We start from the raw sequence: 55,861 nt of genomic DNA on the forward strand, positions 1-55,861 counted from the left end.
GCCCGGGGCCGCCGACCGGGTCGCGGTGCTCTCGGCCGGTCTGATGCCCGGTCTGTCCGGGCTGCTGCCCGCCCACCTGGCCGCGCTGACGCCGGGGGCGCGGCGGATGACCGGGTACGTCGGGGGTCGCGACGGGTTCACGCCCGGCGGATGTGCCGGTGCCGTTCTTCGACGAGCCGGTGCTGGTGCAGCCGTACCTGAGCACCGAGACCGAGCGGGTCGCCCGCCGGCTCGGCCTCACCGACGTCGACTGGTGGTCGGCGTTCGCGGGCAGCCGGCTGCCGGCGGCGCTCGCCGCGGGCGCCCGCCGGGCGCGCGACGGCGCGACGGCGGCGCAGCTCGCCGACGCGGCCGCCGAGCTGTGCCGGGCGGCCGAGCTGGACACCTTCGGTCGGCCCCGCTACCAAATGCTGGTCGTCGAGCTGGCCGGCCCGGCGGGCACGCGTGTGCTGGCCTGCCGGGGGACCGGCGCGAACGCGCTCACCGGCGCGGCTGTCGCCCTCGGCGCCCTGGCGGTCGCCGCCGGCGACGTGCCACCGGGCGTGCACCACCTGGCCGAGGCGGTGGACCCGGCCTGGGCGGTGGACGTGCTGCGCACGAGTCCGGCGGTCACGTCGCTGCGCGTCGAGGACGGCCCGCTGGGGTCGTACGACCTGATCGAGGAGGGGGTGGCGTGAAACCGAGAGTGCTGGTCGCCGGCACCAAGTTCGGCCAGGTGTACCTGCAGGCGTTCCGGCAGCCGGACTTCCCGTTCGAGCTGGCCGGGATCCTCGCCGGGGGCAGCGCCCGGTCGGTGGCCTGCGCGCGGCACTACAGGGTGCCGCTGTGGACCGACGTCGCCCAGGTGCCCGAGGACGTGACGCTGGCCTGCGTGGTCATCCGTGGTGGCCTGCTGGGCGGGCCGGGCGGTGAGGTGGCCCGGGCGCTGATGCAGCGGGGCCTGCACGTGTTGCAGGAGCATCCGCTGCACCACGACGAGCTGGTCGAGTGCCTGCGTACCGCCGGCCGGGCCGGGGTCGTCTACCACCTGAACTCGTTCTACGTGCACACCGCGCCGGTGCGCCGGTTCCTCGCCGCCGCCCGGGCGCTGCTGGCCCGCCAGCCGGCCCGGTACGTCGACGCGGCCTGCGGCTTCCAGGTCGCGTACGCGCTGCTGGACATCCTCGGTCAGGCCCTCGGCGGCGTCCGACCGTGGGGCCTGGGCCCGGCGGTCGACCTGCCCGAGCAGGTACGCCGGCTGTCCCGGGTGGACGTGCCGTTCCGCAGCCTCGACGGGGTGCTCGCCGGTGTGCCGCTGACCCTGCGGGTTCAGAACCAGATGGACCCGGCGGACCCGGACAACTACGCGCACCTGCTGCACCGGGTGACCATCGGCACCGAGGCCGGCAACCTGACCCTGGTCGGCACGCACGGGCCCACGGTGTGGAGCCCTCGGCCGGACTTCCCGCAGCAGGTGCAGGACCGGGGGGTGGGCCGGCCGCACTTCGCCGACGGCGACGGCGACGAACCGGACCACCTGGACGTGCCGAGCGCGCAGCCGCTGGCCGACGCGGTGGCGCCCAGCTACCGCAGGGTGTTCGAGGAGGTCTGGCCGGCAGGTGTCGGGTACGCGTTGGGCAACCTGCACGCCGCGGCGCTGGGCGGGAGGAAGCTGGCCCGCCACGGCCAGTACCACCTGAGCCTGTGCCAGCTGTGGCAGGACGTCACCGCCCGGCTGGGGCCGCCCGAGCTGGTGCACTCCGTACCGCCGCGGATGTTCGTGGCGTCCGACGTGGCCGAGCTGGCCGACGCGGCGGCCGGGGCGGTCGACCCGCCGGTCGGCGCGGCGCCGCAGCGGATCGGCGCGCGCCCGTGACCCCCGTCGCGCGGACCTGGCTGCGCTGCTTCCGGCCGCTGCGCTGGCCCGGGCTGCGCCTGGTCTGCTTCCCGCACGCCGGCGGCAACGCCGCGTTCTACAGGTCCTGGTCGGCGCAGGTGCCCGACGACGTCGAGGTGCACGGCGTGCAGTACCCGGGCCGGATGGACCGGTCGGGCGAGCCGTTCGCGGCCGACCTGCCGAGCCTGGCCGAGGGTGTCGCGCAGGCGGTGCGGTCGCTGCCGGCCGACGCGCCGGTGGTCCTGTTCGGGCACAGCCTCGGCGCGTCGGTGGCCTACGAGACGGCCCGCCGGTTGGACGGGCCCGGCAGCGTGCTGCGGGCGGTTGTCGTGTCCGGTCGCCCCGGGCCGGGTCGGCTGCGCACCACAAGCGTGCACCTCGCCGACGACGACACGCTGTGGGCCGAGACCGGCCGCCTGGGCGGCACCGGCCGCGAGGCTCTCGACCACGAGGGGGTACGCGCCATCGCGCTGCCGGTGCTGCGCGCCGACTACCGGATCGCCGAGACGTACCGCCCGCAGCCACCCGTGCCGCTGCGCGCGCCGGTGCTGGCCTGCGTCGGCGCGGACGACCCCGAGGTCACCGCCGACGAGGCCGGCGACTGGGCGGCGCGCACCCGGGGCGGGTTCACCCTGCACACCTTCCCCGGCGGGCACTTCTACCTGCTGGCACGCCGCAACCAGCTCATCGACACCATCCTGCGCGCCACGCACCGCAGCCCGGTGCCCACCTGGTCGGCGGCCGGCCCGTGATCCCGGCGAGCGTGCACTACCACCGCGCCCGGGACCTCACCGAGGCGCTGGAGCTGCGCCAGGCGTACGGCGACCAGCTGCGGCCACTGGCCGGCGGGCAGTCGCTGCTGCCGGCGCTCAAGCTGCGCCGCGACCGCGTCGACACCCTGCTGGACCTCGGCCGGGTCACCGAGCTGTCGTACGTGGCGTACCGCGACGACCACCTGGCCGTCGGCGCGCTGACCCGCTATCACCGGCTGCTGGACGACCCGCTGGTCGACAGGCACGCCCCGCTGCTGGCGATGGCGGCTGCGGCGGTCGGTGACCGGCAGGTGCGACACCTGGGCACCGTGGGTGGGGCGCTCGCGCAGGCCGACCCGGCCGCGGACGTGCCGCTGGCCCTGGTCGCGCTGAACGCCGTGGTGGTGCTGCGCAGCGCGACGGGCGTACGGCAGGTGCCCGTCGCCGAGCTGGCCGTCGCGCCGGGTGTGACGGTCTGTCGGCCCGACGAACTCGTCACCGAGGTCCGGGTGCCGCTGCCCGGCCCGGCGCGGTGGCGCTACCTGACGTTCGCCCGGCCGGCGTTGGAGTGGTCGCTGGTGGCCGTCGCCGTCGCCGACTCCCGGGTGGCGCTGGCCGGGATGGGTCCGACCATCCGGCGGGCGTACGGGGTCGAGTCGGCCCTCGCGCAGGGCGCCGGTGTCGCGGTCGCGGCGGCGCGGGCCGACGAGGGGTGCGACCCGCCCGACGACGCGCGGGCCTCGGTCGCGTACCGGCGGCACCTCAGTCGGGTGCTGGTGGCCCGTGCCCTGACCGATCCCGGCACGACGGTGGAGGAACCACGATGAGCATCGACGCCCGACCCGGCACCACCACCGTCGCCGTCAGCGCCACCGTCAACGGCCGCCCGGAGAGCCGCCGGGTGCCGGCGCGCACCCTGCTGGTGCACCTGCTGCGCGAGGAGTTTGGGCTGACCGCCGCGACGGTGGGCTGCGACACCTCCTCCTGCGGCGCCTGCACCGTGCTGTTCGACGGACGGTCGGTCAAGTCGTGCACCCTGCTGGCCGCGCAGGCCGACGGCGCCGACATCCGTACCGCCGAGGGGCTCGCCGACGGCGACCGGCTGCACCCGGTGCAGGAGGCGTTCCGGGAGCACCACGCCCTGCAGTGCGGCTTCTGCACCCCGGGGATGGTCCTCGCGGTGGTGAGCCTGCTTGCGGAGAACCCTGGGCCGCTCACCGAGCACGACGTGCGGCACGCCCTCAAGGGCAACCTGTGCCGCTGCACCGGCTACCACAACATCGTCCGTGCCGTGCTCGCCCTCGACGGGGCCCGACAGGCCGGCTGACCGCCAGAGATCGGAAGGGAGGCCGACCATGTCGGCGCGTTACGTACTCGGGGTGAACATCGGCTTCCACGACTCCAGCGCCGCGCTGGTCCGCGACGGCGCGCTCTGCGCTCTGGTCGAGCAGGAGCGGGTCAGCCGCCGCAAGCACGCGGTGGGCCAGCCGCCCGCCGAGGCGGTCGCCGCGTGCCTGGCGATGGCGGGTATCAGCCCGCAGGAGGTGGACACCGTCGCCATCGGCTGGGACTTCCGGGACATCCCGCTGGGCCGCAACCGTCGGTTCACCACCGAGGGGCTGCTGGCCATGCTCTTTCCCCACGACGAGGACCTGACCATGCCGGCGGTCCGCTGGGTGCCGCACCACGTCGCGCACGCGGCCAGCGCCGCGTACAGCTGCGACTGCGACGAGGCGGCGGTCCTGGTCCTCGACGGCGCCGGCGAGACGCAGTCGACCTCGATCGGCAGGTACGCCGACGGCGAGATCGAGATCCTGCGCGAGTGGCCCGTCGAGCAGTCGCTGGGCTTCTACTACAACGCCGCCGCCGAGTGGGCCGGGCTGGGCTACTGGGGCACCGGCAAGCTGATGGGCCTCGCCGCCTACGGCAGGCCCGGTCCCGGTGCGCCGGTGCGCGGAGTTCCCGGCGGGTACGAGCTGGTCCGCGGCACACCCACCGCCGAGGTCCCCACCCGACGCGCCGCGACGCTCGGCCCGCTGATGGCCTACTACCCGGCCGTCGCCGAGTCGCTCAAACCCGAGTTCGGCAAGCTGTTCCCGTACGCGCCGCGCACCGGCGAGGAACCCATCGCGTACGCGGACTTCGCCGCGACGATCCAGCAGGGGCTGGAGGAGACGGTGCTGTCCCTGGCCGCGGATCTGCGTCGACGGGTGGACACGCCGGTCCTGGCGCTCGCCGGTGGGGTGGCGATGAACTGCACGATGATCGGCGTGCTGGTGCGCAGTGGACTCTTCGACCGGGTCTACGTCCCGCCGGTGCCCACCGACGCGGGGGTGTCCCTGGGGGCGGCGCTGGTAGCGGCGCGGGAGTGCGGGGAGTTCACGCCCACCCGCCTCGACCACGCGTACTGGGGTCAGCCGATCACCACGGAGGCCGGCGAGGCGGCCGCCGCGCGCGCCGGCATGGCCCACCGCCGCCTCGGCGACGACGACCTGGCCCGCTGCGTCGCCGGGGAACTGGCCCGGGGCCGGATCGTGGGCTGGGCGCGCGGCCGGGGTGAGATCGGGCAGCGGGCGCTGGGCGCGCGCAGCCTGCTGGCCGATCCGCGCTCGCGGCGCAACCTGGAACGGCTCAACGTGCTCAAGGGCCGGGAGATGTGGCGTCCGGTGGCGCCCAGCATCCTCGCCGAGCACATCTCGGAGCTGATCGAGGGGCCGGTCGGGGAACCGTCGAGGTTCATGCTGGCCGCCGCGTCGCTGCGCCCGGACGCCCGGCTGCGGGTTCCGGCGGTGGCCCACGTGGACGGCTCCGCCCGCCCGCAGACCGTGCACCGCGACACCAACCCCGGCTACTGGGCGCTGATCGAGCAGTTCCGGCAGCTCACCGGCGTACCCGCGGTGGTCAACACGTCGTTCAACCTGGCCGGTGACCCGATCGTGAACTCGGCCGCCGACGCGGTCGACACCTTCGTCCGAGCCAAGGAGATCGACCTGCTGGTGCTCGGGGACGCGGTGGTGGCCCGCAGCGAGGCCGACCTGCCGGCGTGACGTGCAGGGGCCGCCCGACCGGGCGGCCCCTCATCCTCCACCCCCACGCGATCTTGCAGTTTCTGTCGCGGATGTGCGCGGAGTACCCCGGATGTCGGGACAGCAAGTGCAAGATCGCGGGGTGGAGGCAGGGTCAGGCGCGGGTCGTTCGGCGGTCGCGCCGCCACACCTGGCGGAGCCGGTCGACGAAGAAGTCCCGGTTCACCCAGTAGAACTCCAGCCAGATGTTGTCCGGATCGCGTAGCCAGATCTGCGATCCCGCCTCGTGCTTGGAGGTGGTGATGCCCGAGTGCGCGACGCCGACGGCGTCCAGGTGGGTCACCCACTCGTCAAGGTCGGCGCGCTCGGGCACGTGGTAGGCCAGGTGATGCAGTCCCGGACGCCGCTCGTCGAACCGGTCGCCGTCGACGCCACCCTCGGGCGGATCCTCGACGCAGCCCAGGACCACCGACGCGAACGACGCGGTGTGCAGCAGGGTGCGGAAGCGGAAGCCGGACTCGGGTGGCGTGACGTCGTTGACCACCACCATCTCGAACACCGAGCAGTAGAACGCGGTGCTGCGTTCCAGGTCGACGACTGTGAGGTTGATGTGGTTGCGACCGTCCAGGCGTGGCATCGCCGGTCCCCTCAGGCCGTCCGGCCGGCCGTCGCGACGGCCGGTCTGCCGGTGCCCCGGTCTCCGTCGGGCGCGGGCACCGCAGGCACGGCCTCCAGCACCGACATCGACGAGGTCGGCGTGATCCGCGACAGCCGGAACCCGGCGTCGTCGAGCAGCGCGCGGAACTCCGGCTCGGTACGGGTCCGCCCGCCGAACAGCGCGAGCGCCTTGACGTCCATCACCTTGCCGGTGTCGTCGTGGTTGCCGTAGCGGCTCACCGACTCCACGATGACCAGCCGGCTGTCGGGCCGGGCGGCGGCGCGGACGTTGCGCAGGATCGCGGCGGCCTGCTCGTCCGGCCAGTCGTGAATGATCGTCTTGAGCAGGTACACGTCGGCGCCCTCGGGCAGCGGGTCGAAGAAGCTGCCGCCGCGGACCTCGCACCGGTCGGCGACACCCGCGCGGGCCAGCACGGCCGGCGCCTCGGTCACCACGTGCGGCAGGTCGAGCAGGATGGCACGCAGATCCCGGTGGCGGGCGAGCAGGCCGGCGACGAAGGTGCCGTGCCCGCTGCCCACGTCCACCAGCGTCCGGGCCGTGCCCAGATCCAGCGCCGGTGCCACGGTGCGCAGCACGAACGGGTTGACGCTCTCGGCCGACCGCTCGAACCGGACGCACTCGTAGGTGTGGTCGGCGAAGTGGTCGTAGTAGCGCGTGCCGCCGTGCACGTGCCCGAACGCGGTCTCGCCGGTGCGCAGGCTGTGCGTCAGCCGCGCCCACGAGTAGATGTCCGGCGGCATGAGGGGGAAGCACTCGCGTACCGAGAAGGGGTGGTCGCTGCGCAGCGGCTCGGCCAGTGGGGTGAGCCCGAAGACCTCGGGCGTGACCTCGGTGAAGATGCCCCGGCCGGCGAGCGCGCGCAGGCCACGGGTCAACGCGCCGGGGTCGGCACCGACGCGTCGGGCCAGCACGTCGACAGGCAACGGACCCTCGATGAGCTGGTCGGCGACCGCGAGGTCACACATGACCCGGATGGTGAACGGAACGATGTAGTCGGCCAGTTCGGTGAGGCGGGTGACCGACGCGAGGTCGATGCGAGGCGTCACGGGCATGTCCGTACGGTATCCGGTCGAGCGTTGCGATACCAGATAGCATACGAGACACTTGATACGTGCATCTGAACCTGTTCACCCAGTGCTCGCCGTCACCGCAGTTCAAGGGGTTCTGGCGGCACCCCGCCGACCGCAGCGCCACCGGCTACCGCGACCTCGGCTACTGGGTCGAGCTGGGTCGCCGGCTGGAGGCCGCCTGCCTGGACGCGCTCTTCTTCGCCGACGTGCACGGCACCTACGACGTCTACCAGGGCTCCTGGAAGGCCGCCGTGCGGCACGCGGTGCAGATCCCGTCGATCGACCCGCTGCTGGTGCTGCCGGCGATCGCGGCCACCACCTCCCGGCTGGGCCTCGCCGTCACCTACTCGACGACGTACCACGCCCCGTACGAGTGCGCCCGGGTGTTCAGCTCGCTGGACCACCTCACCGGCGGACGGGTCGCCTGGAACATCGTCACCTCGTATCTGCGGTCCGCGTCCGCGAACGGGCTCGGCTCGTACCTGGACCACGACGAGCGCTACGACCGGGCCGACGAGTACGTCGAGGTGGCCCGGCGGCTGTGGGAGGAGAGCTGGGACGACGACGCGGTCCGGCGCGACGTCGCGGCGAACGTCTTCACCGACCCGGACCGGGTGCGCGAGATCGGCCACGAGGGACGCTGGTTCTCCGTGCGGGGCCCGCACCAGTGCGAGCCGTCGCCGCAGCGCATCCCGGTGCTCTACCAGGCCGGGGCGTCCGGGCGGGGCATGACCTTCGCGGCCCGGCACGCCGAGGTGGTCTTCCTGACCATGGCGGACTCGGCCAGCGGAGCCTCGCAGGTGGCCCGGCTGCGCGCCGAGGTGGCCGCACACGGCCGTGACCCGCGCTCGGTCAAGGCGCTGCAGGGCAGCATGGTGATGGTCGCGCCGACCCGGGCGGAGGCCCGCCGGCGGGCCGAGGAGTACGTGGCGCTGTGGAGCGGCGAGGGTCAGCTCGCCAAGTGGTGCGGCTGGATGGACGTGGACCTCGCGGCGTACCCGGACGAGACGCCGGTGGCGGAGATCGCCGGGCAGGGCAGCCAGAGCTTCGTGGGCTTCCTGCGCCGGCTCGGGCCCGAGCGCACCTGGACGGTAGGCGACGTGCGCTACCTGGTGGCGACCGCCCGCCGGCCCCGCACCGGGGCGCCGGTGACCCTCTTCGGCACCGTCGAGCAGGTCGCCGACCGGATGGAGGAGTGGTGCGCGGTGGCCGACGTGGACGGTTTCAACCTGATCCCGTGCCCGACGACCCAGGGCATCGACGACATCTGCGACCTGCTGGTGCCGGAGCTGCAGCGCCGTGGACTGTTCCGCACCGCGTACGACCCGGCGGAGCGGACCCTGCGGGAGCGCTACTTCGGCGCGGGCGCCTCCGTGCCGGCCCGGGTGCCGGCCCGGGACCCGCAGGCGCCGGCCGAACCCGCGCCGGCGCGCGGCTGACCCGCCGAGTTAACGGCCAGTTCGGACCCCGCGGAAGGCACGGCCGACGCTGTCGCGCCGTCAGAACATCGTGGTGTCGACGTCCGCGCCGGCCAGCAGCGCGCCGACCGTGGCGTAGCTGTCGCGGCTGTTGACGAAGTGCTGCGTAGCGGTGTTGATGTCGCGCAGCCGCCGTTGCAGCGGCGACGAGTCGAACACCGTCGACGCCCCGGCCAGCGCGTACGCCGTCTGCACGGCCTGGAGCGCGGTGGCCGTGACCTGCGTCGCGGTGGCCCGCAGGCAGGCGCGGTCCAGCGCGCTGAGCACCTCGCCGCGCCGCGCGGTCTCCCAGGCGGTGGCGGCCTCGCGGTGCAGCAGCGCCCGGGCCGCGCGCAGGGCCACGTGGGCCTCGCCCAGCCGGTCGTGGAACACCGGGGAGTCCGCCAGCGAGCGGGTGCTGAACGTCCGACGGCGGCCGGCGGCGGCGTGTGCCGCCGCGTCGTGCACGGCCCCCTGGGCGATGCCGAGGTCGACGGCGGCGATGAGCAGCCCGGCCTGGGCGATGCGAAAGACCGTGCGGCGCACGTCGTCGCCGTCGCCGACCAGGCTGAAGCCGCGGTGCTCGGGGCAGATCCGGCCGGCCGCCCGCACGTCCTGGCTGGCCGTGCCGCGCAGGCCCAGCACCTGCCAGGTGTCGACCTGCTCCAGCTCGGCGGCGGGGAAGAGCACCATCCGGGTCAGCGGAGCCCCGTTGGGCAGGGTGCGGGGGGTCCGGCCGTCGAGCACGATGCAGTTCAGGTAGATCCAGCTGGCCTGGGGGCTGCCGGTCACGAACGGCCACTGGCCGTTGACCCGCCAGCCGCCCGCGCCGTCCGGGGCGGCCCGGCCCTTCGGCGCGACCGCGCCGGCGCCCAGCACGTCCGGGCCGTGCGCGTAGATCTCGTCGCGGGCGGCCTCGGGAAAGCAGGCGAACAGCAGGTGGGCCAGGCCGACCTGGCCGATCAGCCAGCCGGTGGAGGCGTCCGCCGTGGAGAGCTGTTCGATGACGCGCAGCGCCTCACCCAGCGGCAGGTCCGCACCGCCGTACGCGGTTGGCACCAGCATCCGCAGGCAGCCCGCAGCGCTCAGCTCGGCGAGAACGTCCTCGGGGACCCGGCCCGCCCGGTCAATCTCGGCCGCCCGCTCGGCGAGCGCGGGGAGCAGTCCGTCGACGCGGGGAAGCGTACTGGTCACGGTTGGACTCTATCGCCTTCCTCGTATCTTGTTTAGCCTTGTATCTGCTATCAATCTCGGATAGACGTACTGGGGAGGAGGTGACGGGCCGATGACCGAACGCGCCGCCGCGGAATCGCCGCTGCTGAGCTGGCTGGAGCATCCCCGGCAGGACCGGGGCGTGCACTTCGCCGCCGGCGGGGACGACTGGACCTTCCTGTCGTACGCCGAGCTGGCCGACCGGACCCGGGTGATCCTGGCCGGCCTGCGGGCGGTCGGGGTGGTCCCCGGTGACGTGGTGTCCATCGTCGAGCCCGCCGGCCCCGACTTCGTCGCCACGCTGTTCGCCGCGATGGCCGCCGGGGCGGCGCCCTCACCGATCGCCCCGCCGCTGAACTTTCAGGACCGCGCGGTCTACGGCGAGCACGTGTCGGGCCTCCTGCGCGCCGCCGCGCCCCGGGTCGTGGTGTGCGCGTCCACCCTCACCGCCGCGATCGCGCCGCTGGCCGCCGCCGCCGGGGTCCGGCGCGTGCTGAGCGCCGACGAACTGGCCGACGCCGCCGACGGCTCCCGCGCAGCGGTCGCGGCGCCCGGCCCGCTCGCGCTGCTGCAGTTCACGTCCGGCTCCAGCGGCCGCGCCCGCGGCGTGCAGGTGCCGCACGCCGCGCTGGCCGCCAACGTCGCGGCGATCCGACGGTGGCTGGCGATGACCCCCGACGACCCGACCGCGTCCTGGCTGCCGGTGCACCACGACATGGGCCTCATCGGCTGCCTCGTCACCCCGGTGGTCAACACCAGCGACCTGTGGCTGATGCCGCCGGAGGAGTTCGTCCGCAACCCCGGGCGCTATCTGCGCTGCTTCGGGGAGCGTGGCGCACGGCTGACGTCGATGCCGAACTTCGGGCTGGAGTACCTCGCCCGCCGCGTACGCCCCGAGGCGCTGACCGGGCTGGACTTCTCCGCCTGGCGCGCCGTCATCGTCGGCGCCGAACGCGTCGACGCCGAGGCGCTGCGCCGCTTCTGCGCGCTGCTCGGCCCGCACGGCTTCGATCCCCGCGCGCTGCTGCCCGCGTACGGGCTGGCGGAGGCGACCCTGGCCGTCACCGGGCTGCCGCTCGACGAGCTGTACCACGCCGTCGAGCTGCGCCCCGACCGGCTGCGGCTGGGCGCGCGGGCCGTCCCGGAGCCGGGCGAGGACGTCGACGGGGGCGTCGAGGCGTACCCAGTGGTGGGCTGCGGCCGACCGCTGACCGGGGTGCGGGTGCGGATCGTGGACGAGGCCGGCACGCCCCTGCCGGACGGGGTGGTCGGCGAAATCGAGGTGCACGGCCCGTCCGTCGCGCAGGGGTACGTCAACGCCGACGACTCGGCGTCGCAGACCGCGCTGGGCGGTGGGGTGCTGCGCACCGCCGACGCCGGGTTCCTGCACGACGGGCAGTTGCACGTGCTGGGCCGGCTCGGCGACAGCATGAAGGTACGCGGTCGGGCGGTCTTCGCCGAGGACCTCGAATGGGCCATCTGCCGCCCCGGCGTGCCGGCGCAGCGAATGGCCGCGTTGCTGGGCCACCGGGGCGGCACCGCGACAGTGGTGGCCGTGTTCGAGCAGGCCCAGCCGGAGTGGCTGGCCCAGGCGGAGCGGGAGCTGCGCCGCCGGGCGGAGGGCGCGCAGGTCGTCATCGTGGACGCGCCACGCGGCACCATCGCCCGCACCTCCAGTGGCAAACCCAAACGACGCCAGCTGTGGCAGGCGTTCGTCGATGACCGGCTGCCCGGCACCGTGGTCACCACGGGAGCGGCCGGCCAGCGGGACCAGACCGAGCAGACGACGACGGCGTCCTGAGGGACGTTCGGACAGGAGGCGGGAATGACCGACGCGACCAGGTCGACGACAGCCGAGGTGCGGACCGAGGCGGAGGTGCGGGACTCGGTGACGGCCATCGTCACCGAACTGGCGCCCAACCCGGAGCAGACCGAGGGGGCGGGTGACTCGCGGCTGGTCGAGGACCTCGGCTTCCACTCCCTCGCGCTGCTGGAGTTGGCCTTCACCCTGGAGGACGAGTTCGAGCTGCCGCCGATCGACGAGACGACGGCCCGCAAGATCGTCACGATCGACGCGGTGGTGGAGCACGTGAAGGACATCCTGCGCTCGCGCGGCGAGCTGGCCAGTTGACCGGCCGCCCGGGGAACGCACCGGGCGCGGCGACACTGCGCCCTCCGACGCCCGGTGAGTCGGACCAGCGGGCCCGGGCGTTGTCGCTGCGGCTGTTCCTGGCCATGCTGCACACCCAGGAGCTGCTGGCCGGCTACCTCGGCGCCCGCCTGGGGCTGTACGAGGCGCTCGATCGCGGTCCGGCCGACGTGGCCGAGCTGTGCGCGCGTACCGGGATCGACAGCCGGTACGCGCGCGAGTGGCTGGAACAGCAGGCCGTCGCCGGGTTCATCGAGGTGGACGACGTGACGGCCGCTCCCGAGCGGCGGGTCTACCGGCTGCCGCCGGGGCACGCCGAGGTGCTGCTCGCCTCGGACAGTCCGCTGTCGCTGGTGTCGCTGACCATGCTGCCGCTGGGCGGGGTGGCCGGCGCGTTGCCGGCGCTGCTCGACGCGTACCGCACCGGCGCCGGGGTGCCCGACGAGGTGTACGGCGACGACTGGCGGCACGGGCACTCGGGCGCCAACCGGGCGCTGTTCACGTACTCCCTGCCCGGCTGGCTCTCCTCGGCGCTGCCGCAGGTGCACCAGCGGCTCGGCGCCGCGCCGGGCCGGATCGCCGACATCGGCTGCGGCGCGGGGTGGGCGGCGATCGCGCTGGCCGGGGCGTACCCCCTGGCCGAGGTCGACGGCTACGACCTGGACGCGCCGACGGTGGCCGCCGCGCAGGCGAACGCCGCGGCCGCCGGCGTGGCCGACCGGGTGCGGTTCCACCGGCGCGACGCCGTGGACCCGGAGCTGGCCGGCCGGTACGACCTGGTCTGCGTCTTCGACGCGCTGCACGAGATGAGCCAGCCGGTGTCGGTGCTGCGGGCGTGCCGGCGGCTGCGCGCCGACGGCGGCGCGGTGCTGGTGCTCGACGCCAAGGTGGCGCACCGGTTCGTCGCACCCGGCGACGAGGTCGAGCGTTTCCAGTACGCCACAAGCGTGCTGCACTGCCTGCCGGCAGGTCTGGCCGGGCCCGACTCGACGGCCAGCGGCACGGTCCTGCGCCCCGCGCAGGTCCGCCGGTTCGCCACCGAGGCTGGCTTCGCCGACGTGCAGATCGTGCCGGTGGACGACAGGTTCCACCGGCTGTACCACCTGAGCAGCTGAAGCGGGGCGGGGGAGGGCGGCGACGCCGTCCCCCGCCCCGGCTCAGCCCGCCAGCTCGGCGCCGAGCGCCCGCTTGTCCACCTTGCCCACCGGGGTGTGCGGCAGCGCCGTGCGCAGCTCCAACCGGTCCGGCAGCTTGTACGCGGCCAGCCCCCGCCCGGTGAGGAAGTCCCGCAGCTGACCCAGGGTGGGGGCGTCGGCGCGGGGCACCACCACCGCGCAGGTCTTCTCGCCCAGGACCCGGTCGGGGACGGCGAGCACGGCGACCTCGCGGACCGCCGGGTGGGCGAGCAGGTGCTCCTCGACCTCGCCGGCCGGCACCTTCTCGCCGCCCCGGTTGACGACCTCCTTGATCCGGCCGACCACGACCAGCTCACCCGTCGGGGTCCAGCGGACCAGGTCACCGGTGCGCAGGAAGCCGTCCGGGGTGAAGGTGTGGGCGTTGTACTCCGGCACCCGGTAGTAGCCGCGCAGGGTGGTCGGGCCGCGCACGATCAACTCACCGACCTCGCCGGCCGCGACCTGCCGGCCGGCGTCGTCGACCACCTGGAACTCGTCCGCGGCCGACAGGGGCCGCCCCTGGGTGTGCGCGGCCAGCTCCGGCGGGTCGTCCGGGCGGGTGCAGCAGATCGGGCCCTCGGCCATGCCGAAGAAGTGCGCCAGCCGGATCCCCAGCTCCCGGGTCACCCGCTCGGCCACCGCCGGGCTGAGGTTGGCGCCACCGACCTCGACCACCAGGCCGTTCAGGTCGGCGCCGAGCACCGGCGCGAGGTCGGCCCACAGCGGCAGAAAGGGCGGCATCAGCGTGGTCAGGGTGACCCGCTCGCGGGCGATCAGTCGGAACGCCTCGTCGGGGCTGGGACTGCCGGCCAGCACGGCGGTGGCGCCGACCCGCAGCGCGCCGAGGACGCCGGGGCAGCCGAGCGCCGCGTTGTGGGCGACCGGCAGCGCGGCGAGGTACACCCCGTCCGGCCCGAAACCCATCGCCGCGGCGGTCGCCCGCAGCTGGTACGCGTAGTCGTCGTGGGTGCGGGGGATCAGCTTCGGCAGGCCGGTCGAGCCGCCGGAGAGCAGGAAGAACGCGACGTCCGACGGGTCCGGGGCGCTCAGCGGCACCGGATCGGCGTCCACGTCGGACAGGGCGGTGAACTCGCCGGGGTCGCCGGCGACGAACACCTCCCGCAGCGACGGCGTCTCGGCCCGTACGTCGGCGGCGAGCTTGCGCAGGTCGTAGCCCTGGACCTGGTCGACCGTCACGTACGCGACCGCCTCGGTGTGGGCGCACAGGTGGCCGATCTCCGCGCGCCGGTGCGCCGGCAGGGCCAGCACGGGCAGCGCGCCCAGGCGGAACAGGGCCAGACACAGCACCACGAACTCGACGCTGTTGGGCAGTTGGACCACCACCCGGTCGTGCCGGCCGATGCCGTGGGCGCGCAGCCCGGCGACCATCCGGTCGGCCCGGCGGTCGAGGTCGCCGTAGCTGACCCGCTGCCCGTCGGTGACCAGCGCGGCGCGCTCCGGGTCGGTCCGTGCCCACTCCCGGCCCAGGTCAGCGAGGGATTCGCCGCGCCAGTAGCCCTGCGCGCGGTAGCGCTCGGCCAGCTCCCGCGGCCAGCTCACACATCCGTCCAGCATCTCGTGCCTCCCGTGAACGACGGTGACAGCGACCCGCTCACAAGCTAGTGTGCAGATACACGAGATACAAGACACGTGATAGTGGAGGCGGTTGATGCTGGCGGCGCGGCCCCGTACCGACCTCGGTGCGCTGACCCGGCTCACCGAACTCGCCGACTACATCGTGCCGTTCACCATCCGGGTGATCGCCCAGCTCGGCGTCGCCGACCAGCTCGTCGACGGGCCGCGCCCGGTGAGCGAGCTGGCCGAGGCCGCCGGTGCGCACGCCCCGTCGCTGCTGCGCGCCCTGCGGGCACTGGCCGGCAAGGGCATCTTCACCGAGGTCGAGCCCGAGGTGTTCGGCCTGACCAAACTCGCCGAACCGCTGCGCACCGACCACCCGCTGTCGCTGCGCGACGCGTACCCCCTGATGGCCGCGGACGTGCGCGCCTGGGCCGGGCTCACCCGGTGCCTGCGCACCGGAGAGGCCGCCTTCCCCCGCGTCCACGGCGCCGACTACTGGTCCTACCTGGCCGGGCATCGGGCCGACAGCCTCGCCGTCGACCGCTGGATGTCGAGCCTGACCCGGCTGCACCTGCGCACCGTGCTGCCGGCCTGGCCGTGGGCGCAGGCCGGCCACGTCGTCGACGTCGGCGGCGGTGACGGCGCGTTCCTGGCCGGCCTGCTCAGCCGCTGCCCGCACCTGCACGGCACCCTGCTCGACCTGCCCCACGTGGTGGCCGCCGCGCCGGCCCTGCTCGACCGGGCCGGGGTGGCCGACAGGTGCCGGATCGTGGCCGGCAGCTTCTTCGATCCACTGCCGGCCAGCGCCGACCTGTACGTGCTCAAGACGATCCTGCCCGGCTGGGAGGACGCCGACGCCACGGCCATCCTGCGCCGGATCGCCGCGGCGATGGGCCCGCAGAGCCGGCTGTTGCTGCTGGAAGCGATCATCCCCACCGGCGACGTCTTCGACGTCGCCAAGCTCGTCGACCTGCACACCCTGGTGCTCACCGGCGGTCGGCACCGCACCCGCGACGACCTCGTCGACCTGTTGGCCGGCGCCGGCCTGCGGCTGGACCGGGTCGTCGCCACACCCACGCTCACCGTGATCGCCGCCGGTCCCGCCGGGCCGCAGCTGACATCCCCCTAGGAGGTATCGATGGCCCCGAGCCGACCCCGGATCGACATCGAGTCGGTGTTCCGACTGACCGAGCTGGCCGACTACATCGTGCCGTTCACCGTGCGCGCGGTCGCCGAGCTGGGCGTCGCCGACCAGCTCGTCGACGGGCCGCGCCCGGTGAGCGAGCTGGCCGAGGCCACCGGCGCGCACGCCCCGTCGCTGCTGCGCGCCCTGCGGGCACTGGCCGGCAAGGGCATCTTCACCGAGGTCGAGCCCGAGGTGTTCGGCCTGACCAAACTCGCCGAACCGCTGCGCACCGACCACCCGCTGTCGCTGCGCGACGCGTACCCGCTGCTCGAACCCGACATCGAGGCGTGGGCCCACTTCGACCACAGCATCCGCACCGGTCAGGCGTCGTTCGACCAGGTCCACCCCGAGGGCTACTGGCCGTACATGGCCGCCCATCCGCACGACAGCGCCCGCTTCGACGCCTCCCAGCAGGCGGCCACAAGGCTGGAGCTGCGGGCCGCGCTGCCCGCGTACCCGTGGGGTGAGCTGACCACAGTCGTCGACGTCGGCGGCGGCAACGGCGCCTTCCTCGGCGGCATCATGGCCCGTTTCCCGCAGTTGCAGGGCACCCTGTTCGACCTGCCACACGTGGTCGCCGAGGCCGAACCGGTGCTGCAGAAGCTCGGCGTGGCCCAGCGGTGCACGGTGACCGGCGGCAGCTTCTTCGAGACCATTCCGGCCGGCGCGAACGCGTACCTGCTCAAGCGGATCCTGTACGGCTGGGACGACGACAACGCCGTACGGCTGCTGAGCGCCGTGCGCGCGGCGATGCGGCCCGACAGCCGGCTGCTGGTGCTGGAGCCGGTGGTCGAGGCCGGCGACCGCTTCGACGTGGGCCGCCTCTACGACCTGCTCCTGCTGGCCATGGTCGGCGGCGGCGCGCGCTCGCGCGAGCACATCGAACGGCTGCTGGACGCCGCCGACCTGCGGCTGGCGCGCAGCGTGCCCACCATGATGTTCCCCATCCTCGAGATCGTCGCGAAGACGGAGGCGTGAGCGATGCGACTGGTCGTGGACTTCTCCCGCTGCGAGAGCAACGCGGTCTGCGTGGGGCAGGCCCCCGAGGTGTTCGACGTCGGTGAGGACGACCGTCTGCACATCACCGAACAGCCGCTGGAAGGCTCGCTTGCCAACCGGGTACGCGAGGCCGCCCGCCGCTGCCCGAAGCAGGCGCTGTCCGTCGTGGACGACTGACGACGCGCCCGATCCCGGCACGCCCGATCCCGGCACGCCCGGTGCCTGCACCGGGTCGAGGACGTCGGGGCTACGCCTGCGCATCGGATCCTTTGCTCTGCTTCAACGGAGGCAACACCCGGTGTCCGGATACCGGACGCGTGGTGTTGCGTGGGTTGAAGCAGAGCAAAGGACGGGCCTGAGCATCCCCCGCCGTCCGCCGTCCGCCGTCGCGGACCGCCCGCCGGCCGCGGAGCGCGGTGGCGTCGGAGCTAGCGGACGGCGTACGCCTCCTGGATGGCCGTCCAGACCCGCTCGGCGGTCACCGGCATGTCGATGTGCCGCACGCCCAGGTGGCGGACGGCGTCGACCACGGCGTTCTGCACCGCCGGCGGGAACCCGACCGCCCCCGACTCGCCCAGGCCCTTGGCGCCCAGCGCGTTCACCGCGGTGGGGGTCTGCGTCGCCACCGTCTCGAAGGAGGGCAGCTCGGCCGCGCCGATCATGGCGTAGCGGTGCAGGTCACCGTGCAGGGGTGTGCCGTCGGCGGCGAAGCGGACCTCCTCCACCAGCGCCTGACCGGCGCCCTGCGCCAGGCCGCCGTGCACCTGCCCCTCGGCCAGCAGCGGGTTGAGCAGCACGCCCGCGTCGTCGACGGCCACCGCCCGGCGCAGGGTCACCTGGCCGGTCTCGGTGTCGACCAGCACCACCGCCAGGTGCGCGCCGAACGGGCAGGTCGCGGCGGACGGCTGGAAGGTCGCCTCCACGGACAGGTCGTTGGCGGAGGCCAGCTCGGCCCAGTAGACGACGTGCCCGGCCGTCGAGCGGAAACGTCCCGCGGTGTACTCCACCTCGTCGCGGGCCACGCCCAGGTGGCCGGCCGCCGCGTCCCGGCCCCGCTCCACCAGGGCCAGGGCCGCCTCGCGGACGGCCATGCCGCCGGTCTGCAACGACCGGGATCCGCCGGTGCCGCCGCCCGCGGGGATCGTCGCGGTGTCGGAGTGGCGGACGTCGACGCGGTCCAGCGCCACGGCGAGCACGTCGGCGGCGAGCATCGCCCACGCGGTGACGTGGCCCTGCCCGTGCGGGCAGGTGCCGGACCCAACCGTGAACCGACCGGTGTCGTCGACGCGGATCGAGGCGTACTCGCTGCGGGTGTCCGCGCCGGTGATCTCCACGAAGGTGGACAGGCCGATGCCGAGCTGCTGGACGTCGCCGCGCTCGCGGCGGGCCGCCTGCTCGGCGCGCAACGCCTGGTAGTCGGCCTCGGCGAGCACCCGCTCCAGCGCCGCCGGATAGTCGCCGGTGTCGTAGCGGGCGCGCGTGATCGTCGTGACCGGGAAGCTCTCCGGCGGCAACAGGTTGCGCCGGCGCACCTCGGCCGGGTCCAGGCCGATCTCCGCCGCGTACACGTCGACCATCCGCTCCAGCGCGGCGACGGCCTCCGGCTGCCCGGCGCCCCGGTACGACACCACGGGGGTGGTCGTGGTGGTGACGCTGGACGAGCTGAACTTCGCCCGGCTGATCGCGTACGGGCCGGTGAGCATCGTCCGGGTCCAGAACGGCAGGATCGCGCCGATGCGCGGGTACGCCCCGGCGTCCTGCACGACCTCCAGCGCGTACGACACGATCCGCCCGTCGCGGGTGCCGCCCAGCTCGGCGCTCTGGTGCTGGGCGCGGCCGTGCCCGGCGGCGGTCATGCTCTCGCTGCGGGTCTCCGCCCAGCGCACCGGGCGGCCGAGTCGACGGCTGGCCCAGGCGACGAGGACGTCCTCCCGGCTGGCGAACGCCTTGGAGCCGAACGCCCCGCCGACATCGCCGTTGACCACCTGGACCCGGTCCTCCGGCTCACCGAGGGCCGCCGCGAGCTGGCCCCGCCACAGGTGCACGGCCTGGCTGCCGGCGCGGTAGCGCAGCCCGTCCGGCCCCCACTCGGCCTGCCCGGCGCGGGCCTCCAGCGGGCAGGGGGCGACCCGGGGGTTGCGCATCCGCTGCCGGACGACCACCTCGGCGCCCTCGTGCAGCTCGGCGCGGCCGGCCGGGCGTCGGAAGCCCAGTTTGAGCACCATGTTCGTGCCGGCCTCGGGGTGCAGCACCAGCTCGTCGGTGACGGCCTCCTCGGGGTCGACGAGCACCGGCAGGGGCGCGATGTCGGCCGCGACGAGGGCGGCGGCGTCGACCGCCTCGGCGCGGCTGGTCGCCAGCACCGCGGCGACGGGTTCGCCGACGAAGCGCACCACGTCGTCGGCGAGCACCGGGGTGGTCATCTTCTGGTTCAGCACCCCGGCCTCGGGCGGCAGCGGCGCCAGGTCCACGTCCGCCGCCGTGAACACCGCGACCACGCCGGGCGCCCGGCGCGCGGCCTCGGTGTCCACGCCCCGCAACCGTCCGTGGGCCACCGTCGAGCGGACGACGACCAGCTCCAGCGAGCCGGGCACGAGCACGTCGTCGACGTACGTGCCGCCGGTGGTGAGCAGGGCGCGGTCCTCGGTACGCCGGACGGGTCGGCCGATCAGTGACATCTGCGACTCCTGGTTCCGCCCGCTCAGGCGGGGGTGACGGCGAGCGGGATCGACGCGTACGACCGGAAGAGGGCGCTGGGCTCGCGCACCGGTTCGGCGGCCAGGTCGATGTCGGTGAGCCGGTGCGCGAGCCGTTCGAAGACGACAGCTCCCTCGATGCGGGCCAGCGCGGCGCCGAGGCAGCCGCGTACGCCCCCGCCGAAGCCGACGTGTGGGTTGGGGTGCCGGCCGATGTCGATGCGACCGGGGTCCGCGAAGACGTCCTCGTCGTGGTTGGCGCAGCCGAGCAGGAGGAAGACCGACCGGCCGGGCCGGATCACCCGGTCGCCGACCGGGATCGGCGCCAACGCCAGCCGGGCCGTGTACTGGATCGGGGCGTCGAACCGGACGAACTCCTCGGCGGCGGTGGCGGCCAGCGACGGGTCGGCGCGCAGCCGACGCCACTCGTCGGGCTGGTCGGCCAGGGCGATGCTGCCGGTGCAGACCATGTTCATTGTCGTCTCGTAGCCGGTGAAGCAGAGAAAGACGATGTTGTCGACGACCTCTTCGATGCCCTCGGCGGGGTCGGCCACGGCGAGCATCCGGTCGAGCAGGTCGCCGTTGGGGTCGGCGCGTCGGTCGGCGAGCAGGTCGCGGACGTACCCGCGCAGCCAGGCGAGGGCCTCGTCGGCCGCCGCGCGGTCGGCCTCGGGCAGGAACGGCGTGAAGGCCCGGCCCAGCGCCGCCGAGCGGGGCCACACCTCGGCGCGGGTGCGCGCCGCCGGCAGGCCGATCAGTTCGCACACGACTGTCGCGGCGACCGGAAACGCCAGGTCGGCGACGGCGTCCAGGCGGCCGGTGTCCAGCGTCGGGGCGAGCAGCTCGTCGACGAGGTCGCCGACGCGGCTCGCGGTGCGCCGGGCCACGCCGGGGCTGAACGCGCGGACGATCTGCTGGTGCAGCCGGCTGTGGTCGTCCGGGTCGCGGGTGGGGATGATGCGGCGGAACACCTCGCGGGAGAGGTCCTGCGCCATCCGGAACTGCGGGTCGTCCTCCGGGAAGGTGTTGCTCAGTCGGCGGTCGCGCAGCAGCGCGGCCACGTCCCGGTGCCGGGTCACGCCCCAGCTCGCCGGCCCGAAACGGCACAGCGGGCCGGCCGAGCGCATCCGCGCGTACGTCGGGTAGGGGTCGGCGACGACCTCGGGCGCGAGCGGGTCCATCCGCGCCGGCAGGACGCGGCCGGCGGGGCTCACGGCCGCACCGCCACGGGCACGCTGGCGTACGAGCGCAGCGTCCCGTCGGTCTGCCGGCGGGCCGGGCCGGCCGGGGTCAGCGTGCCGAAGGTGTGCAGCAGGGTCTCGAACGCGACCTGTGCCTCCACCCGGGCCAGGTAGCCGCCGAGGCAGTGGTGGATGCCGCCGCCGAAGGACAGGTGCGAGTTCTCCGCGCGGGTGATGTCGAGGCGGTCCGGCTCGGCGAACTGGTCGGGGTCGCGGTTGGCGCTGCCCAGCAGCAGGATCAGCACCCGGCCGGCGCGGATGGTGCGGTCGCCGACGTCCAGATCCTCGCGGGCGAGGCGGGCGACGCCCTGGATCGGGGCGTCGTAGCGCAGGAACTCCTCGACGGCCCGGGGGGTCAGGGTCGGGTCCGACCGGAGCAGGGCGAGCTGGTCGGGGTGGTCGAGCAGGGCGGCCACCCCGGTGGCGATCAGGTTGGTGGTGGTCTCGAAGCCGGCGAAGAAGGCGAAGACCGCGTTGTCCACGATCTCGTCGTCGCCGAGCACGGCGCCGTCGTCGTCGGTCGCGGCCAGCATCCGGGACAGCAGATCCTCGCCGGGTTCGGCGCGACGCCGCTGCAGGATCTCACCGAGGTAGCCGCGCAGCCACTCGACCGCCCGGTCGGCGGCCGGCCGGTCGTCGTCGGGCACGATCGCGGCGAACGCCTTGCTCAGGTCCAGTGCGTACGGGCGGATGCGCTCGTGGTCGGCCGGCGGGATGCCCATCAGGGCGCAGACCACCATCACCGGCAGGGGAAAAGCGAGATCCGAGACGGCGTCGAAACCTCCGGTGCTCCTCGCCGGGGCGAGCAGCTCGGTGACCATCTGCTCGATGCGGGGGCGTAGCCGGCGCACCAGGGCGGGGCTGAACGCCTTGGCCATCAGGCGCCGCAGTCGACCGTGCTCGGGCGGGTCGCGGTAGAGGATGATGCTGCCGAAGAAGTCGCCGGCCGCGCCGTCGCCGGCCGACATCCGGTGGTAGGCGGCCGGGAACTCGCTGCCCAGGCGCGGGTCGCGGACGAGCCGGGCGACGTCGGCGTAGCGGGTGACGCCCCAGCTGCCCGGGCCCATCCGGCACAGCGGGCCGGCCGCTCGCAGCGCCGCGTAGGTGGGGTAGGGGTCGGCGACCACTGCGGGGTCACGGGCGTCGAATCTCGGCGGCATGCCGGTACGGGCCGAGGTCATGCCCGCCAGTATGCGCAACCAAAGATACGAGAAACAAGTACTTCCGAGATACGCGAAACACTATTAGGCTTCCGAGCCATGACCGAGACCGTGGTGAGCGCTGACCCCCGGATCATCGCGATGGAGTTGCTGATGAAGGCCCCGGCCACCGTCAGCAGCCCGTACCCGCACTACCACGCGCTGCGGACCGCGGCGCCGAAGTACCGGATGGAACAGCCCGGTCAGGGTGTGGGTTGGGTGCTCACCGCGTACGACGACTGCCGGGCCGCGCTGCGCAACCCGTCGCTGGACAAGTCCGCGCAACGCCCCCGCATGGGCGACTCCCGGGGCCGCGAGGGCGCCCGCACCCTGCTGTTCCTCGACGGGCCGGAGCACACCCGGCTGCGCGGACTGGTCAGCCGGGTGTTCACCCCGCGACGCACCGAGACCCTGCGCCCCCGACTGACCACCTTCGTCGACGGGCTGCTCGACGACATCACCGCCCGCATCGGCCCCGGCGGCGGCGAGGTCGACATCGTCGGCTCGTTCGGCTTCCCGCTGCCGGTCATGGTGATCGGCGAGCTGGTCGGCGTGCCGCCGGAGGACTGGCCGCTGCTGCGCCGGCTCACCCGCGCCGCGTCCGGCGGGCTGGAGATCTTCGCGCCGGAGGAGGTGCTCAAGGCGTCCGACCAGGCGCTCGGCGAGATGGAGGAGTACTTCGCCGACCTGGTCCGCAAGCGCCGCGAGGATCCCCGCGACGACCTCGCCTCCGCGCTCGGCCAGGTCGAGATCGACGGTGACCGGCTCTCGGTCGACGAGCTGATCCAGGTGATCGTGCTGCTCTTCGGCGCGGGCTTTCAGACCATGACCGACCTGATCGGGCTCGGCACGCACGCACTGTGCCGCAACCCCGAGCAGTTGCAGCGGCTGCGCGCCGAACCGGAGCTGACCCGCTCCGCGGTCGAGGAGCTGCTGCGTTTCGACTCCCCGGTGCACGTGCTGGGGCGTGCCGCCTTCGAGGACACCACCTTCGTCGACGGCACCCCGCTCAAAAGCGGCGAACACGTCATCACCCTGATCGGCGCGGCCAACCGTGACCCGGCCCGCTACGCCGACCCGGACCGGCTCGACATCGCCCGTTTCGCCGGCGCCGAACCGCCGGAGACGCCGCTGTCGTTCGCCTGGGGCCCGCACCACTGCCTCGGCGCGCAGCTCGCCCGCGCCGAGGGGCAGATCGCCTTCCGCCGTCTGGTGGACCGGTTCGCGGTCATCGAGCTGGCCGACCCGGACGCCGACGAGATCGACCTCGAATGGCGGCACAGCAGCACCTTCCGGGGCCTGGAGGAGCTGCGCGTCCGGCTCGTACCGGCCTGAGCACCCGCGAACCACCACGCGCCGACCAGGAGGGGGAGTCCATGCCGGAGGCGGTGATCGTCGAGGCGGTGCGGACGCCGATCGGCCGGCGCGAGGGTGCGCTGTCCGGCCTCAAGGCCGTGCAGCTGCTGCGACACGTGCAGGTCGAGGTGCTGCGCCGCTCCGGCGTCGCCCCCGGCGAGGTGGATCAGATCATCGGCGGTTGCGTCACGCAGGTAGGCGAGCAGAGCCTCAACGTCACCCGCAACGCCTGGCTCAACAGTGGCCTCGACTACGAGGTCGCGGCGAGCACAGTCGACACCTCCTGCGGCTCCGCGCAGCAGGCCAACCACCTGATCGCGGCGCTCATCACCGCCGGCGCGATCGACGTGGGCATCGCCTGCGGCGTGGAGTCGATGAGCCGGGTGCCCGTCGGCACCAACCTCTACCAGGGGCCCGGCCACTACAAGACACCCGACTACCCGTACGACGATCCGCCGAAGGCGCAGTTCGGCGGCGCCGAGCGGATCGCGGCCCGGCAGGGGCTGACCCGCGCGGACGCCGACGCCTACGGGCTGCGCTCGCAGCAGCGGGCCGCGCGGGCCCGCGCCGAGGGCCGCTTCGACCGGGAGATCACCCCGGTGCCGCTGCCCGACGGCACGTCGGTCGACGTCGACGAGGGCATCCGCGACACCACCGCGGACGGGCTCGCCGCCCTGCGGCCGGTGCTCCCGGACGGCATCCACACCGCCGGCACCATCTCGCAGATCTCCGACGGCGCCGCGGCGATCCTGTGGATGTCGCGGGAGCGGGCCGACGCGCACGGCCTGCGGCCCCGGGCCCGGCTGGCGCACCAGGTCGTCACCGGCGCCGACCCATACTACCTGCTCGACGGCCCGACCGTGGCGACCCGCAAGCTGCTCAAGCGCGCCGGTATGACGCTCGACGACATCGACGTCGTGGAGGTCAATGAGGCCTTCGCGGCGGTCGTGCTGTCCTGGGCCGCGCACCACGACGCCGACCTGGACCGGGTCAACGTCAACGGCGGCGCGATCTCGCTCGGGCACCCGCTGGGCAGCAGCGGCACCCGGCTGCTGGTGACCGCCCTGCACGAGCTGGAACGCGCCGACTCCGAGGCCGCCCTGGTCACCATGTGCTGCGGCGGCTCGCTCGGCACGGCGTCGCTGCTGGTGCGGGAGTAGCCGCCATGGACACCGAGACGCGCACCGCGCCCGCCCGCGACGCCGCGGCGTTCTACGCCGACGCCCGCCACGACCTGACCGGGCCGCTGCACGGCGTACGCGTCCTGGACGTCACGAAGGTCTGGTCCGGCCCGATCGCGAGTTGCGTCCTGGCCGACCTCGGCGCGGACGTCCTGCGGGTGGAGATGCCCGGCAACCGGGAGGGGTTGATGCCCCCGGACATTCCCGGCACCGGCCTGTCCTGGTTCCGCCAGAGCGTGCACCGCAACAAGCGCAGCATCGGGCTCGACCTGCGCCGCCCCGGCGCGGCCGAGGTGTTCCTGCGGCTCGTCGCCACCGCCGACGTGGTGGTGGAGAACTACAAGCCCGGCACCCTGGATGCCTGGGGCGTCGGCTACCAGGAGTGCCGGGCCGTCCGGCCGGACGTGGTGCTGGTCTCCGTCTCCGGCTACGGCCAGTACGGCCCCGACGCGCAGCGACCCGGGTACGACCCGACCACCCAGGCCGCCGCCGGCTGGATGGCGCTCAACGGCGAACCCGACGGCGCTCCCTTGAAGGCGCCCACCTTCCTCGCCGACGACCTCGCCGGGCTGCACGCGGTGATCGGCGCGCTCGCCGCGCTGCGCCACCGCGACCGCACCGGCGAGGGTCAGCACGTCGACGTGAGCATGCTCGACTCGCTGTTGTTCTCCAGCAACGGCTACCTCACCCTCGGCGCGACCGGGGTGCCACTACGCCGCTGGGGCGACCAGGCCGACTTCGTGGTGCCGGCCGGCTGCTTCCGGTGCGCCGACGGCCACGTCTACGTGGCGGTCGCACTGGACCGCTCCTGGCGTCGCCTCGCCGAGGTCGTCGGCCGCCCGGAACTGGCCCGCGCACCCGGGTACGCGACGAACGAGGAACGCCGCGACAACCGCGCCACTGTCAACGCGGTGGTCGCCGACTGGTGCGCCGGGCGGAGGTGCGCCGAGGTGGTCGACACCCTCGACGCCAACGGGATCACCGCCGAGCGGGTGCGGACCTTCGCCGAGGCCGCGACCGACCCGCAGGTCCTCGCCCGGGCCATGGTGCAGGAGACGGTGCTGTCCAACGGCAGCACCGCGCCGCTGACCGGGCCGGCGGTCAAGTTCTCCCGGACACCGACAGCCGTCCGCTCCGGCGCCCCCGAGCCCGGCGCGGACACCGACCGGGTCCTCGACGAGGTGGGCGTCGACCCGGCCACGCGGGACCGGCTGCGCGCGCAACGGGCCATCGGATGAGCAGGGGATGACATGACAACGGCAGGCGACGCGCCGCGCTGCGCGCTGGTGACCGGGGTGTCCCGGGGAATCGGCCGGGCCGTGGCGCTGCGGCTCGCGGCGCAGGGGTACGCGGTGGCGGGCTGCTACAGCGCGCCGAGCGAGGCCGCCGACAAGACCCGGGCGGAGGTCGAGGCGTACGGGGTCGGGTCGTGGTTCGGGCCGTGCGACGTGACCGATCCGAACGCTGTCGACGCGTTCGTCACCGCCGCCGAACGGCACCTCGGGCCGCTCACCGCGCTGGTCAACAACGCCGGCATCACCCGGGACCGGCCGCTGGTGCTGATGGCGCCGGACGAGTGGCACGACGTGATCGGCACCAACCTCACCGGCACCTGGAACACCTGCCGGACCGTCGCGTTCCGCTTCCTCAAGCGACGCCGCGGCGCCATCGTCAACCTGTCCTCGGTGGCCGGGGTCACCGGCAACACCGGGCAGACCAACTACGCCGCCAGCAAGGCCGGCATCATCGGGCTCAGCCTGTCGCTGGCCAAGGAGGTCGCCGGGTACGGCGTCCGGGTCAACGTCGTCGCCCCCGGTTTCATCGAGACCGACATGACCGCCGCGCTGCCGGCGAAGCTGCGCGAGCAGGCGCTGGGGCAGATCCCGTTGGGCCGCTTCGGCGCCCCCGCCGACGTCGCCGACCTGGTCGAGTTCCTGCTCTCCGAACGCGCCGGCTACGTCACCGGCCAGGTGATCCGCGTGGACGGGGGGATCGTGCTGTGACCGCCGCACCCGCGTTCAGTGCCGCGACCCGGCCCGCCGACACGTACGAGGCCGCTGCCGCGCCGCTGCCGGCAATCGAGTGGGTCGAGGTGTCCGCCGGCCCGCGCGGCGGGATCAGCCTGCGCGCCGGCACCACGGTCGACGCCGCAGACGTCTACCTGGCCGGGCACTTCCCCGAGCTGACCGTCTATCCGGGCGTGTTCACCCTGGAGACGATCGGGCAGGCCGTGACGTCGGCCGTCGGCTACTGCGCCGGCCGGCTGCCCCAGCTGCACCGGCTGCGCTCCGCCCGGTTCCTCGCCCCGCTGCTGGCCGGCGACACGCTCACCGTCGAGGCGTCGGTCGGCCCGGTCGGCGACGACCAGTCCTTCGACGTCGCCGCCCGGTGCGTACGCGGCGACGGGGTCCACGCGGCGACGGTGCGCGCGGTCTACCGCTGGCCGAGCGCGGACGGCGGGACCGCCTGATGCGACTCGAGCACGGTGAGCTGCGGACCCTGCTGCCGCACCGGTATCCGATGCTGCTGCTCGATCGGGTCGACAGCGTCGAGCCGGGGGTGAGCCTGGAGGCGGTGAAGGCGGTCACCGGCTGCGAGCCCTGCTACTCCGGGATCGCCGAGGGGCAGGCCCCCGACCGGTACGCCTACCCGGCGTCGCTGCTGATCGAGTCGTTCGGTCAGGGCGCGGCGGTGCTGTGGCTGCTGTCGCGCGGGCCGGGCACGACCGGGCTGCCGATGTTCACCGCGGCCCGGGACTGCGTGCTGCTGCGCCAGGTGTACCCGGGCGACGTGATCCGGCACCGGGTGCGCCTGGAACAGGTCGTGCACGGGGCCGCGTTCGCCGCCGGATCCAGCTGGGTGGGGACCGACCAGGTGGCGGAGTTCGGCTCGATGATGGCCGTCGTCCGACCGGCCGACGCCATCGCGGAGCGGAAACGATGAGAGGAAGAGGGAACACCGATGAGTGAACGCGACACGCACATGGCGGAGCTGCGGGAGATCGTGGCGGAGGTGCTCGAGTTGGAACCCGAGGAGGTCGCCGACACCGCAGACTTCGTCGAGGAGTACGAGGCGGACTCGTTGCGGGCGATCGAGATCCTGGCCCGGATCGAGAAGAAGTACAAGGTGGAGATCCCGCAGGCCGAGTTGAACGAGATGCGCAGCCTCAAGGCCGTCCACGAGGTGGTGGCGCGACACGCCGGCTGGCAGGACTGACCGTGCACCGCGTGGTCGTCACCGGGCTCGGACCGGTGTCCGGCATCGGCATCGGCGTGAACGAGTTCACCGACGGGCTGCGCTCCGGCCGCTCGGCCGCCGCGCCCATCACGAGCTTCGACGCGAGCGGGTTCCCGCACCACTTCGCCGGTGAGGTGCCCGCGTTCCGGCCGGAGGCGCTGCTGCGGCGGCTGCGGGTCGACGAGTGGGGCCGCTCGGCGCTGTTCGCGGCGGCGGCGGCCCGGCTGGCCGCGATGGACGCGGGTCTGTCGCTGCCGGCCACCGACCCGGCGCGCGTCGGCGCGGTCGTCGGCACCACCAGCGGCGAGTCCACTGTGGTGGAGCAGCTCACCGCCGAGCTGGTGGCCGGTGGCTACCCGGCCATGTCCGCCGAGGCGCTGCGCCAGGCGCCGGCCGAGCGGCTGTCCTACGCGGTGAGCGCGGAGCTGGGGCTGGCCGGGGAGTCGGTCACCCTCACCACCGCCTGCTCGGCCAGCAACTACGCCATCGGGTACGCGTACGACCTGTTGTGCTGGGGTGAGGCGGACGTGATGCTGGCCGGCGGCGCCGATTCGGTGTGCCGGTGGGCGCACGCCGGCTTCTACCGGCTCGGCGCGTTGACCGAGCGGGCGTGCCGGCCGTTCGACCGGGACCGCTCCGGCATCCTCACCGGTGAGGGCGGCGCGGCGCTGGTGCTGGAGACCCTGGAGCACGCGCAGGACCGGGGCGCCCGGATCTACGCCGAGGTGCTCGGGTACGGCGTCAACTGCGACGCCCACCACATGGTCGCGCCCAACGAGGAGAGCGTCGCGGCGTGCATGCGGCTGGCGCAGGCGAACGCCGGGGTCAAACCGGAGGACATCGACTACATCAGCACGCACGGCACCGGCACGCCCGCCAACGACCTGTGCGAGGCGCGGGCCATCCGGGCGGTGTTCGGCGACCGGGTGCCGCCGGTCAGCTCGATCAAGTCGATGCTCGGGCACACGATGGGCGCGGCGAGCGGGTTCGGCGCGATCGCCACGACGCTGGGCATCCGGCACGGGTTCCTGCCTCCGACCATCAACTGGGCCAACCCGGACCCGGAGCTGTCGTGGATCGATCCGGTGCCGAACACGGCCCGCCCGGCCACGGTGCGGGTGGCGCAGAACAACGGCTTCGCGTTCGGCGGCAACAACGCCATCACGATCTTCGGGGCGATCCGGTGACCGCCCTGGTGAGCGGCTGGGGAGTGCTCAGCGCGGCCGGGGAGTCGGTCACCGAGCTGCTGGCCGCCGTCCGCGCCGGCACGGTCGTCGGCGTCGACGTGGGCGACCGCTTCGACGAGCCGCTGCCCACGGCGCAGGCCCCGGCGATCGCCGACTTCGACGTACGCCGACTGCTGGGCCGCAAGGGCACCAGCTTCCTGGACCGGGCTACCGCGCTGGCGATGGTGGCCTGCGGGCGGGCACTGGCCGACGGGGGGCTCACCCCCGACGACGACAACCGGCACCGCGTCGGCGTGGTGCTGGGCACCACCACCGGCAGCCTGAAGTCGACGATGGACTTCTCCCGCGAGACGCTGGTGCAGGACAAGCCGTACCTGGTCAACCCGGTGTTGTTCCCGAACACGGTGATGAACTGCGCCAGCGGGCAGGCCGCGATCCGCTACGGGCTGCGCGGCGTCAACGCCACAGTGGCCGGCGGCCCGCTCGCCTTCCTGTACGCGCTGCGCTACGCGCTCAACGCCCTGCGCCGGGGATACGTCGACGCCCTGCTGGTCGGCGGGGTCGAGGAGTACACGCCGAACACGGCGTGGGCGGCGGAGCTGACCGGCGCCGGCCCGGCCGGTGAGGCCGCGGCGGTCTACCTGCTGCGCCGCCCGACGCCCGGCCTCACCGGGGCTCCGCGCGCCCAGGTGCTCGCGGTGGCCACCGGTTTCCAGCCGGAGCAGGGCGTCGACGGGCTCACCGGCTGCGTACGCCGGGCGCTGGCCACGGCCAAGGTCCGCCCGCCCGACGTGTGGGCAGTCGCGAGCGGCGATCTCGACGCCGACAGCCTGTCCGAGGTGCTGCCGGCGGCCGCGCAGCGGTTGTCGGTGCGTCCGGCGCTCGGTGACTGTCAGTCCGCCACCGGCGCGCTGGCGCTGGGCGTGCTGCTGGGCCGCTACGCCGAGGACCCGGCCGCACGCGGTCGGCCCGCGCTGATCGTCGGACGCTCCCGCGACGGCGCGGTCGCCGCGGCAGTGGTGCGGGGGTAGGACATGGCCGCCACCATCACCGCCACCGCCGTCCGTACCTGCTTCGGCGACGGCCCGGCCACCGTCGCGGCGCTGCTGCGCGGCGCGTGCGGCGCCGCCGGGCTGCGGCGCTCGGACCCGGCCCGGGTGGGGGTCGGCCACGGCTACCCGATCGATGACGACGCGCCGTTCGGCCCGAGCCGCTGGCTGACCGACTGCGTGGCCGAGGCCGTCGCCGCCGCCGGCCTCGACGCACGTCGACAGCGGGTGGTGAGCCTCGTCGGCACCGGGCTGCGCGAGTCGGCCGAGGTGGAACGGGCGGCCCTCGCGGGCTCGGTGGACTTTCCGGCCGAGCGGCTGCACTTCGCCGACGCCGTCGCCAGCGCGGTACCCGGCGTGCAGCGGGTGGTCACCCTGGCCAACGCGTGCAGCGCCGGCGGTTCCGCCCTCGCCCTGGCACAGGACCTGGTGGAGACCGGCGAGGCGGACGCCGTGCTGGTCGGCGGCACCGATGGCAGCAGCGCCTCCATGCTGGCGATGATCGGCCGGGTGGCCGCCCGGCCGACCGGCCGGGTGCGGCCCTTCGACGCCGACCGGGCCGGTGTGCTGCTCGGCGACGGCGCGGCGGTGCTGGTGGTCGAGCCGGAGCGACCCGGCCGTGGGTTGGCCCGGCTGCTCGCCACCGGGTTGTCCTGCGACGCCGGGCACGAGACGGCGCCGGACCCGGCGGGCATCCTGCGGGCGGTCCGCGACGCCCACCAGCGCGCCGAGCGCCGGCCCGAGCAGGTCGACCTGGTCCTGGCGCACGGCACCGGCACGACGCTGAACGACGAGACCGAGGCGCGTGTCATCGCCGAGGTGTTCGCCGGGTGCGAGCCCGGCCCCCTGGTCACCGCCCTCAAGGGCGCCGTCGGCCACACGTCGGGAGGTTCGGCGCTGCTCAGCGTCGCCGTCGCCGTCGAGATCCTGCGCACCGGTCGGGTGCCGCCGGTGGTCGGCCTGACCCGGCCGGCGCCCGAGGCGGCCGCGCTGCGGCTGGTCCGCGAGGCGGCCGCACGGGCGGACGTGCGGGTGGCGCAGGTGGACGCGTTCGGCTTCGGCGGTCTCAATGCCGTCACCCTCCTGGAGGCGCTGCGATGACGGACCGCGTCCACGCCGGGCACCTCGCGCCGACACCGGATCGCGGCGTGCCGCCGCCCGCGTCCCGCCGCCCGGGCCAGGTGACCCGGCCCGGTCGGTCCATCACCGACGCGCGCTCCGGAGCCGACCCGGATCGACAGGTGGCCGCCGTTCTCGCGGCGGCGCTGCACCTGCCCGGAGCAGACCTGCCGGCTGGCGTCGCCGACGAGGAACCCGCCTGCCCACCCGAGCGGGCCGCCGACCTGCTCGGCCGCAAGGGTCTGCTGGCCAAGGAGCCGGCCACCCGACTCGCCCTCTGCGCCGTGCATCGGGCGCTGGGCCTCGCGCCGAAGGCGCCCCGCCCGAGCGGACCGGCGGATCCGCGTACCGCGGTGGTGGTCAGCTCCAACCTCGGCAACGTCGCCACCGTCGGCGACATCGCCCGCCGGCTGCGCGAGGGCGGCCCACGCGAGGTCGGCCCGTTGGAGGCGCCGAACGCCTCCAGCAACGTCATCGCCGGCGCGATCGCGATCTGGTTCCGCTTCGGGGGCCCCAACCTCACCGTCTGCTCCGGCGCGACCGCCGGCCTGGACGCGATCTGGCTGGCCGGGCTGCTGCTGCGTACCGGCCGCGCCGACCGGGTCGTCGTGGTCGGCACCGAGCCGGACGACCCGCAGGCCCAGGCCCTGCACGCCGCCCGGGACGGCGTCACCGACGCCCGACCGCTGCGCGCCGGGGCGGCCTGCCTGCTGCTCGGCCGGGTCGACGCCGCGCCGCACCCGTTGGCCCTGCTGGGGCCCGTGCGGGCGGGCGTTCCCGTCGACGGCACACCTCGCGGCCTGCTCATCGACGCGGCCGCCGTGGCGGGCGACCACTACGGCGCGGCGGGAGTCGTGCACACGGCGCTGGCCGTACGCCTCGCCGCGACCAACGCGACGGTCACGGTCCGCTGCGGCGACCCCGTCGACGGCATGCGCGAACTCGACGTCCGGGCGGCCCGGCGATGAGCGGCGCACCACCGGCGGTCGCCGTGCACCGGCTCGCCGGCCCGGACACCGGGACGCCCACCGTGCTGCTCGCGCACGGCATGTCCGACGCCTGGCGCAGCTGGCGGCCCCTGGCGCAGCGGCTGCCCTCCGGCTGGCGGCTGCTCGCGGCCGAGCTGCCGTGGAAGGCCGGCACCGATCACCGCTGGCGGCGTCGGGGCACCCCGGGCGCCTGGCTCGCCGCCGCCGTCCGGGCCCTGGCCACGCCCCCCGACGTCGTGGTCGGCCACTCGCTCGGCGCGAACGCGGTGCTGGAGATGCTCGCCACCGAACCGGACGTCGCCCCGCGCGGAGCCATGCTCATCGCGCCGTTCTACTGCCCGCCCGATCTGCCGATCACCTGGGCGGTGCACGAGCGGGCGCAGGCCAACTTCGTCCAGATCATCGACGAGGGGCTGCGCCACCGCCTCGGCCCCCGGCTGGCCGACCTGGACGCCGAGACCCTGACCGCCATGCGGGACATCATGGTGGACCGGATCGGCCCCGTCGGTTTCACCACCCTGTTCGACCACTTCACCGCGACCGCCGGCCTGCCGCTGCACGCGGTGACCGTGCCGACCATGGTGCTCACCGGCGGCCGGGACCCCGGCCTCGACGGCCCGCGCGTCGGCGCGCTGCGGGCCGAACTTCCCGACGCGCACGTCGTCGTGGAGCCGGACTTTCACCACTTCTGTCATCTCGACCGGGCGGCCGAGGTGGCCCGACACGTCGCGGGCTTCGTCGAGAAGGTCTGCCCCGACCCCGCGATCCGAGGAGGTACGCCGTGACCACGGCGGTTGAGAACGCATCCGTGACGCTGTCGGCCCGGCCCGGGTTCGAGGGCGCGAACATCCGCACCTGGATCGGCTTCAAACACTTCGCGTACCTGGTGGAGCAGGGTGTGCTGCAGTGGTTCCGGGAGCGGGGGCACGGCCCCGGCCAGCTCTACCACCAGCACGGGGTGGGGTTGTCGATCCGGGACTGTTCGCTGCTGCTGCCCGCCGTCCTCGACGTCGATGACACCGCGACGGTGGTGGTGACCCCCGCCGCCAACGGCCGGTTCGCGGTGCGGATGGGTGTGCGCCGCGACGCCGACGTCACCGTGTGCCGGGCCCGGGTGCGGGTGGCTCTGGTGCGGGAGGCGGACGTACCGCAGGGGGCGCCGCTGCCGGCGGAGCTGGCCGGCCTGGTCGAGGAGCCGGCCGCTGGCGAGCCGGGCGCCCCCGCCGGCGCGGACCCGGCCGATGAGTTGCGCGCCGCCGGAGCGGGGTTCGTGTGGCAGTGGCGGGTGCCCTACTTCTACTGCCAGTACTCGCAGCGGATGCAGCACTCCGGGTACGTCCGGCTGCTGGAGGAGGTGGTCGACCGCTACCTCGCCGACCGGGGTGTGTCGGTGGGCCGGATGCTGCGCGAGCGGGGCTGGATCCCGGTGGTGTCCCGCGCCCGCGTCGAGGTGCTCGGCGACGCCCACCTCGACGAGCCCGTGTGGGTCACCTTCACCGTCACCGACGTGCTCAAGGACGTCACGTACGACGCGCGGATGGACTGCCACGTCGTGCGCGACGGTCGCCTGGTCCGGGTGGCGACGGCCAGCATCCTGCACGGGTACGCGGTCAGCCGCGGCCCCGAGGCGGGCCGGCTCGCCACCCTGGACGGGGACACCGTGGCGGCGTTGACCGGCGGGCGGCGGTGATGGCCGCCAAGCAGCCCCGCCTGTACTTCTCCTTCCGCAGCCCGTACAGCTGGCTGGCCGTGGAGCGGCTGACCCGGGCACTGGGCCGGCCGCAGGAGGTGCTGGAGTTCATCCCGTACTGGGACCCGGACGCGCGGACCGAGGCGGCGCTGACCGCCCGGGGCGGCGCCTTCCACTACGTGCAGATGAGCAAGCCCAAGCACCTGTACCTGCTCCAGGACGCCAAGCGGCAGGCCCAACGGCTGGGCCTGCCGATGCGCTGGCCGATCGACATCGACCCGTGGTGGGAGGTCCCGCACCTGGGTTGGCTGGCCGCCCGGGAGCAGGGCGCGGGGGAGGCGTTCTACCGGGAGGTGATCGCCGCCCGCTGGCAGCGGGGCGAGGACGTGTGCACCCCCGAGGTGATCGCCGAGGTCGCCGAGCGGGCCGGGGTGGACCCGGCGGTGGTGCTCGGCGCGGTCGAGGACGAGGGCGTCCGGGCGGCCGGGGCGCACTGCCTGCTGCGGGCGTACGAGGAGGACATCTTCGGCATCCCCTACCTGCGGCTGGGCCCACACCGGTTCTGGGGCGTGGACCGGGTCGACGACTTCCTCGCCGCGTACGCCGAGCGGACCGGCACTCCTGTCGCGCCGCCCGCGGTGCCGGCGGGCGTGGGCGGGTACGACACGGACACCGGAGGCGGCTGTGGCTGAGCGACGGGACCCGGAACAGGAACGCGCCCACCGCCGCCGGCAGTTGGTCCTGACGCTGCGCGCGTTCGCCCTGGCGGGGTTCGACGAGGGCGCCGGCGGCCACGTCACCGCCCGGGACCCGATCGAGCCGGACACCTTCTGGATCAACCCGTTCGCCCGGCACTTCGCCCACGTCCGCGACGACGACCTGCTGCGCGTCGACCACACAGGTGACGTGGTCGACGGCTCCGGCCGGATCAACCCCGCCGGCTACGCCATCCACTCGGCCATCCACAAGGCCCGCCCGGACGTGGTGGCCGCCGCGCACACCCACTCGATCCACGGTCGGGCGTTCTCGGCGCTCGGCCGGCCGCTCGCGCCGATCACCCAGGACGCGTGCGCGTTCTTCGAGGACCACGAGGTCCACGACGAGTACGGCGGGGTCGTCCTCGACGGCGCGGAGGGGGACCGGATCGCGGCGACGCTGGGCGCCGGCAAGGCCGTCGTGCTGCGCAACCACGGGCTGCTGACGGTCGGCGGCTCGGTGGCCGAGGCGGCCTGGTGGTTCCTGGCGATGGACCGCTGCTGCCAGGTGCAGCTGCTCGCCCAGGCGGCCGGCGAGCTGGTGGTGATTCCCGCCGACGCGGCCCGGGCGGCGCGGGCGGACATCGGCACCGCGCAGATCGCCCGACTGAACTTCCGGCCGGTCGCGGAGCACGTCCTGGCCGTCAGCCCCGACCTCACGCACGGCACCACGCCCAGACAGGAGTGACGAGTGGCCGAGCTGCTGAAGACCATGGTCCGGGACCGGGCCGGCGACGTCGCGCTGACCGACGAGCGGACGACCCGGACGTGGGCGGAGCTGGACCGGTCGGTGGACCGGTGGATCGGCGTGCTGCGCGGGGCCGGCCTGGACGTCGGTGACCGGGTGGCGTTCGTGCTCGGCAACCGGCACGAGACGTTCGAGGCGCTGCTCGCCTGCGTGCACGCGGGTCTGGTGGCGGTGCCCGTCAACTGGCACCTCACCGCGCCGGAGATCGCCCACATCCTGACCGACTGCGGCGCGCGGGCGGTGCTCACCGAGGCGGCGTACGCGCCGACGGTGCGCGACGCGGTGGCGCGTACGCCGGGCGGCCCCGACCTGCTGGTGACTGTGGACGGCGGGGACGGCTTCACGGCGGTGCACGACCTGCCGGCGGGCCCGGGCGTTCCGGCGCTCTCCGGTGGCGTGCTGCTCTACACCTCGGGCACCAGCGGACGCCCCAAGGGGGTGGTCAACCCGCTGCTGAAGGTCGGTGCCCCGATCGACCGGGTGGCCGCCACCACCGAGGCGCTCGGCGGCGGCCTGGGCATTCCGACGCAGGGGCAGGCGCTGCTGGTCGGCCCCTGGTACCACTCGGCGCAGTTGTTCTTCGCCCAGTTCCCGCTGCTGCGCGGGTGCGGGCTGGTGCTGCGCCGCGGGTTCGACCCGGTCGAGGTGCTGCGCGTGATCGACGACGAGAAGATCACCATCAGTCATCTGGTGCCGACCCAGTTCATCCGCCTGCTGCGGGTCGACGCGGCAACCCGGGCGGCGTTTTCCGGCGCCAGCCTCGCCCGGATCTGGCACGGCGGCGGCCCGTGCCCGCCGGAGACCAAGCGGGCGATGATCGAGTGGTGGGGGCCGGTGTTCGTGGAGTACTACGCCGCGACCGAGGCCGGCATCGTCACCCTCGCCGACTCGCACACCTGGCTGGCCCGGCCGGGCACGGTGGGCCGGCCGGCGCCGCCGACCGAGGTGGTGGTGGTCGACGACGAGGGCCGGCCGGTGCCCGCCGGGCAGGAGGGCCGGGTGGCCGTACGGCGGCCCCCGGGCCGGGGGTTCCACTACCACAACGCTCCGGAGCAGACCGAAAAGGCGCACGTCGCTCCGCACACCTTCACCGTCGGCGACCTGGGCCACCTGGACGCCGACGGCTACCTGTTCCTCACCGGCCGCTCGGCGGAGCTGATCGTCACCGGCGGCGTGAACGTCTATCCCGCCGAGGTGGAGGCGGTGCTGTCGACGCACCCCGCCGTGCGGGACAGCGTGGTCATCGGCGTGCCCGACGAGGAGTTCGGCGAGCAGGTCCGGGCGGTGGTGCAGCTCGACCCGGCGTGGCCGGCCCGGGGCATCGAGCAGGTCCTGGACGCGCACTGCCGGACCAGCCTGGCCGGCTTCAAGGTGCCGCGTTCGTACGAGGTGATCGACCGGATCCCGCGCGAGCCGACCGGCAAGGTGCCCCGCCGGGCGTTGCGGGACCGCTACCGGACCGCCCCGGTGTCGCCGGGCCTGCTCGCGGACCCGGGGACCTTCCTGGCCGGCGTGCCGTACGACGAGTTCGCCCGTCGCCGACGGGAGGCGCCGGTGGCCTGGGTCGAGGAGGTCGAGCTGACCCGCACCGACCACGACCGGTCGGTGCGGTCCCGGGGCCCGGGCTTCTGGGCCGTCACCCGCCACGCGGCGGTGTCCACGGTGTCCCGCGACCCGGCGACGTTCTCGTCGGCGGCCGGCGGGGCGTTCCTCGCCGACCCCCGGACCCCGGAGGATCTGGACCGCAACCGGCAGCTTCTGATCAACATGGACGCTCCGGAGCACGCCTGGGTGCGGCGGCTGGTGGCGGGGGCGTTCACACCCCGCGCGGTGGGCCGCCTCGGCGAGCTGGTGACCCGCCATGCCGAGGAGGTCGTCGCCCGGGCGGTGGCCGCGCGTGACATCGACGTGGTGACGGACCTCGCCGCCGAGCTGCCGCTGCTCGTCCTCACCGATCTGCTCGGTGTGCCCCAGGAGGACCGGCGGCTGCTGTTCGAGTGGAGCAACAACCTGGTCGGGTTCGACGATCCCCGCTACGGCGGTGCCAGCGTGCAGCGCTACCGGGACACCTTCGCGGCGGCCTTCTCGTACGTGCGGCAGCTGGCGGCCCAGCGACGGGCCGCGCCCGGCGACGACCTGCTGAGCCTCCTCGTGCACGCCGAGGCCGACGGTCGGGGTCTGACCGACGCGCAGCTGTGTCAGCTGTGGTTGCTGCTGGTCATCGCCGGCAACGAGACGACCCGGCACCTCATCTCGAACGGGGTGCAGGCGTTGCTGGAGCACCCCGGGCAGCGGGACCGGCTGATCGCCGAGCCCGACCTGACCGCGAGCGCGGTCGAGGAGCTGCTGCGCTGGGTCACGCCGATCATGCAGTTCCGCCGCACCGCCACCCGCGACACGGTCCTCGACGGGACCCGCATCGCCGCCGGGGACAAGGTGGTCGTCTACTACGTCTCGGCCAACCGGGACGAGGCCGCGTTCGCCGATGCCGACCGGCTGGACCTCGCCCGCGATCCCAACCCGCATCTGGCGTTCGGTATCGGTCCGCACTTCTGCCTGGGCGCGCACCTGGCCCGGTTGGAGATGGCGGCCTTCCTCACCGCGATCCGTCCGCACCTGGCCCGGCTCCGACTGACCGGTCCGGTACGCCGGATGCGGACCAACTTCATGAACGCCGTCACCGCGATGCCCGCGCGCTTCGACGTCGCGCCGGAAGGGGAGTGACCCCATGCCACTGGACCTGCACTGGTTCCTGCCGACGCACGGAGATGGCCGTGACCTGGCCGAGCCCGCCCGGGGTGGCGGGAGCCGGCCGGCCCGGATCACCCGCCGGCCGCCGGACATCGGCTATCTGGCGCAGGTGGCGCGCGCCGCAGACCGGCTGGGTTTCGCCAGTGTGCTCACGCCCGCCGGGCTGTTCTGCGAGGACCCGTGGGTGGTGGCGTCCGCGCTTGCCGCGCAGACGCAGCGGCTGAAGTTCATGATCGCGTTACGGCCGGGGCTCGCCTCGCCCACGCTCGTCGCCCAGATGGCCGCGTCGCTGCACCGTGTCTCGGCGGGCCGGGTGCTGCTCAACATCGTGGCCGGCAGCGACCCGGACGAGCAGCGCCGCTACGGCGACTGGCTGGACCACGACGCCCGTTACGCCCGCGCGGAGGAGTTCCTCACCATCCTTGGTGGACTGTGGTCCGGTCAGCCGGTCGACCACGACGGCGAGCACTACCGGGTGAAGTCCGCCCTGCTGGCCCGGCCGCCGGCCACCGCTCCGGCCGTGTTCCTGGGCGGGTCGTCGCCGGCGGCGCAGCGAGCGGCCGCCCGGCACGCGGACGTGTACCTGGCCTGGGGGGAGACGCCGGCCCAGCTCGGCGAGCTGCTGGGTCGGGCACGTGAGCAGGCGGCGGAGGCCGGTCGCACGCTGCGCACCGGGAGTCGACTCCACGTCATCACCAGGGACACCGCGCGGGAGGCGTGGGCCGAGGCGGACCGTCTCCTCGCCGGTGTCGACCAGGCGCGGATCGCCGCCGCTCGGCAACGCTTCGCCCGTACCGACTCGGAGGGCCAGCGGCGGGCGGCGGCGCTGCACGCCGACGGCAACGCCCGGATGGAGGTGTACCCGAACGTCTGGGCGGGCTACTCCCTGATCCGGCCCGGTGCCGGCGCGGCGCTGGTGGGCAGTCACGAGGAGGTCGCGGAGCGGATCGCCGAGTACCACGCCGCCGGGGTGGACCATCTGATCCTGTCCGGGCAGCCGCACCTGGAGGAGGCGTACTGGTTCGGCGAGGGCGTGCTGCCGCTGCTGCGCCACGACGGCCTCCTGGATGGCGGGACCGACGGGGACGGCACGCACGCCGAGGGCGGCCGGCGGACTCCGGAGCTGGCGGTGGGCCGATGACCGGGCCCGTCGCGGAGCTGCCGATGACCGCGCTGATCGGCAACCCGAAACCCCATTCCCGTACGCGGACCGTCGCGTTGGCCACGGCGGAGGCACTGCACTCCCGGCTGACCCACGGCCCGATCACCGTCGCCGCGCCGACGGTGATCGACCTGGCCGAGCTGACGGCCGAGCTGGTCGGTCAGGGCAGCCGGCCGGAGACCCTCGACGAGGTGCTGGAGGCGGTACGCCGACCGGGGCTGCTGCTGGTGGCCAGCCCCACGTTCAAGGCGGCGTACAGCGGGCTGCTGAAGCTCTTCGTCGACGTGCTGCCCCGGGGTGCGCTGACCGGGGTGGTGGCGGTGCCGTTGATGACCGCCGCCCGGTCCGGTCACCGGCACGTCGTCGACACCTACCTGGGTGCCCTGCTGGCCGAGGTGGGCGCGTGCGTGCCGACGGCCGGCCTGTGCGTGCTGGAGCGCGAGTTCGACACGGCGGAGGTCGGCATCGAGCGCTGGCTGGACCGGGCGACGCCGGCGGTGGTGGACGCGCTGGCCGTGCTGACCGGGGTGCCGGCCGAGCCGGGTGTCAGCCGGCGTTGACCTCGTCGTGCTTGCGGCGCATCCGACTGATCCAGCCCTGTGCCGTGTGCACCGGAACGTCGAAGTGCTCGGCGACGCGGCTGATCGTGCCGACCTGCTCGTAGACCGCCTCCAGGTCCGCCGGGTCGGGTGCCCGGCGGTACGCGCGACCGGCCTTGAGTCGGCTGAGCCGCTCCGGTTCGCCGGCCCGGCGGGCCGGTCGGGGCGGCTGCGGCCGGGGCGCGGCGGCGGTGGTGGCGGTGGTCGCGGGGACCGGCCCGACCGTCACGGCCGGACGGGGCGCGGCCTCGGCGCGGCTGCGGTCCCGGTCCTGCGGGGGGATGAAGGCGCGCAGCAGGGCATCGAAGTCGACGTACGGCAGCTCGCCGGTCAGACCGGCGCTCTGCGGTGCGCGGACGGTGAGCTCCCGCACGACCGGGTGGCCGTTGCCGGTCTCCAGACGGACGACGGTCTGGGCCACCGGGCCGGTGATCTCCTCACCGTCGTCCTCCACGGGCACGATGGTGATGATGTATTGACTCACGACGATGCCTTCCCTGCGCATCTCCGGGCGAGCCAGTGCGGCTTCCGGCCCCCCGGTCAACCCTGTCGGGTTTGACCGGTGGTGGGAGACAAGATATCAGATTCCCGCAGGCAGAAGGCGAGATATCCGACACTCGCCACGGGACGCCTATCCTTCATCTCCGTTTTATTGTGGGCATCAACGGTCAAAACGGGCCCTGCGGGTCCCAGACCCTCGATCCTCGGTAGCGGATCGCGGGTCGACAGCCCGGGACACCAGCAGCGCGGCCAACCCGGCCCGCGACGACACACCCGTCTTGCGGAAGATCCGGGTCAGGTGAGCCTCCACCGTCTTGACTGTCACGTACACCTGGTCCGCCGCCTCGGCGTTGCTCGCACCGGCCGCCACCAGCCGGGCGATGTCCCACTCCCGCCGCGTCAGGGTCAGCTCCCCACCCGTCGCCCCGGCCGGCAGACGACCCGCCGCCCCGGCCGCGCGGCTCTGCTCGCCGGCCACCGAGCGGCGCAGCGGCGGCGAGTCCACCAGCTCCGCGATGCGGCGGGTCTCGGCGAGTTCGACCTCCGCCGCCGACCACTCCCGCGCCTCGCACAGAGCCCGCGCCCGCACCAACCGCGCCGACGCCTCCTCCAGCCTCCACCCCAGACTCGCGAAGGTGTCCGCCGCCGCGGCGGCCAGCTCGGCGGCGCAGCGCGGATCCGCCTCCAGGGTCAGCCGCGCCCGGGCGATCCGGGTCAACGCGCTCTGCCCCCGCAGCCCCAGCCGCGCGGCGTACCCCTCGGCCACGTCCAACCAGCGCGCGGCCTCGTCGCACCGACCGGCCTTGTGGGCCATCTCGGCCAGCGCCGAGGCCCAGCAGGCCCGGTTGGTCACCTCGACCCGGTCGAGACCATCCCCACCGCAGGCGCGCAGCAACGTCGACGTGGAACCGGCCCGGTCCCCGGCGAGGAAACGCAGACGCACCGACACGCGCTGACTCGCCCCGTCGTACCAGTTCTCGCGGCGGGTGCTGGCGTCCAGCACTGCGGTGTCGGCCAGGTGGCGGGCCGCCTTCGGGCCGCTGCGCCAGGCCACCGCGATGGCCCGGTACGCGCGGGCCAGCGCCACCAGCGGGTCGATGCCCATGGCGACGGCGACCTCCTCGGCGTCCTCGCCCTCGACCCGGGCCCGCTCCAGGCTGCCCAGTCGGGCGGTCACCGCGCAACGGCCGACCAGCAGCCAGGGGGTCAGCGCCACGAGACCCGCACGGCAGCAGATGTCCAGCGCACGGTCGAAGTGGTGCAGGGCCGAGCGCTCCCGTTCGTGGAGGTACTCGGCCCAGCCCAGCAGGGCCAACAGGTCCGGGTGCCGGGCCAGGTCGGTGTCGGCGAACGCGTCCACCTCGGACGACGCCCGGTCCAGCGTCTCGGGCACCCGGATCCCACAGTCGGTGTACGCGGCCACGAACGACTGCACCACCGCGGCCGTTGTCGCGCAGACCGCCGAGCCGGTCCGCTCCGCCAGCGGGCTCAGACTCCGGGCGTGCTCGGCCGCGTCGGGCGCTCCACAGAGGGCGCCGGCGATCGCCGCCTCGACGGTCAGCAGGAAGCGACTGCGCGGCTCCACCCGCCCGTCCCGGTACGGCAGCAGCAGCGCGTACGCGTCGAACGGCCGGCCCAGCAGGCGTTCCACCCGCGCCCGTGCGGCCACCGCCCGCAGCCGCTGGTCGCAGTCGGCGAGAGGACGGCGGGTGAGTTCCTGCAACAGGGTGCGGGCCTGACGCAGTTGACCCGCGCCGACCAGCGCGTCGGCCATCGCGAACTCCAGCCGCGTACGCCGTGGCTCGGTGACCTCGGCGGCGGGCAGCAGCCGCTGGACGTTGGTCAGCCACCGGATCGCGTCGAGCCGGGGCACGAGACCGCTCTCCGCCGCCTCGATCAGCGCGTCGGCGGTCGCCGGTTCGGCGCACTGCCCGCTGGCCGACAGGTGTTCGGCGTACCGGCCGACGGGATGCCCGAGCTCGCGCAGGACGCGGGCCGCCGTCGCGTGCAGGCGTCGCCGCCGGCCGGGGGACAACGCGCGGTACACGACTGTGCGGTCCACCTCGTGGCGGAACCGCAGGGTCGACGCCTCGGTGGGGTCGGTGCGCAGCAGGTCGACGGCCACCAGCGCGTCGAGCAGGTCGCTGGTGACCTCGGGGCCGCGGTCGGCGAGCGCCGCGGCCAGCGCCGGCTCGAACCCGTCCGGGCACACCGAGACGGCCTCCAGCATCTGCCGCTGCTCGTCGGTGAGCGCGTCGAGGTCGAGTTGAACCGCGCCGGTGACGTCGACGGGCAGCTCGGCGGGCAGGCCCCGCAGTGCCGCGACCGGGCCGTCCAGGGCGCCCGGGCGGTACGCGAGGACGTAGCGGGGAACGCCGCCGGAGAGCACGTGCACCCGCTGGGCGGCGCGTCCCTCCACCAGCCCGAGCAGCGCGGCGACGCTGGCCGGATCCAACGGTGTCAGGGTGACCGCCCGGCGGCTCAGGTGGATGCCGGCGGCGAGCGCGGTGGTCACGCACGACGGCATCTGCCGTGGCCGGTACGCGGTGATCCACAGCAGGCCCGGGGGTGGTGCCTGCGCGAGCCGACGCAGCAGCGTGGCCGTCGCGGATGACGCGGTGTGCAGGTCGTCCAGGAGCAGCAGCAGCGGCCCACGGGCACGGACCGCCTCGCCCGGCTCATCCGTCAGCGCGGCGATGGCCTGCCCGACCTGGTGGCCGTCGCGGCCGGCGGCGGCGAGCACGGGCACTCCGGCCCGTCGGGCTCGCGCGGCGACCTCGCGCAGCAACCGCGTCTTGCCGGTGCCGGGGTCACCCACGAACTCGATCATGGCGGGCTGGCCGTCGCGGACCCCGACCAGGGCGCGGTCGAACAGGTCGAGCGCGCAGTTGCGCCCGACCAGGGGGTCGAGAGGGTCGCCGGATGGCGGCGGGGCGAACTCCTCCTCGCTGATGTTCATCGGCGCCCCCCGACGGGCACCGGGGCGTCCCGGCCCGTCGGCGTACGCCATCGGTCGGTCGCGGTCGGACGCGGCCCGGCGGCGGCCCGACGGCCTGGTCGGACGCGAGCACGCGGCGAGTGTTGGCCCAGCTTCAACTGCCACCCCCAGGATCTGTCCCGTTCGGGCCTCTCGGCGTGCCCGATGCCGGCGGTGCCAATTGCCGGCGCTCGGGCGAGCGGCAGATGCAACTCTAGGTCCGCATGACAAGAACTGCGATCGCGGGACCGGTTGGTCCTATTGTCGAAGAGAGCAAATGTTGCTGTCCAAAAACCGAAATAGCGTACTTGGTTCTTGACACAGCGCACACTGGAGGTTGCGGTGAGTTCACGACAATGTGGGGTTTCCCCTACTGTCGCATCGTTCCCCGTCGCTTAATGTCGACCCCGGCGGTGCGACGCCTTCTGGGGGGACTTCGGATGACCGTTCATTATCGATCCTATCTGGACAATTCGTCAGATGCGGAGGTGATGCTGAGCGAGTCGGAACGATGGCACGCATTTCAGTGTCTATTGCCGCCGCGGGCCGCGGTGGCCGACGCGTTCCTCACCCAGGGCATCAGTCCACTGCTGCACGGCCTTCAGGCTGTCGGTGAGCTGTCCGCCTGGTCGTTCACCCGCCAGTCGCCACGGGTGGTCTGTCTGCACCTGCTCGGCAGCACGCCGCGCCTGCTGGCGGCCCGACTGGCGGGGCTCTGTGCGGCGGTCGGGGCGGAGGGTCCCGTGCACGTGCCGCACCTCGCCGCTCCGCCAGCGCGCGATCCACGGCTGGTCGACGTGGCTGTCGACCTGATCGGGATGACCCCGGGGCGGCAGGCCCGCCTCGGCGCCGCCGTGGACCTGGCGATGGTGGCGGCCGTGCACACCTGCCCCGCCCTGCGGGGCGACAGCGAGCACGTCTCGTCCGACGCCGCGGCCGCCCTGCCGAGCGTCCGCTGGCAGCGGATCGCCACCGCGCTCAAGACCGAACGCCACCCGCTGACCTGCTGGTCGCACCTGCTGGAGGCGTGCCGCCGCGCACCGGGATACGACGGCAGGATGACGTTCGACCTGGTCCACCTGCTGCACAATCAGCTCGGGCTCAGCACCCGTGACGAGCAGCGGGTGCACGCCGGCCTGATCCGCTCACTGTCCCGGCGCCGGGCCGGAGCGCGCCGGTCGCCCCGCTCGCACCTGAGCGTCCAGCATCCCGGGCCGGTCCGCCCGAAGAGGTGAACGGCGGGCGGCAGCCTTCGGCACGAGACGGGGCACAGTGGACACCGCCGCACGAGGGGTGCGGTGTTCCGGCGCGGGGGGCGTACGCCGGAACACCGCCTGGGGAAGGTCAGCGCGCCAGCCACTCCCGGTAGGACGTCGGCGCGAGTACCGCGCCCTCCTTGGCGATCAGCACGTCGCCGGGGGCGGCCGCGAACATGCCGGCGCTGTCGTCGGTGGTGACGGTGCGCTGGTCACCGTGTGCGGCGAGGGTGATCCGGCCCAGTTCGTCGAGTGCGAACACGTCGGGGCCGGCGACGTTGCGCACGCCGCGCAGGGGGGCGCCCACGCTGACGTCGGCGACGGCCTGGGCCACGTCGGCCGCGGCCATCGGCTGCACAGGGGTGCTGGGCAGGCGGACGCCGTTCTCGTCGGAGGTCCAGGAGATGACCGCGTCGACGAACTCGAAGAACTGGGTGGCGCGGACGATCGAGTACGGCACCTTGCTGGCCTTGAGGATGTCCTCCTGGAGCACCTTTGCGCGGTAGTAGGCCAGGTCGGGCACCTGGTCGACGCCGACGATGGACAGGACCACCGCGTGGCCGACGCCGGCCCGCTCGGCGGCGGTCAGCAGGTTGTCCATTGTCGTCTGGAAGAAGGCGGGGGAGGCGTCGTCGAAGGTCGGCGAGTTGGTCAGGTTGACGACGACGTCGGCGTCCTTGAGCGCCTCGGGCAGGCCCTGCCCGGTGAGGAGGTCGACTCCGGTCGACTGCGAGTGCGGCACCGCGTCGTGCCCGGCCGCCCGCAGGATCCGGACGACCTGGGACCCGATGAGGCCCGTCCCGCCCATCACGGCGATCTTCATGTCCGTTCCACCATCCCTGTCTGTTTTGTCCGCCGTGCCACTGGCGGCACTTAACTCGGACTTCCTATGTCCGAGAACTATACTCGGACACAACAGGTCCGAGTAACGGGGTGGCTAGGGTGAGGCGATGAAGATGTCCGGCGGGGTGGAGTGGGCGCTGCACTGCTGCGTCGTGCTCACGGCCAGCAGCAGGCCCGTCCCGGCGGCCCGGCTCGCGGAGCTGCACGACGTCTCCGGCAGCTACCTGGCCAAACAGCTCCAGTCGCTGGCCCGCGCCGGGCTCATCCACTCGGTGCAGGGCAAGGCGGGCGGCTACGCGTTGACCCGCGCTCCGGAGAGCATCAGCCTGCTCGACGTGGTCCACGCCGTCGACGGGCCCGGCCCCGCCTTCGTCTGCACCGAGATCCGCCAGCGCGGCCCGCTGGCCACCCCACCCGAAGCCTGCACCCGCGCGTGTCCCATCGCCCGCGCCATGGCGACGGCGGAGGAGGCGTGGCGCGAGGCTCTGGCCGGGATCACGATCGCCGATCTTGCCCGCGACGTGGACGTCGACTCCGGCCCCGAGGCCCTGGCCGGCGTCAGCGCCTGGCTCACCGGCGACAGCACCGGCTGACCGAGCTCAGCCGGTGTGGCGTACCTCGGTGTCCCAGATCTGCGCCCACGGCCGCCGCAGCCCCCGGCACACGAAGATCGGGCCGCCGTTCTCGTCGTTGTCCACCTCGACCCGCTGATCCACCCGCCCGGCGGGCGTGCACTCCCCGAACCAGGCGTTCAGCGCGTCGGGGCGCTCCCAGCCGACGACGATCGCCACGTCCGCGTCGGCGGGTGGCCGGCCGAAATCCACCATGCTGTTGTGCCCGGAGTAGGCCCGGGGGAGCCCACGGGCCGGCCCGTACCGGGCGATCGCCCCGGCCTCTCCGTAGTTGCCGGTGAGGATCACCGCCCGCGAGCGTTCCTGCGGCGGCAGGCCACGGTGGACGGCGGCCACCGAGTCGGCGAACTCCGGCCAGCCGATGGTCTCGCCGGCGTCGTAGTTGACGTCGACCACGAAGCTGGGCAGCCGATCGGCCGGCAGCACCGGCAGCAACAGCACGACCGTGGGCAGCAGGAACGGCACCGCGCCCACCGCGAGCACCCCGCGCCGCAGCCACGCAGCGCCACGCGACGCCCAGGCGGCGGTCACCACCGCACCCGCGGCGGTGAGCACCAGCAGCAGAGGCGCGTCGTAGTAACCCTTGCCGCCGGCGACCAGGACGATGCCGACAACTACCACCCAGGCCCAACCCACCGGGCGGTACGCCCGCCACGCCGGCCGGCGCAGCAGCGCGACGAGGCCGGCGATCCAGATCGGCACGGCGTACGGGCTGATGATGACGAACTGGAGGGTGAGCGCGTCGAGGCGACTGCTGTAGGAGCTGTCGCCGCCGGCGATGGAGGCCGCCACACCGAGCTGCGGGAAGCCGTGCGCGGCCTGCCAGATGAGGTTCGGCGCGGCCAGCAGCGCGGCGATCCCGGCGGCGGCGAGCACCCACCTGTCGCGCAGCAGCCGACGTGGCCCCGCGATCACCACCCCGGCGACCAGGCCCACGGCCAGCAACGCGGGCAGCAGCTTGTTGAGCATGCCCACGCCGAGCACCAGCCCGAGCGGGAGCGCCCACCTGCTGTCCCCGGTGCGCAGCAGCCGCACCGCGCACCACACCACGGCGAGCCAGACCAGCAGGTCGACGGTGGTGGTGCTGAGCAGGTGGGCGCCGGCGAGCACGATGCCGGACAGCGCGGCCAGCACCGCGGCGAAGCTCTGCCCGCCCCGGCCACCGCCCAGCTCGCGGGCGATGGCGGCGACCAGCAGGACGGCGACGCCGGCCAGCAGCGCCGACGGCGTACGCAGCACCACCAGGTTGCCCGGCGCGATCGTGTCCAGCAGCCGGGCCAGCGCCGGGACGAGTGGGCCCTGGTCGACGTAGCCCCAGGCCAGGTGCCGGCCGCAGAGCAGGAAGTACAGCTCGTCGCGGTGATAGCCGTAGCGGCCGGCGAGCAGCAGCAGCGTCACGCTGGTGGCGGCGGCGACCAGCCACGGGCCGAGCGAACGGGGACCGGGCTGCGGCAGCTCGGCCGGCGCGGACGACCGTGCCGGCCGGTGTGGTCGATCGGTGTCGATGGCGGGCTCGCTCACCGACTCATCATCGCCCGCGAAGCCGCCGCGTGGGTGCCCCCGCGCCTGCGGGTGCAGGTGTTCTGACCAGGTGCGAAGATCAGCTTCGTAACTCGGACCGAGAGGACGACATGCGATACCGCACTCTGGGCGCCACCGGCACGGTGGTGTCGACCCTGTGTCTGGGCACGATGACCTTCGGCGCGGAGACCGACGAGGAGGGCAGCTTCGCCCAGCTCGACCGGTTCGTCGAGGCCGGCGGCACCTTCCTCGACACCGCCGACGTCTACTCCACGGGCGTCTCCGAGGAGATCGTCGGTCGGTGGCTGCGTTCCCGCCCCGACCTGCGCGACCGCCTTGTCATCGCCACGAAGGGCCGGTTCCCGATGGGCCCCGGGGCGAACGACGCCGGCCTGTCCCGCGTGCACCTCACCCGCGCCCTGGACGCCAGCCTCCGGCGGCTCGGGGTGGAGGCCGTCGACCTCTACCAGGCGCACGCGTGGGATCCGCTGACCCCGCTGCCGGAGACGCTGCGCTTCTTCGACGACGCGGTCCGCGCCGGCAAGATCCGCTACGCGGGGGTCAGCAACTTCACCGGTTGGCAGTTGCAGAAGGCCGCCCTGCTCACCCAGCACCTCAACCTCACCCCGATCGTGACCCTCCAGCCGCAGTACAACCTGCTGGCCCGGGAGATCGAGTTCGAGTTGGTGCCGGTCTGCGAGAACGAGGGCATCGGCATCCTGCCGTGGTCGCCGCTGGGCGGGGGTTGGCTGACCGGCAAGTACCAGCGCGACACCGCGCCCACCGGCGCGACGCGGCTCGGTGAGAACCCGCAGCGCGGCGTCGAGGCGTACGCGGGTCGCAACGCGCAGGAGCGCACCTGGCGGGTGCTCGACGCGGTCCGCCAGGTCGCCGGGGAACACGGCGCCTCCATGTCGGCGGTGTCGCTGGCCTGGCTGGCGGCCCGATCGGCGGTCACCTCGGTGATCCTCGGCGCGCGGACCACCGAGCAGCTCGACGACAACCTGACCGCCGCCGACCTGGTCCTGGACGCGGAGCAGATGCGGCTGCTGGACGAGGCGAGCGCACCGCTGGTGGGCGACTACCCGTACGGCGGCGCGGGTGTGCGTCAGCGTGGCCGCGACCTGCCGACCGGGCCGTGATCCCCTTCCCCGAGCCCACCGGCGCCGCCGGCAGCCGCACTGAGGTCTTCCTGCGCTACCTGGACTATTTCCGGGAGTCAGTGGTGGCCAAGGTGTCGGCGCTGGCGGCGCCGGAGCTGCGGCACAGCCGTCTGCCGTCCGGGTGGACCCCGTTGGAGCTGCTCACGCACCTGCGTCACGTCGAGCTGCGCTGGATCGAGTGGGGCTTCGAGGGCCGGGCGGTCGCCGAGCCGTGGGGTGACCGTCGGGACGACAGGTGGTACGTCGCCCCCGACGAGACCCTCGCCGACCTGGTGGCGGCGCTGCGTGCCCAGGGCGCGCACACCAGCGCGGTGGTCTCGGCGCACGACCTCGCGGAGATCGGCGCACCGGGCCCGCGCTGGAGCGGCGCCGACCCGGCGTCCCTGGAACGGGTGCTGTTGCACCTGGTGCAGGAGTACGCCCGCCACCTGGGGCACCTCGACGTGGTGGCCGAGCTGGCGGGTGGCCCGACCGGAGAATGAGGCCGTCCGCTCGATAATGGACCGATGCCGCTGCTCGTCACGCCCGCCGTGCCCGCCGGTCGCCTCGCCGCCCAGGAGCAACCCCACCTTCCGGTACGCCCCGGGCTGGCGCTGCGGCCGTGGCGCGACGATGACGCCCCTGCCGTGCGCGCCGCCTTCGACTGTCCGGTGATCCAGCGGTGGCACGCTCGTCGTCTCGACAGCGACGACGAGGCGCGGGCGTGGACGGCGCAGTGGGCGGCCCGCTGGAGCGCCGAGACCGCCGTGAGCTGGGCGATCGTGGGGGACGACGACCGGCCGGTCGGTCAGACGGGGTTGCGGGACGTGCTGCTGACCGAGGGGTCGGCGCAGGTGTCGTACTGGCTGCTGCCCGCCGCCCGTGGTCGTGGGATCGCGACCGAGGCGCTCGGGGCGCTGACCCGGTGGAGCTTCACCCGGGCGGGATTGCACCGGCTGGCCCTGCACCACTCGACGGCCAACGGGGCGTCGTGCCGGGTCGCCACGCGTGCCGGCTTCCCCGTGGAGGGTGTGGCGCGCGGGTCGGTGCGGCACGCCGACGGCTGGCACGACATGCATCAGCACGCGCGACTGCGCACCGACGGGCCTCCTGCGATCAATGCGTGAGTGTCGGCATCGAGGCCGGGACCACGCGAACAATTCTCTGCGCCGGACGTCGGCGTCGTCGATCATGAGCGGGTGACAGACGCCGAGAGCCACGTACTGGCCGGGTTCGTCGCGGGCTTCCGGTGGGCGCCCGGCAGAGAGGGCTGGACCGCCGACCTACCGAGCGCAGTGCCCACTGTCAGCGACTGCCTCGCCGACTTTCTCCCCGCCGACCAGGACATCGAGCCGTGGCAACAGCCTCTGTTCGAGCCCTGGCACCGGACCCTGCGCCAGGCCGCCAACGCCGTTCGGCACGCGCCGCCGGACCCCCGCTCCGCCCACGTGCTGAGCATGAGCGTGCCGACGACAGCGGTCGCCGACCTGCTGACCGTCATCGAGGAGTGGATCGGCGATCTCCCGCATCCGATCCGGATGAACCTCACGCAACCCACGGCCGCCCCAACCGGCACGGCGCACGGATTCGAGGTGCTCGGCTTCATCCACGGCCGCTTCCACAGTTGGCTCTGCTACCGCCTGGACACTCAGGCCCTCGCCAAGCTCGGCATCCGGCCGGGAAGCGCTGCGCTGCTGACCACCCTCGACGACGCGCAGCGGGTCGCCGACATGGCCAACGACAACCGCGGCAACCACGACGGCACCCCCCTGGACGTCATCTGGCTTCCCGCACTCATCACCGAGCACGACGTCGACGAGGTCGTCAGTGGTTGAGGCCGCCCTGTAGCCGCTCAGCGGGCCTGCGCCCAGCCGACGAAACGCGGCGTCAGGTCGGGTAGCGCCACGCCGGGGTTGAGCACGCTCAGGTCGGCCTCGGCCTCCTGCTGCACCGTCGCCAGGTGAGTCAACAGACCCGGACGATCCTCGCGGTATTCGCCGAGCAGGCGCAGCTTCGCTGTCGAACACGGCCAGAGGATGCCGCAGACCGGGCAGCGCCACGACGGCCGCAACGGGGAGTGCGTCGACTTCCTGGTCTTTCCTTTGGTGGGTGGCACGGGTCCTCCTCCTGGGTCGACTGCTGGAAGCGGGGCCGCTTGCGGTCGGGCGAGCGGCCCCGCCACGAACGCGTCCGCCGGGTTCGGGTCCCTGCCGGCCGCGCCGTCGATACCCCACTTTGCCGGGAGTCTCTGGACAACCACACAGCGTTACGTAATCTCCTTGGCGCAGCCCATTTGCCCCAGGGAAGGGACGGCATGAACCACGCCTTTGTCGCAGCGCTCGCCGAAGCGGGTCACACCGCCGAGAGCCTTGCCGATCGGATCGGTGTGCATCCGAAAACCGTCGCCCGGTGGGCGAACCCGGGCCACGTTCCCCAGAGCCGGCACCGGGCGACAGTCGCGGAGCTGCTGGCCCGCGACGCCGACGCGCTGTGGCCGGATGCCCTGCGGCGCCGCGAGCCGGTGTGGTTCCGACCCTGGGTCGACCTCGAACGCGAGGCGCTGACGCTGCGGTCGTTCGAGTTGACGTGGGTGCCGGGTCTACTGCAGACCGAGGCGTACGCCCGGGCGACCCTGGCCGGCGGGGTCCTGACGCCGGAGGCGGTCGACGAGTTCACCGGGGCGCGGATCAGCCGGCAGTCGATTCTCGACCGCGACGGCGACGGGCCGCTGCTCATCGCCGTGCTGGACGAGGGGGTGCTGCGGCGTCGCGTCGGCGACGACCGGGCGTTGATGGCAGCGCAGCTCACGCACCTGCTCGGGTACGTCGAGACCGACACCGTCCAGCTCCAGATCGTCCCGGCGGACGCACCCAGCTATCCCGGGCTCGACGGGCCGTTCACCATCGCCGACCTGCCGGACGGCTCGCGGGTCGCGCACGTCGACAGCGCCGCGCAGGCGCAGATCCTCGACCAGACATCGGAGCTTGTTAGCCTGGAGCGGCGGTGGGAGCGCATTCGCGGCGAGGCGCTGCCCCGGGGGCGTTCCCTGGACCTTCTCAGAGAAGCGGCGGCATCATGGACCTGACCGGCGCGCGGTGGCGCACGAGCACGAAGAGCGGCGGCAACGGCGGCAATTGCGTCGAGGTCGCCGACAACCTCCCGGGCGTGGTCCTCGTGCGGGACTCGAAGGATCGCGACGGCGCGACGCTCACGTTCAACCCGCAGTCGTGGCGCAGCTTCCTCGCCCTGGCCCGCGACGCCCGCTGACCGTCCACATCGCCCGACCTGGTCAGCGCACGCCGGCCGGTTCGGCCGGTTGCGGTTGCGGGGCGGTCGGCCAGGTGAGCCGGCGTACGCCGGGCACGAGCGCGGTGCCGGCGCAGGAGGCCAGGACCAGCAGACCGGCGACCGCGAGGGGTACGGGAGCGCCGAACGCGTCGGCGGCCAACGGCGCCAGCGCGTAGCCCAGCGGCATCGCGGCCAGCGACACCAGCCAGTCGTACGAGGTGACCCGGGCCAGGACCTCCGGTGCGAAGTGGTGCTGCACGACTGTCTCCCAGACCGGGTTGAGGTAGCCCAGGGCGGTCAGCGCCACGGCGTACGTGACGATCACGGCGGGGGCGGGCGCGGCGACGGCGAGCAGGAACAGCGGCACGGCGTAGGTGGCGAGCCCGAGGTTGGCCAGCAGCACCGGCCGGCGGAGCCGGACCCGCCCGGCCAGCAGTGAGCCGGTGAGCATGCCGATCGCGCCAGCCTGCAACAGCAGCACCCACGTCGCCTCCCCGCCCAGGCGGTGAATGGCGACGGCCGGGCCGAGGGTCATCAGCACGGCGGCGGCGCCGTTCCACACGCCGTGCCCGAGCAGGCTCGTCCAGAACCAGTCACGGGCGCGCACCTCGCCGAAGCCGTGCCGCAGGTCGACGAGGACGCTGCGGCGGGGCACCGGCACGTGCCGGACCCGGACCAGCGCGAGCAGGGCGGCGCTGAGCGCGAAGGACGCGCTGTCGATCACGAACGCCCAGCCGGGGCCGGCGGCCCAGATCAGCGCGCCGGCCAACGCCGGGCCGAGCAGTCGACTGGCGTTGGCGGTGACTCCCATCAGGGCGTTGGCCCGTTGCCGGTCGGCCGGCGCGACGGTGCCGGCGACCAGGGGAGACGCGGTGGGGATGGCGAACGCCGACGCGGTGCCGCCGAGCGCGGAGGCCACCACGACGGTGCTCAGCGCCGGGTCGCCGCCGAGCAGTTCGACGCCGACGGCGAGTTGGGTCGCGCAGCGGACCAGGTCGGCCAGCAGGGCGACGCGGCGGGCGGCGAACCGGTCGGCGACCACGCCTCCCAGCGGCAGCAGAAGCAACCGGGGCACCATCGCCGCGGCGAGGACGACTGCCAACGCTGCGGTCGAGCCGGTGGCCCGCAGCACGGCCAGGGCCAGGGCGGCGGGCACCACCGCGTCCCCGACGGCCGAGACGGTGCGGCCGAGGAACAGCAGCCGGAAGGGGCGGGTGCGCAGGGGATGAGCCATACCCGCAATGTACTTAGACACCGAACCTTTCGGCAATGAATATTTCGGTGCTGAGCTAGGCTGGCGTCGTGACCGCCACCGAAGATGTCGTCGACCAGCACATCGAGCGCTGGCTCCCTGTGGTGCCCGACCTCGACAGGGACATCGAGGGCACGGTGGTGCGGATGATCCGCCTGACCCGGCACCTGCGCGCGGTCAAGGAACGGGTCCTCGCCGACTTCGACCTGCCCCGGCACGAGTACGAGACCCTGCACGCCCTCGCCGGCCGGCGCGGTCGCGCGGCGCCCTCCGACCTGGCCGCGGACCTGACGGTGGCCCCGGCCTCGATCACCGCGCGCGTCGATACCCTGCTGCGGCGGGGCTTCGTGCGCCGCATCCCGTCCACGGTCGACCGTCGTCGCGTGGACGTGGAACTCACCGACGAGGGCATGGACGCGTGGCGCGCGGCGATGGAGAGCCAGGGCGCCGAGGAGCAGCGACTGCTCGGCGCGTTGACGCCGAAGGAGCGGCGGCTGCTGTCGGACCTGCTGCGCCGGGTGCTGCTCGTCGCCGAACAGCCGGCCGACGCACCGTAGCCGGCTGGCGGTACGTCGCCGAGCAACCGGTGGCGGTACGTCGCGCCCCCGACGGCGGGGCCACCCGGAAATCCGTTGCCCGCCAGTCCGGGGTCGACCATGCTGGCGCGCATGGATCAGTGACCAGTGGCGCACGTGCGCGATGAGGACGGGTTCGAGTCACCTCCCCGTCTGCCCTCCGCGCCGAGACGCCGGCTATCCGTCACTGGATCCGGGAGGCCCCCCCGTGCCTCCTGCCGAGAGCTTGGAATCGCCGGAACCATGAATAATTCCCGCCATATCCGTGTGCCGGTCTTCGTCCGCACGGACACTCCTGCCGTCGAATTCGACGCTTCAGTCGTCTTCTCGCCTCCACCGCTGCCACGCACCCCGTGCGGCGCCTGCGGGGTTCACGTCGTCGCGGTGGACCTCTCGCCAGGATCATTTCCACAGCTGACCGCCGCCCCGGTCTTGGTCAACTTCGGGGTGCGGACCAGCAGGCCGGCGACGGCGGGCCTGGGCGCGTACTCCGAAAATCGCCTGGCGGCCCTCGTACGCCGATGGGAGGGTGACCGGCATGACTGCGCACGCTCTGGCCGGGGCCCTGGCCGACGACGGACGGCGACGGGTCTTCGCGGCGGTCGCGTTGGGATCGGCAAGCGTGGCCGAGGTCGTGCAGCGCTCCGGCTTGGCGGCGCGGGTCGTGCTCACCGGGCTCCGGCGGCTCGCCGACGCGGGTCTCGTCACCGGCGCTGACGGCACGCTCGCGGTCGACGAGGCGTCGCTGCGGGCGGCGGCGCGCGACAGCCGCCCGGCCGACGACGACGCGCCGTCCGACGATCCGGTGCTGCGCACGTTCCTGCGCGGCGGCGTCCTGACGGGCATGCCGGCCCAGCTCGGGCGGCGGCGGGTGCTGCTGGCACACGTCGCGCGGCAGTCGTTCGAGCCGGGCACGCGCTATCCGGAGCGGGCCGTCGACGATGCGCTCAAACCGTGGTGCGCCGCCGGCGCCTCGGACCACGCCACCCTGCGCCGCTACCTCGTGGACGAGCGGTTGCTCACTCGTGAGCAGGGCGTCTACCAGCTGACGGAGGCCGAAAATCCGTTGACCGGGCAGTGACGATCGACGGGTGACCACGACCCTGCGGCCCGCCTGGGTGACCTCCACCGTCCGTCCCGACCATCCGGACGCGACAGTCCTGCTGCGCGAGTACATGACCGAGATGGTGGTGCGCTACCACCGCCGCCCGGCCCGACCCGGCGAGGTCGACGCGGCGCTGGCCGAGATGCCCAGCGACGACCTGGCGTACCCCGGTGGTCTGCTGTTGCTCGCGCACCGCGACGCGGACCTGGCCGGTTGTGCCGGGCTGCGGTGGCGTCCGGACTGGGCCGAGCTGACCCGCGTGTTCCTGCGGCCCGCGCACCGGGGCGCCGGTGGAGGCGCCGCGCTGCTGGCCGCCGCCGAGCAGCGGGCGCGGGCGGTCGGGGCGGACCGGATCCGGCTCGACACCCGCTCCGACCTGGTCGAGGCCCGCGCCCTGTACGCCCGGCACGGCTACGCCGAGATCCCCGCCTACTCGCACGGCAGGTACGCCGAGCACTGGTTCGAGAAGCAGTTGACGTCCGTCGCGGAAGGCGCTAAATAAGAAGAGGAAGTTGAGTCACCACGGCTCAACTCATCACCTTCGGCCAGGAGAACCGAGGAGGCACAGCGATGTTGATGCGTACCGACCCGTTCCGCGAGATCGACCGGCTCGCCGAGCAGTTCTTCGGTACGGCAGCCCGTCCCGCGATG

56 protein-coding genes (1 of these 56 cut by a window edge) are annotated in these 55,861 nt (G+C 73.9%); 43 read left to right on the forward strand and 13 right to left on the reverse strand.

What is annotated here, in order from left to right:
- Window positions 1-158: 158 nt before the first annotated feature.
- Genes B0E54_RS17550 through B0E54_RS17575 form a run of 6 tightly spaced genes read left to right on the forward strand, consistent with a single transcriptional unit; the run spans window position 159 to window position 5,675 of the window.
- Window positions 159-677, forward strand: coding sequence for a hypothetical protein (locus B0E54_RS17550; RefSeq protein WP_234584896.1), 519 nt, complete (start codon window positions 159-161; stop codon window positions 675-677).
- Window positions 674-1,855 (forward strand): Gfo/Idh/MocA family oxidoreductase, encoded by a 1,182-nt coding sequence (locus B0E54_RS17555; RefSeq protein WP_234584910.1) that lies wholly within the window; start codon window positions 674-676, stop codon window positions 1,853-1,855. Before B0E54_RS17550 ends, B0E54_RS17555 begins: the two co-directional genes overlap by 4 nt.
- Window positions 1,852-2,628 carry a thioesterase II family protein gene (locus B0E54_RS17560; protein ID WP_234584922.1) on the forward strand — a complete coding sequence of 259 codons (777 nt, stop codon included), beginning with the start codon at window positions 1,852-1,854 and terminating at the stop codon, window positions 2,626-2,628. The genes B0E54_RS17555 and B0E54_RS17560 overlap by 4 nt, the downstream gene beginning before the upstream one ends.
- On the forward strand, window positions 2,625-3,455 hold the full coding sequence (locus B0E54_RS17565) for a xanthine dehydrogenase family protein subunit M (RefSeq protein ID WP_234584936.1): 831 nt from the start codon (window positions 2,625-2,627) through the stop codon (window positions 3,453-3,455). Before B0E54_RS17560 ends, B0E54_RS17565 begins: the two co-directional genes overlap by 4 nt.
- Window positions 3,452-3,955, forward strand: coding sequence for a (2Fe-2S)-binding protein (locus B0E54_RS17570; protein WP_234584938.1), 504 nt, complete (start codon window positions 3,452-3,454; stop codon window positions 3,953-3,955). Before B0E54_RS17565 ends, B0E54_RS17570 begins: the two co-directional genes overlap by 4 nt.
- Window positions 3,956-3,983: 28 nt before the next feature.
- The gene (locus B0E54_RS17575; protein WP_234584940.1) at window positions 3,984-5,675 is read left to right on the forward strand and encodes a carbamoyltransferase C-terminal domain-containing protein; all 1,692 of its coding nucleotides are present in this window, start codon (window positions 3,984-3,986) and stop codon (window positions 5,673-5,675) included.
- Window positions 5,676-5,808: 133 nt separating this feature from the next.
- Here the strand turns inward: B0E54_RS17575 and B0E54_RS17580 are convergent, their stop codons facing one another.
- Together B0E54_RS17580 and B0E54_RS17585 are read right to left on the reverse strand one after the other, a co-directional pair.
- On the reverse strand, window positions 5,809-6,291 hold the full coding sequence (locus tag B0E54_RS17580; RefSeq protein ID WP_234584943.1) for a VOC family protein: 483 nt from the start codon (window positions 6,289-6,291) through the stop codon (window positions 5,809-5,811).
- An 11-nt stretch (window positions 6,292-6,302) separates the two neighbouring features.
- Window positions 6,303-7,385, reverse strand: coding sequence for an acetylserotonin O-methyltransferase (locus B0E54_RS17585; protein ID WP_234584945.1), 1,083 nt, complete (start codon window positions 7,383-7,385; stop codon window positions 6,303-6,305).
- Window positions 7,386-7,444: 59 nt separating this feature from the next.
- On the opposite strand from B0E54_RS17585, the gene B0E54_RS17590 reads away from it, so the two are divergent.
- Complete coding sequence (locus B0E54_RS17590) at window positions 7,445-8,842, forward strand: LLM class flavin-dependent oxidoreductase (protein ID WP_234584957.1); 1,398 nt, start codon at window positions 7,445-7,447, stop codon at window positions 8,840-8,842.
- Between the two features lie 60 nt (window positions 8,843-8,902).
- Here the strand turns inward: B0E54_RS17590 and B0E54_RS17595 are convergent, their stop codons facing one another.
- Complete coding sequence (locus tag B0E54_RS17595; protein ID WP_234584970.1) at window positions 8,903-10,054, reverse strand: acyl-CoA dehydrogenase family protein; 1,152 nt, start codon at window positions 10,052-10,054, stop codon at window positions 8,903-8,905.
- 91 nt (window positions 10,055-10,145) lie between these two features.
- Between B0E54_RS17595 and B0E54_RS17600 the strand changes: the two genes are divergently transcribed.
- The 3 genes from B0E54_RS17600 to B0E54_RS17610 are packed head-to-tail and all read left to right on the forward strand — an operon-like array spanning window position 10,146 to window position 13,336.
- The gene (locus tag B0E54_RS17600) at window positions 10,146-11,873 is read left to right on the forward strand and encodes an AMP-binding protein (protein ID WP_234584973.1); all 1,728 of its coding nucleotides are present in this window, start codon (window positions 10,146-10,148) and stop codon (window positions 11,871-11,873) included.
- Window positions 11,874-11,897: 24 nt separating this feature from the next.
- A complete protein-coding gene (locus B0E54_RS17605; protein WP_007460186.1) occupies window positions 11,898-12,203 on the forward strand; it encodes an acyl carrier protein in 306 nt (101 codons plus the stop codon).
- A complete protein-coding gene (locus B0E54_RS17610) occupies window positions 12,200-13,336 on the forward strand; it encodes a bifunctional 2-polyprenyl-6-hydroxyphenol methylase/3-demethylubiquinol 3-O-methyltransferase UbiG (protein ID WP_234584976.1) in 1,137 nt (378 codons plus the stop codon). The genes B0E54_RS17605 and B0E54_RS17610 overlap by 4 nt, the downstream gene beginning before the upstream one ends.
- 42 nt (window positions 13,337-13,378) lie before the next feature.
- Here B0E54_RS17610 and B0E54_RS17615 read toward each other — a convergent pair whose 3' ends face one another.
- On the reverse strand, window positions 13,379-14,971 hold the full coding sequence (locus B0E54_RS17615; protein WP_234584978.1) for a (2,3-dihydroxybenzoyl)adenylate synthase: 1,593 nt from the start codon (window positions 14,969-14,971) through the stop codon (window positions 13,379-13,381).
- A gap of 94 nt (window positions 14,972-15,065) precedes the next feature.
- Between B0E54_RS17615 and B0E54_RS17620 the strand changes: the two genes are divergently transcribed.
- From B0E54_RS17620 to B0E54_RS17630, 3 genes are read left to right on the forward strand one after another with little or no spacing between them, the layout of a single operon-like run.
- Complete coding sequence (locus B0E54_RS17620) at window positions 15,066-16,103, forward strand: methyltransferase (protein ID WP_234584993.1); 1,038 nt, start codon at window positions 15,066-15,068, stop codon at window positions 16,101-16,103.
- A 9-nt stretch (window positions 16,104-16,112) separates the two neighbouring features.
- The gene (locus tag B0E54_RS17625; RefSeq protein WP_234584995.1) at window positions 16,113-17,138 is read left to right on the forward strand and encodes a methyltransferase; all 1,026 of its coding nucleotides are present in this window, start codon (window positions 16,113-16,115) and stop codon (window positions 17,136-17,138) included.
- Window positions 17,139-17,141: 3 nt separating this feature from the next.
- Window positions 17,142-17,336: a ferredoxin gene (locus B0E54_RS17630; protein WP_234584997.1), complete on the forward strand. Its 195-nt coding sequence runs from the start codon at window positions 17,142-17,144 to the stop codon at window positions 17,334-17,336.
- Window positions 17,337-17,587: 251 nt separating this feature from the next.
- On the opposite strand, the gene B0E54_RS17635 is transcribed toward B0E54_RS17630, so the two are convergent.
- Genes B0E54_RS17635 through B0E54_RS17645 form a run of 3 tightly spaced genes read right to left on the reverse strand, consistent with a single transcriptional unit; the run spans window position 17,588 to window position 22,277 of the window.
- The gene (locus B0E54_RS17635; protein WP_234585000.1) at window positions 17,588-19,837 is read right to left on the reverse strand and encodes a xanthine dehydrogenase family protein molybdopterin-binding subunit; all 2,250 of its coding nucleotides are present in this window, start codon (window positions 19,835-19,837) and stop codon (window positions 17,588-17,590) included.
- A 23-nt stretch (window positions 19,838-19,860) separates the two neighbouring features.
- Window positions 19,861-21,069: a cytochrome P450 gene (locus B0E54_RS17640; RefSeq protein WP_234585002.1), complete on the reverse strand. Its 1,209-nt coding sequence runs from the start codon at window positions 21,067-21,069 to the stop codon at window positions 19,861-19,863.
- Window positions 21,066-22,277, reverse strand: a complete 1,212-nt coding sequence (locus B0E54_RS17645) for a cytochrome P450 (RefSeq protein ID WP_234585004.1) — start codon at window positions 22,275-22,277, stop codon at window positions 21,066-21,068. Before B0E54_RS17645 ends, B0E54_RS17640 begins: the two co-directional genes overlap by 4 nt.
- A 78-nt stretch (window positions 22,278-22,355) precedes the next feature.
- Between B0E54_RS17645 and B0E54_RS17650 the strand changes: the two genes are divergently transcribed.
- Genes B0E54_RS17650 through B0E54_RS17735 form a run of 18 tightly spaced genes read left to right on the forward strand, consistent with a single transcriptional unit; the run spans window position 22,356 to window position 40,079 of the window.
- Window positions 22,356-23,630: a cytochrome P450 gene (locus B0E54_RS17650; RefSeq protein WP_234585006.1), complete on the forward strand. Its 1,275-nt coding sequence runs from the start codon at window positions 22,356-22,358 to the stop codon at window positions 23,628-23,630.
- Between the two features lie 41 nt (window positions 23,631-23,671).
- Entirely contained in the window at window positions 23,672-24,811 is a 1,140-nt protein-coding gene (locus B0E54_RS17655) for a steroid 3-ketoacyl-CoA thiolase (protein ID WP_234585019.1), read from the forward strand.
- Between the two features lie 5 nt (window positions 24,812-24,816).
- The gene (locus B0E54_RS17660) at window positions 24,817-26,070 is read left to right on the forward strand and encodes a CaiB/BaiF CoA-transferase family protein (RefSeq protein WP_234585021.1); all 1,254 of its coding nucleotides are present in this window, start codon (window positions 24,817-24,819) and stop codon (window positions 26,068-26,070) included.
- Window positions 26,071-26,082: 12 nt separating this feature from the next.
- Window positions 26,083-26,835 (forward strand): 3-oxoacyl-[acyl-carrier-protein] reductase, encoded by a 753-nt coding sequence (fabG, locus tag B0E54_RS17665; protein WP_234585034.1) that lies wholly within the window; start codon window positions 26,083-26,085, stop codon window positions 26,833-26,835.
- The gene (locus B0E54_RS17670) at window positions 26,832-27,302 is read left to right on the forward strand and encodes a hypothetical protein (RefSeq protein WP_234585046.1); all 471 of its coding nucleotides are present in this window, start codon (window positions 26,832-26,834) and stop codon (window positions 27,300-27,302) included. The genes fabG and B0E54_RS17670 overlap by 4 nt, the downstream gene beginning before the upstream one ends.
- A complete protein-coding gene (locus tag B0E54_RS17675) occupies window positions 27,302-27,775 on the forward strand; it encodes a 3-hydroxyacyl-ACP dehydratase FabZ family protein (RefSeq protein WP_234585048.1) in 474 nt (157 codons plus the stop codon). Before B0E54_RS17670 ends, B0E54_RS17675 begins: the two co-directional genes overlap by 1 nt.
- A gap of 18 nt (window positions 27,776-27,793) precedes the next feature.
- Entirely contained in the window at window positions 27,794-28,048 is a 255-nt protein-coding gene (locus B0E54_RS17680) for an acyl carrier protein (RefSeq protein ID WP_234585050.1), read from the forward strand.
- Between the two features lie 2 nt (window positions 28,049-28,050).
- The gene (locus tag B0E54_RS17685; RefSeq protein WP_234585053.1) at window positions 28,051-29,256 is read left to right on the forward strand and encodes a beta-ketoacyl synthase; all 1,206 of its coding nucleotides are present in this window, start codon (window positions 28,051-28,053) and stop codon (window positions 29,254-29,256) included.
- Complete coding sequence (locus B0E54_RS17690) at window positions 29,253-30,287, forward strand: beta-ketoacyl synthase N-terminal-like domain-containing protein (RefSeq protein ID WP_234585054.1); 1,035 nt, start codon at window positions 29,253-29,255, stop codon at window positions 30,285-30,287. Before B0E54_RS17685 ends, B0E54_RS17690 begins: the two co-directional genes overlap by 4 nt.
- 3 nt (window positions 30,288-30,290) lie before the next feature.
- A complete protein-coding gene (locus B0E54_RS17695; protein ID WP_234585056.1) occupies window positions 30,291-31,406 on the forward strand; it encodes a beta-ketoacyl synthase N-terminal-like domain-containing protein in 1,116 nt (371 codons plus the stop codon).
- Window positions 31,403-32,392 (forward strand): beta-ketoacyl synthase N-terminal-like domain-containing protein, encoded by a 990-nt coding sequence (locus tag B0E54_RS17700; RefSeq protein WP_234585059.1) that lies wholly within the window; start codon window positions 31,403-31,405, stop codon window positions 32,390-32,392. The genes B0E54_RS17695 and B0E54_RS17700 overlap by 4 nt, the downstream gene beginning before the upstream one ends.
- Entirely contained in the window at window positions 32,389-33,198 is an 810-nt protein-coding gene (locus B0E54_RS17705) for an alpha/beta fold hydrolase (protein WP_234585071.1), read from the forward strand. Before B0E54_RS17700 ends, B0E54_RS17705 begins: the two co-directional genes overlap by 4 nt.
- Window positions 33,195-34,103: a thioesterase family protein gene (locus B0E54_RS17710; protein ID WP_234585086.1), complete on the forward strand. Its 909-nt coding sequence runs from the start codon at window positions 33,195-33,197 to the stop codon at window positions 34,101-34,103. Before B0E54_RS17705 ends, B0E54_RS17710 begins: the two co-directional genes overlap by 4 nt.
- Window positions 34,103-34,795, forward strand: a complete 693-nt coding sequence (locus tag B0E54_RS17715) for a 2-hydroxychromene-2-carboxylate isomerase (RefSeq protein ID WP_234585102.1) — start codon at window positions 34,103-34,105, stop codon at window positions 34,793-34,795. Before B0E54_RS17710 ends, B0E54_RS17715 begins: the two co-directional genes overlap by 1 nt.
- A complete protein-coding gene (locus B0E54_RS17720; protein WP_234585116.1) occupies window positions 34,788-35,546 on the forward strand; it encodes a class II aldolase/adducin family protein in 759 nt (252 codons plus the stop codon). Before B0E54_RS17715 ends, B0E54_RS17720 begins: the two co-directional genes overlap by 8 nt.
- Before the next feature lie 3 nt (window positions 35,547-35,549).
- Window positions 35,550-38,330 (forward strand): cytochrome P450, encoded by a 2,781-nt coding sequence (locus B0E54_RS17725; protein WP_234585141.1) that lies wholly within the window; start codon window positions 35,550-35,552, stop codon window positions 38,328-38,330.
- A 4-nt stretch (window positions 38,331-38,334) separates the two neighbouring features.
- A complete protein-coding gene (locus tag B0E54_RS17730) occupies window positions 38,335-39,498 on the forward strand; it encodes an LLM class flavin-dependent oxidoreductase (protein ID WP_234585154.1) in 1,164 nt (387 codons plus the stop codon).
- The gene (locus B0E54_RS17735) at window positions 39,495-40,079 is read left to right on the forward strand and encodes an NADPH-dependent FMN reductase (RefSeq protein ID WP_234585157.1); all 585 of its coding nucleotides are present in this window, start codon (window positions 39,495-39,497) and stop codon (window positions 40,077-40,079) included. Before B0E54_RS17730 ends, B0E54_RS17735 begins: the two co-directional genes overlap by 4 nt.
- Here B0E54_RS17735 and B0E54_RS17740 read toward each other — a convergent pair.
- Window positions 40,066-40,602, reverse strand: coding sequence for a hypothetical protein (locus B0E54_RS17740; RefSeq protein WP_234585159.1), 537 nt, complete (start codon window positions 40,600-40,602; stop codon window positions 40,066-40,068). The two genes, B0E54_RS17735 and B0E54_RS17740, sit on opposite strands and share 14 nt — an antisense overlap.
- A gap of 177 nt (window positions 40,603-40,779) precedes the next feature.
- Window positions 40,780-43,578, reverse strand: coding sequence for a LuxR family transcriptional regulator (locus tag B0E54_RS17745; RefSeq protein WP_234585162.1), 2,799 nt, complete (start codon window positions 43,576-43,578; stop codon window positions 40,780-40,782).
- A gap of 569 nt (window positions 43,579-44,147) precedes the next feature.
- Here B0E54_RS17745 and B0E54_RS17750 point away from each other — a divergent pair.
- Entirely contained in the window at window positions 44,148-44,831 is a 684-nt protein-coding gene (locus B0E54_RS17750; protein WP_234585196.1) for a hypothetical protein, read from the forward strand.
- Window positions 44,832-44,940: 109 nt separating this feature from the next.
- On the opposite strand, the gene B0E54_RS17755 is transcribed toward B0E54_RS17750, so the two are convergent.
- On the reverse strand, window positions 44,941-45,675 hold the full coding sequence (locus B0E54_RS17755; protein WP_234585198.1) for an SDR family oxidoreductase: 735 nt from the start codon (window positions 45,673-45,675) through the stop codon (window positions 44,941-44,943).
- A gap of 127 nt (window positions 45,676-45,802) precedes the next feature.
- On the opposite strand from B0E54_RS17755, the gene B0E54_RS17760 reads away from it, so the two are divergent.
- A complete protein-coding gene (locus B0E54_RS17760) occupies window positions 45,803-46,288 on the forward strand; it encodes an Rrf2 family transcriptional regulator (protein ID WP_234585200.1) in 486 nt (161 codons plus the stop codon).
- A 6-nt stretch (window positions 46,289-46,294) separates the two neighbouring features.
- Here the strand turns inward: B0E54_RS17760 and B0E54_RS17765 are convergent, their stop codons facing one another.
- On the reverse strand, window positions 46,295-47,848 hold the full coding sequence (locus tag B0E54_RS17765; RefSeq protein ID WP_234585203.1) for a glycosyltransferase family 39 protein: 1,554 nt from the start codon (window positions 47,846-47,848) through the stop codon (window positions 46,295-46,297).
- 110 nt (window positions 47,849-47,958) lie between these two features.
- Between B0E54_RS17765 and B0E54_RS17770 the strand changes: the two genes are divergently transcribed.
- The 4 genes from B0E54_RS17770 to B0E54_RS17785 all read left to right on the forward strand — a co-directional run bounded on the left by B0E54_RS17770 (window position 47,959) and on the right by B0E54_RS17785 (window position 50,825).
- Complete coding sequence (locus B0E54_RS17770) at window positions 47,959-48,990, forward strand: aldo/keto reductase (protein WP_234585205.1); 1,032 nt, start codon at window positions 47,959-47,961, stop codon at window positions 48,988-48,990.
- Window positions 48,987-49,493, forward strand: a complete 507-nt coding sequence (locus B0E54_RS17775) for a DUF664 domain-containing protein (RefSeq protein ID WP_234585207.1) — start codon at window positions 48,987-48,989, stop codon at window positions 49,491-49,493. The genes B0E54_RS17770 and B0E54_RS17775 overlap by 4 nt, the downstream gene beginning before the upstream one ends.
- A 24-nt stretch (window positions 49,494-49,517) precedes the next feature.
- On the forward strand, window positions 49,518-50,117 hold the full coding sequence (locus B0E54_RS17780) for a GNAT family N-acetyltransferase (protein ID WP_234585209.1): 600 nt from the start codon (window positions 49,518-49,520) through the stop codon (window positions 50,115-50,117).
- 72 nt (window positions 50,118-50,189) lie between these two features.
- Window positions 50,190-50,825: a hypothetical protein gene (locus B0E54_RS17785; RefSeq protein ID WP_234585233.1), complete on the forward strand. Its 636-nt coding sequence runs from the start codon at window positions 50,190-50,192 to the stop codon at window positions 50,823-50,825.
- Window positions 50,826-50,842: 17 nt separating this feature from the next.
- On the opposite strand, the gene B0E54_RS17790 is transcribed toward B0E54_RS17785, so the two are convergent.
- Entirely contained in the window at window positions 50,843-51,106 is a 264-nt protein-coding gene (locus B0E54_RS17790) for a flavin reductase (RefSeq protein ID WP_234585255.1), read from the reverse strand.
- 198 nt (window positions 51,107-51,304) lie between these two features.
- On the opposite strand from B0E54_RS17790, the gene B0E54_RS17795 reads away from it, so the two are divergent.
- A complete protein-coding gene (locus B0E54_RS17795) occupies window positions 51,305-52,075 on the forward strand; it encodes a DUF5753 domain-containing protein (RefSeq protein WP_234585268.1) in 771 nt (256 codons plus the stop codon).
- On the forward strand, window positions 52,066-52,257 hold the full coding sequence (locus B0E54_RS17800; RefSeq protein WP_234585271.1) for a DUF397 domain-containing protein: 192 nt from the start codon (window positions 52,066-52,068) through the stop codon (window positions 52,255-52,257). Before B0E54_RS17795 ends, B0E54_RS17800 begins: the two co-directional genes overlap by 10 nt.
- A gap of 22 nt (window positions 52,258-52,279) precedes the next feature.
- Here the strand turns inward: B0E54_RS17800 and B0E54_RS17805 are convergent, their stop codons facing one another.
- Window positions 52,280-53,512, reverse strand: coding sequence for an MFS transporter (locus B0E54_RS17805; protein ID WP_234585273.1), 1,233 nt, complete (start codon window positions 53,510-53,512; stop codon window positions 52,280-52,282).
- Window positions 53,513-53,580: 68 nt separating this feature from the next.
- Here B0E54_RS17805 and B0E54_RS17810 point away from each other — a divergent pair, with 68 nt between their 5' ends.
- From B0E54_RS17810 to B0E54_RS17825, 4 genes are all read left to right on the forward strand, one after another.
- The gene (locus B0E54_RS17810) at window positions 53,581-54,087 is read left to right on the forward strand and encodes a MarR family transcriptional regulator (RefSeq protein WP_234585275.1); all 507 of its coding nucleotides are present in this window, start codon (window positions 53,581-53,583) and stop codon (window positions 54,085-54,087) included.
- Between the two features lie 556 nt (window positions 54,088-54,643).
- Entirely contained in the window at window positions 54,644-55,186 is a 543-nt protein-coding gene (locus B0E54_RS17815) for a DUF2087 domain-containing protein (protein WP_234585278.1), read from the forward strand.
- Between the two features lie 10 nt (window positions 55,187-55,196).
- A complete protein-coding gene (locus B0E54_RS17820; RefSeq protein ID WP_234585280.1) occupies window positions 55,197-55,712 on the forward strand; it encodes a GNAT family N-acetyltransferase in 516 nt (171 codons plus the stop codon).
- Between the two features lie 68 nt (window positions 55,713-55,780).
- Window positions 55,781-55,861, forward strand: partial view of an Hsp20/alpha crystallin family protein gene (locus B0E54_RS17825; protein WP_234585291.1) — the start only. Its footprint extends 345 nt past the window's final position; the window shows 81 of its 426 coding nt (coding positions 1-81); the start codon lies at window positions 55,781-55,783; the stop codon falls past the right edge of the window.

This window comes from Micromonospora sp. MH99, assembly GCF_021442385.1.
Lineage (GTDB): Bacteria > Actinomycetota > Actinomycetes > Mycobacteriales > Micromonosporaceae > Micromonospora.

Coding starts and splice junctions, on each gene's coding strand:
- B0E54_RS17660 (WP_234585021.1), top strand. CDS start 24,817: ATGGACACCGAGACGCGCACCGCGCCCGCCCGCGACGCCGCGGCGTTC.
- B0E54_RS17580 (WP_234584943.1), bottom strand. CDS start 6,291: ATGCCACGCCTGGACGGTCGCAACCACATCAACCTCACAGTCGTCGAC.
- B0E54_RS17645 (WP_234585004.1), bottom strand. CDS start 22,277: ATGACCTCGGCCCGTACCGGCATGCCGCCGAGATTCGACGCCCGTGAC.
- B0E54_RS17695 (WP_234585056.1), top strand. CDS start 30,291: ATGGCCGCCACCATCACCGCCACCGCCGTCCGTACCTGCTTCGGCGAC.
- B0E54_RS17675 (WP_234585048.1), top strand. CDS start 27,302: ATGCGACTCGAGCACGGTGAGCTGCGGACCCTGCTGCCGCACCGGTAT.
- B0E54_RS17730 (WP_234585154.1), top strand. CDS start 38,335: ATGCCACTGGACCTGCACTGGTTCCTGCCGACGCACGGAGATGGCCGT.
- B0E54_RS17780 (WP_234585209.1), top strand. CDS start 49,518: ATGCCGCTGCTCGTCACGCCCGCCGTGCCCGCCGGTCGCCTCGCCGCC.
- B0E54_RS17630 (WP_234584997.1), top strand. CDS start 17,142: ATGCGACTGGTCGTGGACTTCTCCCGCTGCGAGAGCAACGCGGTCTGC.
- B0E54_RS17650 (WP_234585006.1), top strand. CDS start 22,356: ATGACCGAGACCGTGGTGAGCGCTGACCCCCGGATCATCGCGATGGAG.
- B0E54_RS17615 (WP_234584978.1), bottom strand. CDS start 14,971: ATGCTGGACGGATGTGTGAGCTGGCCGCGGGAGCTGGCCGAGCGCTAC.
- B0E54_RS17700 (WP_234585059.1), top strand. CDS start 31,403: ATGACGGACCGCGTCCACGCCGGGCACCTCGCGCCGACACCGGATCGC.
- B0E54_RS17770 (WP_234585205.1), top strand. CDS start 47,959: ATGCGATACCGCACTCTGGGCGCCACCGGCACGGTGGTGTCGACCCTG.
- B0E54_RS17570 (WP_234584938.1), top strand. CDS start 3,452: ATGAGCATCGACGCCCGACCCGGCACCACCACCGTCGCCGTCAGCGCC.
- B0E54_RS17795 (WP_234585268.1), top strand. CDS start 51,305: ATGAACCACGCCTTTGTCGCAGCGCTCGCCGAAGCGGGTCACACCGCC.
- B0E54_RS17620 (WP_234584993.1), top strand. CDS start 15,066: ATGCTGGCGGCGCGGCCCCGTACCGACCTCGGTGCGCTGACCCGGCTC.
- B0E54_RS17600 (WP_234584973.1), top strand. CDS start 10,146: ATGACCGAACGCGCCGCCGCGGAATCGCCGCTGCTGAGCTGGCTGGAG.
- B0E54_RS17655 (WP_234585019.1), top strand. CDS start 23,672: ATGCCGGAGGCGGTGATCGTCGAGGCGGTGCGGACGCCGATCGGCCGG.
- fabG (WP_234585034.1), top strand. CDS start 26,083: ATGACAACGGCAGGCGACGCGCCGCGCTGCGCGCTGGTGACCGGGGTG.
- B0E54_RS17585 (WP_234584945.1), bottom strand. CDS start 7,385: ATGCCCGTGACGCCTCGCATCGACCTCGCGTCGGTCACCCGCCTCACC.
- B0E54_RS17760 (WP_234585200.1), top strand. CDS start 45,803: ATGAAGATGTCCGGCGGGGTGGAGTGGGCGCTGCACTGCTGCGTCGTG.
- B0E54_RS17635 (WP_234585000.1), bottom strand. CDS start 19,837: ATGTCACTGATCGGCCGACCCGTCCGGCGTACCGAGGACCGCGCCCTG.
- B0E54_RS17680 (WP_234585050.1), top strand. CDS start 27,794: ATGAGTGAACGCGACACGCACATGGCGGAGCTGCGGGAGATCGTGGCG.
- B0E54_RS17625 (WP_234584995.1), top strand. CDS start 16,113: ATGGCCCCGAGCCGACCCCGGATCGACATCGAGTCGGTGTTCCGACTG.
- B0E54_RS17745 (WP_234585162.1), bottom strand. CDS start 43,578: ATGAACATCAGCGAGGAGGAGTTCGCCCCGCCGCCATCCGGCGACCCT.
- B0E54_RS17805 (WP_234585273.1), bottom strand. CDS start 53,512: ATGGCTCATCCCCTGCGCACCCGCCCCTTCCGGCTGCTGTTCCTCGGC.
- B0E54_RS17815 (WP_234585278.1), top strand. CDS start 54,644: ATGACTGCGCACGCTCTGGCCGGGGCCCTGGCCGACGACGGACGGCGA.
- B0E54_RS17715 (WP_234585102.1), top strand. CDS start 34,103: ATGGCCGCCAAGCAGCCCCGCCTGTACTTCTCCTTCCGCAGCCCGTAC.
- B0E54_RS17755 (WP_234585198.1), bottom strand. CDS start 45,675: ATGAAGATCGCCGTGATGGGCGGGACGGGCCTCATCGGGTCCCAGGTC.
- B0E54_RS17800 (WP_234585271.1), top strand. CDS start 52,066: ATGGACCTGACCGGCGCGCGGTGGCGCACGAGCACGAAGAGCGGCGGC.
- B0E54_RS17735 (WP_234585157.1), top strand. CDS start 39,495: ATGACCGGGCCCGTCGCGGAGCTGCCGATGACCGCGCTGATCGGCAAC.
- B0E54_RS17575 (WP_234584940.1), top strand. CDS start 3,984: ATGTCGGCGCGTTACGTACTCGGGGTGAACATCGGCTTCCACGACTCC.
- B0E54_RS17705 (WP_234585071.1), top strand. CDS start 32,389: ATGAGCGGCGCACCACCGGCGGTCGCCGTGCACCGGCTCGCCGGCCCG.
- B0E54_RS17605 (WP_007460186.1), top strand. CDS start 11,898: ATGACCGACGCGACCAGGTCGACGACAGCCGAGGTGCGGACCGAGGCG.